The sequence below is a fragment of the Caballeronia sp. A2-2 genome (assembly GCF_057612605.2).
The window spans coordinates 633,206-690,876 of the sequence record NZ_CM173618.1 but is presented as its reverse complement, the minus strand read 5'-3'; the positions used below and the strand labels follow the sequence as shown (position 1 = coordinate 690,876).

Annotated in this window: 53 protein-coding genes (1 of these 53 cut by a window edge); 41 read left to right on the top strand and 12 right to left on the bottom strand. The window is 61.5% G+C overall.

The window, feature by feature from the left end:
* Positions 1-16: 16 nt before the first annotated feature.
* The 5 genes from ACZCWR_RS26685 (at position 17) to rpoD (ending at position 8,089) form a co-directional block, all read left to right on the top strand.
* A complete protein-coding gene (locus ACZCWR_RS26685; RefSeq protein WP_487306022.1) occupies positions 17-1,930 on the top strand; it encodes a site-specific integrase in 1,914 nt (637 codons plus the stop codon).
* 172 nt (positions 1,931-2,102) lie between these two features.
* Positions 2,103-3,281: a ParA family protein gene (locus ACZCWR_RS26680; RefSeq protein ID WP_487306157.1), complete on the top strand. Its 1,179-nt coding sequence runs from the start codon at positions 2,103-2,105 to the stop codon at positions 3,279-3,281.
* Entirely contained in the window at positions 3,282-4,253 is a 972-nt protein-coding gene (locus tag ACZCWR_RS26675) for a ParB/RepB/Spo0J family partition protein (protein WP_487306021.1), read from the top strand.
* 318 nt (positions 4,254-4,571) lie between these two features.
* Positions 4,572-5,870 carry a replication protein O gene (locus ACZCWR_RS26670; RefSeq protein ID WP_487306020.1) on the top strand — a complete coding sequence of 433 codons (1,299 nt, stop codon included), beginning with the start codon at positions 4,572-4,574 and terminating at the stop codon, positions 5,868-5,870.
* Positions 5,871-6,085: 215 nt separating this feature from the next.
* Positions 6,086-8,089 carry an RNA polymerase sigma factor RpoD gene (rpoD, locus tag ACZCWR_RS26665; protein WP_487306019.1) on the top strand — a complete coding sequence of 668 codons (2,004 nt, stop codon included), beginning with the start codon at positions 6,086-6,088 and terminating at the stop codon, positions 8,087-8,089.
* A gap of 76 nt (positions 8,090-8,165) precedes the next feature.
* On the opposite strand, the gene ACZCWR_RS26660 is transcribed toward rpoD, so the two are convergent.
* On the bottom strand, positions 8,166-8,789 hold the full coding sequence (locus ACZCWR_RS26660; protein WP_487306018.1) for an FMN-binding negative transcriptional regulator: 624 nt from the start codon (positions 8,787-8,789) through the stop codon (positions 8,166-8,168).
* An 85-nt stretch (positions 8,790-8,874) separates the two neighbouring features.
* Here ACZCWR_RS26660 and pdxR point away from each other — a divergent pair, with 85 nt between their 5' ends.
* From pdxR to ACZCWR_RS26630, 6 genes are all read left to right on the top strand, one after another.
* Positions 8,875-10,329 (top strand): MocR-like pyridoxine biosynthesis transcription factor PdxR, encoded by a 1,455-nt coding sequence (pdxR, locus tag ACZCWR_RS26655; protein ID WP_487306017.1) that lies wholly within the window; start codon positions 8,875-8,877, stop codon positions 10,327-10,329.
* A 348-nt stretch (positions 10,330-10,677) separates the two neighbouring features.
* A complete protein-coding gene (wecB, locus tag ACZCWR_RS26650) occupies positions 10,678-11,811 on the top strand; it encodes a non-hydrolyzing UDP-N-acetylglucosamine 2-epimerase (protein WP_487306016.1) in 1,134 nt (377 codons plus the stop codon).
* 202 nt (positions 11,812-12,013) lie between these two features.
* Positions 12,014-14,251 (top strand): cellulose biosynthesis cyclic di-GMP-binding regulatory protein BcsB, encoded by a 2,238-nt coding sequence (locus tag ACZCWR_RS26645; RefSeq protein WP_487306015.1) that lies wholly within the window; start codon positions 12,014-12,016, stop codon positions 14,249-14,251.
* The gene (locus ACZCWR_RS26640) at positions 14,248-16,422 is read left to right on the top strand and encodes a glycosyl transferase family protein (RefSeq protein ID WP_487306014.1); all 2,175 of its coding nucleotides are present in this window, start codon (positions 14,248-14,250) and stop codon (positions 16,420-16,422) included. Before ACZCWR_RS26645 ends, ACZCWR_RS26640 begins: the two co-directional genes overlap by 4 nt.
* Positions 16,419-19,103, top strand: a complete 2,685-nt coding sequence (locus ACZCWR_RS26635) for an NfrA family protein (RefSeq protein WP_487306013.1) — start codon at positions 16,419-16,421, stop codon at positions 19,101-19,103. Before ACZCWR_RS26640 ends, ACZCWR_RS26635 begins: the two co-directional genes overlap by 4 nt.
* A 6-nt stretch (positions 19,104-19,109) precedes the next feature.
* A complete protein-coding gene (locus ACZCWR_RS26630; RefSeq protein WP_487306012.1) occupies positions 19,110-19,994 on the top strand; it encodes an alpha-amylase family protein in 885 nt (294 codons plus the stop codon).
* Positions 19,995-20,841: 847 nt separating this feature from the next.
* On the opposite strand, the gene ACZCWR_RS26625 is transcribed toward ACZCWR_RS26630, so the two are convergent.
* A complete protein-coding gene (locus tag ACZCWR_RS26625) occupies positions 20,842-22,233 on the bottom strand; it encodes an aminotransferase-like domain-containing protein (protein WP_487306011.1) in 1,392 nt (463 codons plus the stop codon).
* A 44-nt stretch (positions 22,234-22,277) separates the two neighbouring features.
* Positions 22,278-22,406 (bottom strand): hypothetical protein, encoded by a 129-nt coding sequence (locus tag ACZCWR_RS26620; RefSeq protein WP_487306010.1) that lies wholly within the window; start codon positions 22,404-22,406, stop codon positions 22,278-22,280.
* A gap of 195 nt (positions 22,407-22,601) precedes the next feature.
* On the opposite strand from ACZCWR_RS26620, the gene ACZCWR_RS26615 reads away from it, so the two are divergent.
* The 10 genes from ACZCWR_RS26615 to ACZCWR_RS26570 all read left to right on the top strand — a co-directional run bounded on the left by ACZCWR_RS26615 (position 22,602) and on the right by ACZCWR_RS26570 (position 30,838).
* Positions 22,602-23,084: an MSMEG_0572/Sll0783 family nitrogen starvation response protein gene (locus ACZCWR_RS26615; protein ID WP_487306009.1), complete on the top strand. Its 483-nt coding sequence runs from the start codon at positions 22,602-22,604 to the stop codon at positions 23,082-23,084.
* A 5-nt stretch (positions 23,085-23,089) separates the two neighbouring features.
* Positions 23,090-24,094, top strand: a complete 1,005-nt coding sequence (locus ACZCWR_RS26610; RefSeq protein WP_487306008.1) for a Nit6803 family nitrilase — start codon at positions 23,090-23,092, stop codon at positions 24,092-24,094.
* Entirely contained in the window at positions 24,087-25,157 is a 1,071-nt protein-coding gene (locus tag ACZCWR_RS26605; protein ID WP_487306156.1) for an MSMEG_0568 family radical SAM protein, read from the top strand. The genes ACZCWR_RS26610 and ACZCWR_RS26605 overlap by 8 nt, the downstream gene beginning before the upstream one ends.
* Before the next feature lie 2 nt (positions 25,158-25,159).
* Positions 25,160-25,720, top strand: a complete 561-nt coding sequence (locus ACZCWR_RS26600) for an MSMEG_0567/Sll0786 family nitrogen starvation N-acetyltransferase (protein WP_487306155.1) — start codon at positions 25,160-25,162, stop codon at positions 25,718-25,720.
* Positions 25,717-26,667: a sll0787 family AIR synthase-like protein gene (locus ACZCWR_RS26595; RefSeq protein WP_487306007.1), complete on the top strand. Its 951-nt coding sequence runs from the start codon at positions 25,717-25,719 to the stop codon at positions 26,665-26,667. The genes ACZCWR_RS26600 and ACZCWR_RS26595 overlap by 4 nt, the downstream gene beginning before the upstream one ends.
* Positions 26,655-27,836, top strand: a complete 1,182-nt coding sequence (locus tag ACZCWR_RS26590; protein ID WP_487306006.1) for an MSMEG_0565 family glycosyltransferase — start codon at positions 26,655-26,657, stop codon at positions 27,834-27,836. Before ACZCWR_RS26595 ends, ACZCWR_RS26590 begins: the two co-directional genes overlap by 13 nt.
* Positions 27,802-28,086: an MSMEG_0570 family nitrogen starvation response protein gene (locus ACZCWR_RS26585; RefSeq protein WP_487306005.1), complete on the top strand. Its 285-nt coding sequence runs from the start codon at positions 27,802-27,804 to the stop codon at positions 28,084-28,086. Before ACZCWR_RS26590 ends, ACZCWR_RS26585 begins: the two co-directional genes overlap by 35 nt.
* A 43-nt stretch (positions 28,087-28,129) precedes the next feature.
* A complete protein-coding gene (locus ACZCWR_RS26580) occupies positions 28,130-29,422 on the top strand; it encodes an MSMEG_0569 family flavin-dependent oxidoreductase (protein WP_487306004.1) in 1,293 nt (430 codons plus the stop codon).
* A 161-nt stretch (positions 29,423-29,583) separates the two neighbouring features.
* Positions 29,584-30,408, top strand: coding sequence for a hypothetical protein (locus ACZCWR_RS26575; protein ID WP_487306003.1), 825 nt, complete (start codon positions 29,584-29,586; stop codon positions 30,406-30,408).
* A 10-nt stretch (positions 30,409-30,418) separates the two neighbouring features.
* The gene (locus tag ACZCWR_RS26570) at positions 30,419-30,838 is read left to right on the top strand and encodes a DUF4279 domain-containing protein (protein WP_487306002.1); all 420 of its coding nucleotides are present in this window, start codon (positions 30,419-30,421) and stop codon (positions 30,836-30,838) included.
* Positions 30,839-30,934: 96 nt separating this feature from the next.
* Here ACZCWR_RS26570 and ACZCWR_RS26565 read toward each other — a convergent pair whose 3' ends face one another.
* On the bottom strand, positions 30,935-31,360 hold the full coding sequence (locus ACZCWR_RS26565) for a hypothetical protein (RefSeq protein ID WP_487306001.1): 426 nt from the start codon (positions 31,358-31,360) through the stop codon (positions 30,935-30,937).
* A 1-nt stretch (position 31,361) separates the two neighbouring features.
* Between ACZCWR_RS26565 and ACZCWR_RS26560 the strand changes: the two genes are divergently transcribed.
* Positions 31,362-32,000 (top strand): TetR/AcrR family transcriptional regulator, encoded by a 639-nt coding sequence (locus ACZCWR_RS26560; RefSeq protein WP_487306000.1) that lies wholly within the window; start codon positions 31,362-31,364, stop codon positions 31,998-32,000.
* Positions 31,997-32,830 carry a helix-turn-helix transcriptional regulator gene (locus ACZCWR_RS26555; protein ID WP_487305999.1) on the top strand — a complete coding sequence of 278 codons (834 nt, stop codon included), beginning with the start codon at positions 31,997-31,999 and terminating at the stop codon, positions 32,828-32,830. The genes ACZCWR_RS26560 and ACZCWR_RS26555 overlap by 4 nt, the downstream gene beginning before the upstream one ends.
* On the opposite strand, the gene ACZCWR_RS26550 is transcribed toward ACZCWR_RS26555, so the two are convergent.
* Positions 32,823-33,257, bottom strand: a complete 435-nt coding sequence (locus ACZCWR_RS26550; protein ID WP_487305998.1) for a DUF2000 domain-containing protein — start codon at positions 33,255-33,257, stop codon at positions 32,823-32,825. The genes ACZCWR_RS26555 and ACZCWR_RS26550 overlap by 8 nt on opposite strands.
* A gap of 248 nt (positions 33,258-33,505) precedes the next feature.
* On the opposite strand from ACZCWR_RS26550, the gene ACZCWR_RS26545 reads away from it, so the two are divergent.
* The 6 genes from ACZCWR_RS26545 to ACZCWR_RS26520 all read left to right on the top strand — a co-directional run bounded on the left by ACZCWR_RS26545 (position 33,506) and on the right by ACZCWR_RS26520 (position 39,518).
* Entirely contained in the window at positions 33,506-34,852 is a 1,347-nt protein-coding gene (locus ACZCWR_RS26545) for a hypothetical protein (protein ID WP_487305997.1), read from the top strand.
* Positions 34,853-35,039: 187 nt separating this feature from the next.
* Positions 35,040-35,822 carry a flagellar brake protein gene (locus ACZCWR_RS26540; RefSeq protein ID WP_487305996.1) on the top strand — a complete coding sequence of 261 codons (783 nt, stop codon included), beginning with the start codon at positions 35,040-35,042 and terminating at the stop codon, positions 35,820-35,822.
* 82 nt (positions 35,823-35,904) lie between these two features.
* Positions 35,905-36,246, top strand: a complete 342-nt coding sequence (locus ACZCWR_RS26535; RefSeq protein ID WP_487305995.1) for a hypothetical protein — start codon at positions 35,905-35,907, stop codon at positions 36,244-36,246.
* Positions 36,247-36,279: 33 nt separating this feature from the next.
* On the top strand, positions 36,280-36,942 hold the full coding sequence (locus ACZCWR_RS26530; protein ID WP_487305994.1) for a MarC family protein: 663 nt from the start codon (positions 36,280-36,282) through the stop codon (positions 36,940-36,942).
* A gap of 101 nt (positions 36,943-37,043) precedes the next feature.
* Positions 37,044-38,792: an L-arabinonate dehydratase gene (gene araD, locus ACZCWR_RS26525; protein ID WP_487305993.1), complete on the top strand. Its 1,749-nt coding sequence runs from the start codon at positions 37,044-37,046 to the stop codon at positions 38,790-38,792.
* A 3-nt stretch (positions 38,793-38,795) separates the two neighbouring features.
* Complete coding sequence (locus ACZCWR_RS26520) at positions 38,796-39,518, top strand: ribonuclease activity regulator RraA (RefSeq protein WP_487305992.1); 723 nt, start codon at positions 38,796-38,798, stop codon at positions 39,516-39,518.
* A 5-nt stretch (positions 39,519-39,523) separates the two neighbouring features.
* Here ACZCWR_RS26520 and nudC read toward each other — a convergent pair whose 3' ends face one another.
* The 4 genes from nudC to ACZCWR_RS26500 all read right to left on the bottom strand — a co-directional run bounded on the left by nudC (position 39,524) and on the right by ACZCWR_RS26500 (position 43,263).
* Positions 39,524-40,432, bottom strand: coding sequence for an NAD(+) diphosphatase (nudC, locus tag ACZCWR_RS26515; RefSeq protein ID WP_487305991.1), 909 nt, complete (start codon positions 40,430-40,432; stop codon positions 39,524-39,526).
* Positions 40,433-41,362: 930 nt separating this feature from the next.
* On the bottom strand, positions 41,363-42,070 hold the full coding sequence (locus ACZCWR_RS26510) for an MgtC/SapB family protein (protein WP_487305990.1): 708 nt from the start codon (positions 42,068-42,070) through the stop codon (positions 41,363-41,365).
* 103 nt (positions 42,071-42,173) lie between these two features.
* Positions 42,174-42,320: a hypothetical protein gene (locus tag ACZCWR_RS26505; protein WP_487305989.1), complete on the bottom strand. Its 147-nt coding sequence runs from the start codon at positions 42,318-42,320 to the stop codon at positions 42,174-42,176.
* Between the two features lie 433 nt (positions 42,321-42,753).
* Positions 42,754-43,263, bottom strand: coding sequence for a response regulator (locus tag ACZCWR_RS26500; protein WP_487305988.1), 510 nt, complete (start codon positions 43,261-43,263; stop codon positions 42,754-42,756).
* Positions 43,264-43,539: 276 nt separating this feature from the next.
* Between ACZCWR_RS26500 and ACZCWR_RS26495 the strand changes: the two genes are divergently transcribed.
* The 3 genes from ACZCWR_RS26495 (at position 43,540) to ACZCWR_RS26485 (ending at position 46,637) form a co-directional block, all read left to right on the top strand.
* Positions 43,540-44,196 (top strand): glutathione S-transferase family protein, encoded by a 657-nt coding sequence (locus ACZCWR_RS26495; protein WP_487305987.1) that lies wholly within the window; start codon positions 43,540-43,542, stop codon positions 44,194-44,196.
* Positions 44,197-44,237: 41 nt separating this feature from the next.
* A complete protein-coding gene (locus ACZCWR_RS26490) occupies positions 44,238-44,954 on the top strand; it encodes a DUF899 family protein (protein ID WP_487305986.1) in 717 nt (238 codons plus the stop codon).
* A gap of 786 nt (positions 44,955-45,740) precedes the next feature.
* Positions 45,741-46,637, top strand: coding sequence for a transposase (locus tag ACZCWR_RS26485; RefSeq protein WP_487305985.1), 897 nt, complete (start codon positions 45,741-45,743; stop codon positions 46,635-46,637).
* Positions 46,638-46,685: 48 nt separating this feature from the next.
* Here the strand turns inward: ACZCWR_RS26485 and ACZCWR_RS26480 are convergent, their stop codons facing one another.
* Positions 46,686-48,194: a mannose-1-phosphate guanylyltransferase/mannose-6-phosphate isomerase gene (locus ACZCWR_RS26480; RefSeq protein ID WP_487305984.1), complete on the bottom strand. Its 1,509-nt coding sequence runs from the start codon at positions 48,192-48,194 to the stop codon at positions 46,686-46,688.
* A 379-nt stretch (positions 48,195-48,573) separates the two neighbouring features.
* Here ACZCWR_RS26480 and ACZCWR_RS26475 point away from each other — a divergent pair, with 379 nt between their 5' ends.
* Genes ACZCWR_RS26475 through ACZCWR_RS26450 form a run of 6 tightly spaced genes read left to right on the top strand, consistent with a single transcriptional unit; the run spans position 48,574 to position 53,448 of the window.
* On the top strand, positions 48,574-49,962 hold the full coding sequence (locus ACZCWR_RS26475; RefSeq protein WP_487305983.1) for an undecaprenyl-phosphate glucose phosphotransferase: 1,389 nt from the start codon (positions 48,574-48,576) through the stop codon (positions 49,960-49,962).
* A gap of 54 nt (positions 49,963-50,016) precedes the next feature.
* On the top strand, positions 50,017-51,411 hold the full coding sequence (locus ACZCWR_RS26470) for a UDP-glucose dehydrogenase family protein (RefSeq protein ID WP_487305982.1): 1,395 nt from the start codon (positions 50,017-50,019) through the stop codon (positions 51,409-51,411).
* 45 nt (positions 51,412-51,456) lie between these two features.
* Positions 51,457-51,609, top strand: coding sequence for a hypothetical protein (locus ACZCWR_RS26465; protein WP_487305981.1), 153 nt, complete (start codon positions 51,457-51,459; stop codon positions 51,607-51,609).
* Between the two features lie 40 nt (positions 51,610-51,649).
* Entirely contained in the window at positions 51,650-52,024 is a 375-nt protein-coding gene (locus ACZCWR_RS26460) for a hypothetical protein (protein ID WP_487306198.1), read from the top strand.
* Entirely contained in the window at positions 51,916-52,329 is a 414-nt protein-coding gene (locus tag ACZCWR_RS26455) for a septal ring lytic transglycosylase RlpA family protein (protein ID WP_487305980.1), read from the top strand. The genes ACZCWR_RS26460 and ACZCWR_RS26455 overlap by 109 nt, the downstream gene beginning before the upstream one ends.
* A gap of 57 nt (positions 52,330-52,386) precedes the next feature.
* Positions 52,387-53,448 carry a phytoene/squalene synthase family protein gene (locus tag ACZCWR_RS26450; RefSeq protein WP_487305979.1) on the top strand — a complete coding sequence of 354 codons (1,062 nt, stop codon included), beginning with the start codon at positions 52,387-52,389 and terminating at the stop codon, positions 53,446-53,448.
* Here ACZCWR_RS26450 and ACZCWR_RS26445 read toward each other — a convergent pair.
* Positions 53,426-54,277, bottom strand: coding sequence for a LysR substrate-binding domain-containing protein (locus ACZCWR_RS26445; protein WP_487305978.1), 852 nt, complete (start codon positions 54,275-54,277; stop codon positions 53,426-53,428). The two genes, ACZCWR_RS26450 and ACZCWR_RS26445, sit on opposite strands and share 23 nt — an antisense overlap.
* 110 nt (positions 54,278-54,387) lie before the next feature.
* Between ACZCWR_RS26445 and ACZCWR_RS26440 the strand changes: the two genes are divergently transcribed.
* The 3 genes from ACZCWR_RS26440 to ACZCWR_RS26430 all read left to right on the top strand — a co-directional run bounded on the left by ACZCWR_RS26440 (position 54,388) and on the right by ACZCWR_RS26430 (position 56,896).
* On the top strand, positions 54,388-55,257 hold the full coding sequence (locus ACZCWR_RS26440) for an alpha/beta fold hydrolase (RefSeq protein ID WP_487305977.1): 870 nt from the start codon (positions 54,388-54,390) through the stop codon (positions 55,255-55,257).
* Between the two features lie 176 nt (positions 55,258-55,433).
* Positions 55,434-55,838: a hypothetical protein gene (locus ACZCWR_RS26435; RefSeq protein WP_487305976.1), complete on the top strand. Its 405-nt coding sequence runs from the start codon at positions 55,434-55,436 to the stop codon at positions 55,836-55,838.
* Between the two features lie 161 nt (positions 55,839-55,999).
* Positions 56,000-56,896: a fructose bisphosphate aldolase gene (locus tag ACZCWR_RS26430; protein ID WP_487305975.1), complete on the top strand. Its 897-nt coding sequence runs from the start codon at positions 56,000-56,002 to the stop codon at positions 56,894-56,896.
* Between the two features lie 3 nt (positions 56,897-56,899).
* Here the strand turns inward: ACZCWR_RS26430 and ACZCWR_RS26425 are convergent, their stop codons facing one another.
* Positions 56,900-57,671 carry the 3' portion of an NAD(P)/FAD-dependent oxidoreductase gene (locus tag ACZCWR_RS26425; RefSeq protein WP_487305974.1) on the bottom strand. Its footprint extends 473 nt past the window's final position, so the window shows 772 of its 1,245 coding nt (coding positions 474-1,245); its start codon lies off the right edge, out of view; it ends in the stop codon at positions 56,900-56,902.

The following is a 57,671-nucleotide window of genomic DNA, read 5'->3' as shown; positions in this document are numbered from 1 at the left end:
TGAATCCAAAGTATAAATGAAACGCCTGGAACTACAGTCTGCGGATAATACACGGCTCACGCGGCAGCATTTCGCACTGTATCGCGGCTATCTGGACGGAGTTTCGGAAGCGCAATTGCATGCATCGTACGGCGACACCGGCGCGGATGTACGAAGCACCCGCCGGTTGATCGCGGTATTGCGCGACACGCTCTCCGTGCTGGCGCGCCGCGCTCACGACACCGAAGCTGCCTATCTGCTGCGGCTTCGTCCCGGAAGCATTCCGCCGCCCGGCGCGGCGGTATCGGAGCGCGCGCCATCGCTCGATGAGTTTCGGGAGCGCGTGGACCCTGACAACGTTTATGGCGAAGCCGAGCTGCTGGCGTTGTATCAAGAGACTTTTCCGCCGGGCGCCTCGCCCGCGCTCGATCGGCGTGCAGCGCGCAATACGCGTTTGCGTCGACGGCAGGCAGAGGCGCTTGCCCGGATGGAAGCGAATCTCGCGCAAGATCCCAAGCCGGAGCATCCGGTCGAGGGCTGGCTCGAACCCGCCCTCGCCCGCCGGCTTACGGAGGCGGGACTTGTCACCATCGGGGATGTCATTGCATCGGTCGAAGCCCGGCGGCATCGTTGGTACACGGGGGTTCCGCGTCTTGGTCCCAAAGGCGCGCAACGTGTGGTGGATTGGCTGGGACTGCATGCTCAGGCGCTTCGACACGCGCTTTCGGATCGGGCGCTGGTGCCGCGCCGGCAATGGACCGGCGCGATTTCGCACCGTTCAACGGCAGATGCGGACGCACTTTGCGTGGCGCCGCTTGAGGCGCTGCGCGTCCCGGTCGCGCTGGATGGCTCCAAGGGGTCGAATCGCGGTCGAATCTCGACGAGCGCTTATTCCACCGATATTCGCGCGATCACGGCCTGGCTCGACGCGCGTGCGGGAAATGAACATACGCGACGGGCGTACCGACGCGAAGCCGAGCGGCTCGTGCTTTGGGCGCTGATCGAAAAGAAGAAGGCGTTTTCATCGCTCGATAGCGCGGATTGCGCGGAATATATCGGCACTTTTTTGGCTGACCCGCAGCCTGCGGCGCGTTGGGTCCGGCGCGGACGCGTCGAGCGTTGTCTGGCGGCGTGGCGCCCGTTCGCCGGCCCGCTTTCCGATCGAAGTCGCGAAAGCGCGCGCGCGATACTCACGGCGCTGTGCGCATGGCTAATCGAAGTGAATTTTTTGGCGAACAACCCGTTTGCAGGCATCGGACGCGCGAGTGAGCCTCCCGTTTTCCAGTCTGTTGGACGCACGCTCGACGTCGAGCAGTGGAAGATCGTGCTCGAATCGACCGTACGGGAGAATTATTCGTTTGTCGAGCATCGTGACCGGCTGACCCTTCTTCTGGCTTATGCAACCGGACTTCGCCGCGCCGAATTGGCCGCAGCGACGGCCGACGGGCTTTCGGTCGGACGAGTACGCGGCGTCGCAGGCCCGGTTTGGCGGCTTGACGTGGCAAGCGAATCAGGAAAAACCCGGACGGTGCTGCTGCCGCCCGCCGTCATTCAGGCCATGCAAGAAAACTTTGCGATGCGTGGAATGCCCGACCCGCTCGCCTGCCCCGAGAACACGCCGATTCTGGCTCAGGCGCGAACTGGCCGGGCGATCTCGCCGGACGGCATCGGTAGGATTATCAAGCAGATTTTCGCCGCGGCGACGACTGACTGCGCGACGCGTGGCATGCAGGATCTCATGCGAGCCAGTACACACTGGCTCCGTCACACACATTCGGTCCACGCCTTGAGTCATGGCGCGGAGCTTGGCGAACTCAGCGCGGCGCTTGGCCACGCATCGCTTGCAACGACATCGCTCTACGCTTCGAGAGACGAAGCTAGCCGGTTTTTGGGCGTTGAAGCACTTATTCGCGCCACTTCAGGCGCAAGAAAAGTTTACGCGAAGGGTTGAGCGGTAAACTTCACCGTCTCGAGTGTTGTAAAAACACCCGATCCCGAGGGTCGGCGACTTCAGAGTTTACTTGAGGTTTACCGGTTGGGCGTTTATTCTTCGGTTTGCAGTGTGTTTCTCACAAACCGAAGAATTTTTTGCTTACCCAGGCCCGCCAGTGACCGCGAACTCAATGCTAAGCGCTCGGCTTCCCGAAGTCGATCAATCCGTTTCGATCGAAACGCTTTTGGGAGTGGCCGCCCAAGCCACCGATATCCTCAATCAAATCCGCGATGCGATGCTCGAACCGTATCCGCGGAAGAATGCTCCTACCTTCACGAGTGCTCAGGTCGCATCGCTGTGCGGCGTTGATAAGCAACGGTTTCAATATCTGACGACCAAAGGCGACCTTCCTGCCGGCACATCCAAGGGAGCGGGCCGGAGCAAGGAGTTCACGCTCGCGGAAGCATTGACGTGGATTAGGGCGACAAAGGAACGCACGCGGCGGCCCGAGGGTAAACGCGGACGCATCGTCACGGTGGCGAACTTCAAGGGCGGCGTTGCGAAGACCACCACGGCAGTCTCGGCGGCGCAGGCTTTGACGCTGCTCGGTCGCCGTGTGCTAGTGATCGACTGCGATCCGCAGGGCACCACGACTCAACTTTGTGGCTGGGCGCCGGATGCCGAGATCACGGATGACCAGACGTTGCTTCCCCTGATCTACGGCGATCAGTCGACCTTGCACTACGCCGTGCAAGAGACGTATTGGCACAACCTCGATTTGATTCCAGCATCGTCATCGTTGTTCGACGCCGAGTTCGAGATCCCGGCCAAGGTATTGAACGACAGCACGTTCGAGTTCTGGGAGATCCTGCGTACCGGGCTGATGCCGCTTGCGCAGGAATACGACGCCATCGTCATCGATACCCCGCCGGCGCTGAGCTATTTGACCATCAATGCGCTGCTGGCGTCCGACGCCATTCTCCTGCCCTGCCCGCCCGAAGCGCTCGACTTTGCGAGCTCCACACAGTTCTGGCACTTGTTCGCGGATATCGCGAAAAAGCTGCCGGGGGTGTTGGAGCAAAAGCGCTTCGACTTCGTGAACGTGATCATGACCAAGGCAAAGTCTGACGACGTTTCGCGCGTGGTTCGCGGTTGGTTACAAAAAGCTTATGGCGATCGCGTTCTGCCGTTCGAGATTCCGGAGTCAACTGTGCCCAAGGGCGCTTCGGCGCAGCTATCCACGGTTTATGACTTGTCCAAGCCGGACGGCAGCACGGCGGCATACAACCGGTTCAAGGAGCCGTTGGACCGGCTGGCCGAACATCTCGACGCGCAGTTTGTTCGCGCGTGGAACCAGAAGGAGGATTAAATGGGCATCGGGGACAGACTACTCGCCAAGACTGCGAACGTCGGAAGCAAGCCGGCCGAGCCGGGTTCGGCGCGCCCGGCGAACAGCGAGGCGCGCACATCGCCAGGCCGTCTGATGGATGCACAGCACCGCATCAATACAGCGCAGGCGCGGATCAAGGAACTCGAAGTTCAGTTGGAGGAGCGGGCGGCACTTGAGGTGCCGCTCGATGCGTTGACCGAAGTCGGTGGCCGTCGGCGGAAGCTGACTAGCGAGCAGTTTCAGGAGCTAAAAAACAATCTGGCTCAACACGCGCTCGCCACACCCATTCTCGTGCGTGCGTTGCCGAATGATCGTTTCGAAATCGTCGCAGGCCATAACCGGGTGGCGGCTTATCGCGAGCTTGGCCGCACTAGCATTAGGGCAAATGTTGCATCGATCGAGGAAGGCGAAGTTGAATTCGCTGCGTTCTTTTCGAACTTGCTTTCGCCGTCACTTACCGACTTCGAGAAGTACTGGAACTTCAAACGGCTTCAGGAATTGAGTGGCCTTTCACGCACTGAAATTTCGGAAAGCGCAGGTCTTAGCAAGAGCCACGTAACCCGGATCTTTTCGTTCGATGCGCTCCCCGACGCGGCGAAGGCTGCACTCGCTGAAAAGCCCGAACGTCTCGGAAGTAACGCTGCGCAAAAACTGGCGGCGCTCGCCGAAACAGGAAAGGCCGACAAAGTTATCGAGGCCGTGCGCCGACTTGTGGACGACGAGAGTTTCACGCAGGACAAAGCTGTCGCCCTTGCAACTCAGAAACCTAAGACGCAGGCTCCGACCACCACGGTGGTGCGCGCTGGTAGAAGGAAGATATGTGAAGTATCGACTCGCAACGGTGTGGTTGGCGTTCGATTCTTTGAAAACGAAGCGGTCGACGCTGAGCAGTGGGGACAGCGGATTGTCGATTTCATCAACAAGACGCTGAGCGAATCAGAGCAGGGATAGGCCCTACTAGGTTTTCCTTACGAAACAAGGGGTTAGCATCGAAGCGCTTTACACGATGCGATGGACCTAGTAGAAACTCCTTATAAAACAACGACCTAGTCGCTACCGACTCAAAGGCCTCTATGTAATCACCAGATTCCAGAAAGACAAAAGCCTTCGGCGCCAACCGAAGGCTTTTGAATATCGGGCTTACTGCTGCTCGCCCGGTTCGCTTCCCGACGCCAATCGGGTCACGAGTCCACACAACTCGGAGTTTAGCGGATCACGATCGGCAGTCAAGCGTTTGTCCTCCATTTTCCAAAAATGGACGAGCTAGACATGCTTATCGCGCAATTTTCCGTTGCTGGCGAGGAACACACTCGCCCTGAAACTCCCTCAACCTGTATCGCAGGGGAAGATCAACAGGCTCTCGAAGAGTTTGCTTGCGATCGATCCAATCTCCCTTGGGTCATCTTTCGCGCGGCCCATCGCGCAAATCACGTCATTGCACTCCCTCCTCGCGCGCGTTCATTGCTGGCCGCACTTGCGCGTACTGTCGACGCCGCGCGCCCGTTCGCAGCCATTTTTGCTCGGCGCGAACTGCTCACTGGACGCGCTATGCAATCCATGCGCACGTTCTATCGGAGTCTCGAGGACCTCGAACGCACAGGGATGATTACCCGGCCGCCGCAAACACGCTATGGCGCCGCAGGCCTCTTCGGCCGTGCCTACCTCTATCTGACACCGAAGGCCGCAACCTTGCTTGGACTCGCTCAAGACGACGAACAAGCCGCAGCGCAGAGCGAGAACCGCCGAGAATCTGACGCGCTCGCTGAAACCCCGATTCTTTTTGTCGAACCGTCTGTCACGGTGGCAGACCGCGCTATATATAAGGATCTAAACCCTATAACTCAAAAGAGACAACCGGAGACGCTCCCTCGTGACCTCCAACGCCTGCGGATTTTGGGATTTCGAGATTTCCTGATCTTCAAACTGATGGGAGAAGCTCGCAGAAACATGAAGCGGCTATCGGACGTCGTTGAGGCAACGTGGGAACACCTTCAACGAGCGAAGCAACCCATCTCCTACCTCCGCGCGCTTCTGCGCTCGCCGGTTGATTTCGCGTACCGGGTTCGCTCAGCGCATCAGGAAGAGGTTGTCGCGCATGCGGAAAAGGTTCAACGCGCCGAGGCCGACTCGTTCGCACAAGATCTCGCTGGCCGAGAGTTCCGGAGCCTTGACGGCTCGAAGAGCTTTTACGTCGCTGATGATGCGTCCTCTGTCGTCGTTCGCGACCGAGACAACGGTGTCACGCGTGTCCGTACCGGCCGATGGATCCACGATTTCCAGACGGCGCTCAACCGTGGCGCAATCACGGCCTCGACGCCCGCAGGATCGATCGTGCGGTCCGTCGAATTGGAACAGAGCCGCCGAACGGTGTCAGCAGACCGCTTGGCCGAACTGAAAGCGTTTTTGAAGCGGCAGCGAGCAGTTGGTTTGTTGCCTCGATCTACTTCGAGCAGCATCAGTTCGGCTTCAGTCACACCGCCGGAGCGCATCTCTACGAATGAACTGACAAATGAATATTCCGACCACCGAGCGACTGTCTTACGCCTCCTTCTCTCACATCGTGAATAAAAGCCGTCACAACGCCTCAACGCTGCTATACTCTAAGGTTTCGCCGAAACGGCGATTGAAAAACACGATCCGCGCCCCATCTGCGGATTGTGTTTGTTTTGCTCGAAGCGATTCTCAGCAGCCGTCCAAGGTCGAACTTAGCGTCGATATCATGCGGGCCTTACGCCCGCTCCCGGGAACCTGTCATCGCCGAGCAAACCTGTCGAGGAGAATGTATGGCAAGTTTTGATCGGGAAGATTCGGATCTGGATATCGTCGTGCCGGCACGCCGGACCGCTGGCAGGCGCGCAGGAAAGGGGAAGGGCCAGGCCGGCGTTTTACCCCCCGATGCAACGATGACCGCCGAGCAGAACGAAGAGCGTCAGCGCCAGATGCGCGCGCTCATTCAGTTGGGCAAGGACCGCGGCTATCTCACACACGCCGAGATCAACGACCACCTGCCTGATAATTTCGCGGAAACGGCGGCGATGGAAACCATCGTCAGCACGTTCAACGACATGGGCGTCGCGGTTTATGAACAGGCGCCCGATGCGGAAACGCTGCTCTTAAGCGAAAACGCGCCGACCGTCGTCAGCGACGAACAGTCGGACGAGGAAGCCGAAAACGCGCTGTCCACCGTCGATTCCGAATTCGGTCGCACGACCGATCCGGTTCGCATGTACATGCGCGAAATGGGCGCGACCGAGCTGCTCACGCGCGCGGGCGAAATCGCCATCGCGAAGCGCATCGAGGACGGTCTGCATGAAATGATTCAGGCCATCGCCGCGTGCCCGTCGACCGTCGCTTCCATTCTCGCGGATGCAGCGCAAGTCGAAGCGGGCGAAGTGAAGATCGATGAACTCGTGGACGGCCTGAAAGAAGAAGACTCGGTCGATGACGATCTCTCGGCGTCCGAAACAACGGATTCGTCCGAGATCGATACGGACACCGAAGAATCGGATGGCGATGAGGACGACGACAGCGATATCGACGGCGCGGATTCCGGCGCATCGAACGAAGCGCGTCTGAAGCAGCTCACGGCCGATTGCCTCGAAATCTTCGCACGCGTGCGCGCGCTCGCCGAACAGGCGAGTCATGCAAAGGGTTCGGGCGCGGCAGCGGCCAAGGCCGTCGAAAAGGCACGTGCCGAAATTCAGCGTGAACTCGGCTCGATTCGCTTCACGGCGAAGACCATCGATCGCCTCTGCGTTGACGTGCAGCAGCAAGTCGCGAAGGTGCGCGACATCGAGCGTCGCGTGTTGCAGATCGCGGTGGATCGTTGCGGCATGCCGCGTGAAAAGTTCGTGGAATCGTTCGTGGGTCATGAAACCGACCTCGAATGGACCGCGCGCGTGGCGGCGACCTCGAAGCACTACGGCGCATCGCTGGAACGCAGTCTGCCGGCGATTCAAGCCGAGCAACAAAAGCTCATCGACATGGAAGCCGCTGTCGCCATGCCGCTCAAGCAACTCAAGCAAATCAACCGTCAGATGACGGCTGCCGAGTTGAAGATGCGTCAGGCGAAGCGCGAAATGATCGAAGCGAACCTGCGTCTGGTTATTTCGATCGCGAAGAAGTACGTCAATCGCGGCATGCAGTTCCTCGACTTGATTCAGGAAGGCAACATCGGCCTGATGAAAGCGGTGGACAAGTTCGAATATCGCCGTGGCTGGAAGTTCTCGACGTACGCGACGTGGTGGGTTCGTCAGGCCGTGACGCGTTCGCTGGCCGATCAGGCTCGCACGATCCGCGTGCCGGTTCACATGATCGAAACGATCAACAAGCTGAACCGTATCTCGCGCGAGATTTTGCAGCAGACCGGGCAGGAAGCGCATCCGTCGGTGCTGGCTGAGCGCATGGACATGCCGGAAGAAAAGATCCGCGGCATTCTCAAGATCGCGAAGCAGCCGGTGTCTTTGGAAACGCCAGTCGGTGAAGATGCCGATGCCACGCTCGGCGACATGATCGAAGACCAGGGCGCGACGTCGCCGGCGGAAGCAGCCGTTCACGCGAACATGCGTGCCGCCATCGACGATGCGCTCAACGCTTTGTCGCCGCGTGAAGCGAAGGTGTTGCGCATGCGCTTCGGCATCGATACGGCGTCGGACTATACGCTCGAAGAACTGGGCAAGCAGTTCGATGTGACGCGCGAGCGTATTCGCCAGATCGAAAGCAAGGCGATGCGCAAGCTCATGCATCCGAGCCGCGCCGACAAGCTGCGTCCGTTTTTGGATCGTTGATCGGTCGGGTAGTTAAGTAGTGGAAAAAGCGTGCTGTCCCGAAAGGGCAGCACGCTTTTTTAATGTGTCATCGAAATTAGCCGGCGCTACGCATTGATTCGGCTAACTTACTATTTCCATTCGCCGCGAGCATATCGGCGGCATTTTCGCGATCCCGCGCTTCCTTGTTCTGGCTCAACTTCGCTTTGCCAACAAGCGAAGTTACTTCAATTTCGATGCCGACAATGTTCTTCAACAAGCTATCGATAAACTCTGGCTCCGAATCGCCCATTTTCCACGGACGCGGCTCGTTGGCCTCATGCCGACGCGTAAGCCGCGCAACCATGCCGCGCACAAACGCTTCGTCATCCCGAATGATGAGCGTGCCGTGCGCGTGCACCACTTCGTAATTCCACGTCGGCACTTGCCGATGCGCTTCGTGCTTGCTCGGATACCAGTTTGGCGAGATATAACCTTCAGCACCGCGAAAGATCACCATCACGGGCGTGCCGGTCGGACATCGTTGCCAGACATAGTTAGCGCGCGCCACATGCGCCGTCAAAAGGCCATGCGTGCCATGCGCCGGATCGAACTCGAACGGAATGTGGTTCGCATCGAGACCATCATCGCCGTGCGTGACGAGGATGCCCAACGGATGCGCGCGCATCATCCGATGCAGTTCTTCAGGGCGCGTGACGGCGAAATGCGGCGGAATGTACATCGTGAGATCTCTTGGATATGACGGACGTTCCATTACTTTGGCCCAAAACCGGCACAATGAGAAGATCCAGTTTCGGGTGATTTCGATGGACCAGTTCCGCGCACCGCCGCCGACCACAGGAAGACGAATTTACGATCTTCTGCGCACGCAAATCGCGGATGGCACGCTCGAAGCGGGCGCGCCCGTTCCATCGACGCGGGCGCTGGCGGCGGATCTCGGCGTATCGCGCACGACGGTGACGGCGGTGTACGAGCAGCTTGCGGCTGAAGGATTTCTCGTCACCTCGGCGGGCCGCGCCGCGCGCGTCGCGATTCCGGCGAAGCGCTTGCCGGTAACGAACCCTAAACGCAGCACGCATACTGCCCCCGCGCTTTCGCAATACGGCAATCGCGTGGCCGAAATCCCCATGCCGCAGCGTCCACCAGCATCAGAAGCATGCATCGATTTTTTATACGGCGCAGTGGCCGCGCGCGATTTCCCGGCACTTGCGTGGAAGCGCGCGTACCACGCCGAACTATCGAATCAGCAGGACACCCTCTATTACGTAGCGCCCGAAGGCGACCTGTCTTTGCGACGCGCGCTTCAGGCGTATCTGGCTCGCGCGCGCGGGCTCGGCTGCGACGTCGAGCAGATTGTGATCGTGAACGGCACGCAGCAAGCCATCGATCTGTGCGCGCGGCTTTTGCTCGATCCCGGCGATACATTCATCTGCGAGGACCCCGGCTATCTGATCGCGCGACAGTGCTTCGAAGCAGCAGGCGCAAAGCCAATTCCGGTCGCGGTCGATGAACACGGTCTGGCCACGCATGCCTTACCGGAAAATGCACGCGCACGCTTGGCCTACGTCACGCCATCGCATCAATTTCCATTGGGCGGCGTGTTGCCAATCGGGCGACGGCTTGAGTTGCTCGAATGGGCGCAGCGCAATAACGCGTGGATCATCGAAGACGATTACGACGGCGAGTTCCGCTACGGTCAGCGTCCCATCGACGCGCTGCAATCGATCGATACGAACGGCCGTGTCATCTACATCGGCACGTTTTCGAAAGCGTTGTCGCCGCATCTTCGGCTCGGTTATCTCGTGCTGCCGCATTCGCTGGTGTCCGTTTTCCGTCAGGCCAAGCGCCTGAGCGATCGCCACGCGCCCGTGCTCGATCAGCGCGTGCTCGCGACTTTGATCGAATCCGGCGCATACGAGCGTCACGTCCGGCGCGTGCGGCGCGAATACGAACGCCGTCGCGCTGCGTTGCTCGATGCCATCGCCCACGCCTTGCCAGTCGGCACGCAGGTGACCGGCACGGCGGCGGGTTTGCACATCGTCGTGTGGCTGCCGTTGAGCGCTGCAAAGGAAGCCGAATTAGTCGAGGCGGCGAGGGCAGCGAAGGTGGGCGTTTATCCGGTGTCGCCGCTATACGCGGCGTCGGACGAGAAAGAAACGGCGCGAAACGCGGGCCTGATTCTGGGCTATGCGAGTGTCAGCGTCGAACAAATTCATGAAGGAATGAACCGGCTTAGCGAAGTAACCGAAAACTTCGAATAAAACCATAACCTTCATTTAGATAACATCCGACTTGCGCTTCTTTAAGAAAAAATAATTAGGAAACCAGATTTTAAAATCAAATTCTTATTGTTATTAGAACGGCCGTTTACTCATACCATTAATGCTAAAGAGCACTAATGAGGTAAGAATAACTGTCTGAAGATGGACAAAGTCTAGCCATAGCAGACGATTAGCCACTCGTCAGACTTTTTTACAATTTAGTATGAGAAGCTTCCTAAACGTCTGAATACAATCGAATTGTCAAAAGATTGTGCAGTCGTCGGGACAATGACAACAAATTCTAAAACGATACTCTCTGTGTTTGGGACGCGGCCGGAAGCCATCAAGATGGCGCCGCTCGTGAAGGCATTGGAAGCCGAACCGGGCGTGCGTTCCGTCGTGTGTGTGACGGGCCAACATCGTTCGATGCTTCAGCAGGCGCTGGATCTGTTCGACATCACGCCGCAGCACGATCTCAAAGTGATGTCGGAGAATCAGAGTCTCAATAGCCTCGCCTCGAAACTCATCGCCGCTCTGGACGATGTGATTCAGCACGAACAACCCAGCCGCATTCTCGTTCACGGCGATACGACCACGGCCACGGCGGGCGCGCTCGCCGGGTTTCATCGGCGCGTTCCGGTGGCGCACGTCGAAGCGGGTTTGCGCACCGGCAATATGAAAAGCCCGTGGCCGGAAGAGATGAACCGCCGCGTGGTGGATGTCGTCAGCGATTTGATGTTCGTGCCCACGCGCCGCTCCGAACTCAACATCATGCGCGAGACGCTGGCGGGCCGCTCGATCGTCACCGGCAACACGGTGATCGATGCGCTGCTGTCGGTGGTGAAGCGCATTGATTCGGATGCAGCCTTGCGCGCGCGGCTGGACGCACGCTTTCCCTTTCTCGACGATTCGAAGCAACTCGTGCTCGTCACGGGCCATCGGCGCGAGAGCTTCGGGCAAGGTCTGCGCGACATCTGCGCGGCGCTGGCGCAACTCGCGCGCCGGCGCGATGTACAGATCGTCTATCCCGTGCATCTGAATCCCAACGTGCATGCGACCGTGACGAGCGCACTCGGCAATTTGTCGAACGTGTTTCTGATTCAGCCGCAGAACTACATGGGTTTCGTGCGGCTCTTGCAGCGCGCGTCGATCGTGCTGACAGATTCGGGCGGCGTGCAGGAAGAAGCGCCTGCGCTCGGCAAGCCCGTGCTTGTCATGCGCGAGGTGACGGAGCGTCCCGAGGCATTGCAGGCAGGCACCGCGCGGCTGGTCGGCACGGATACGCATGCCATCGTGTGCGCGGTCTCGCTGTTGCTGGACGACGAACGCGCGCGCGCAGCCTTCTCGCGCAACGGAAATCCCTACGGCGATGGAAAGGCATCGGCACGTATCGTCGATGCATTGATGGGACGCCCGTTCGAAGAATTCAATCCCGATCCGTTGTTCGATCTTCGCGGTCTCGAACGAGTCGCGGTTGCCTGACGCTTGAACCGAACACGAATACCGGAAACGCGCGAGGCAAGATTCGTCGCACTCCGGATGAAGTATCCAACATCAAGATCCACGCACTCCGAGGCGCGCGCGCCACATCCTGCGTTCGATCGGCGGCAAGGCAGGCTTGCGCCCCGGCGAACGGCAGCGCGCGTTTTACGCGTCTCGTTGCGCCACTTTTGAGTCCTTTGCCTTGACTGACACATTGTTGAATCGGCGCCGCCTGCGCGCCGCGCTGGTTCTTGTCGCTACGACCGCGGCATTTTTCACCGGTACGGCCCATGCCGCACCGTCGGCTCCCGCTGCAGGAAACGCGACCGCCGATTTCTCGCGCCTCGGTCTCGATGAAAAGCAAACGCGCACGGTCACGCTGAGGCAACTCGGGTTACTGCGCGACGTCACGCTGACCGCGCCCGAAACGCGTCAGGAGTTCTATTTGCCGGTGCCCGCCGGCATCCCTATTTCCGATGCCGCGCTTCAGTTCGACGGCGGCTACATGCGCGGCGACGGCGGCCGCGTGACCATGCTGATTTCGCTCGATGGCTCGCCGGTCCTGTCGCGCGCGTTCACGCAGGATCAGGGCGGCGTCGCGGTGAATCTGGGCGTGGACGGTGCGCCGCGCGATGCCGGTTTCGTGCGGCTCGGGCTGGGCTTCGCGTCGGTCATCAATCAGAACGTGTGTACGGATCAGACCGCGATCGGCAACGTGCTGCGCGTCTCGCCCGACACCAAGCTGACCTACCATTTCGATGCCGCCGACATCCGCGATCTGCGCGCGGCATGGAGCGCGTTGCCGTTCGATCCGGTGCTCGCCGTCACCGAAAACAAGCTCGGCGCGGATGCCTACGACACCGCCTGGCGCACCGATGCGCTGCTCCAGCGCGACGGCCGCCGCCCGGTCATGCAGCCGTTGCCCGCAGTAGGCCAGACCGCAGATTTAAGCGGCATCGATGTGCCGTCAGGTCTGCGCAGCATTCCGGCGTTCGCGGCTATCGCAACAGGCGACAAACATCTCGTGCGCGATGACGCGGAACTCGGCGCAGTCCTCGCGCTCGGCAATCGTGCGTCGTTCGGCCCCGACGTCATCGTCGTCGATGACGCAATGCGCACGCGCGTGAACGCCGCGCTCGATGCCTTGCGCGCCCAAGTCGCGAATTCCGCCGCCGATGCGCTGCCCGCATTCGACGCATGGCGTCATCGCTCGATCAATCAGTTGACTGCGCCGTTTTTGCCGGGCGAAGTGCGCATCGCGCATCTCGGCGGGCGCGCGACGATTGCCGTCGCGGACAACAAAGGTTTGGGCGCGCTGGCGCAGAACTGGCGGCCCATCGATGTATCGAACCGGCTCGTCGTGCATCAGATCGACGCGGCCGAACGCGCGCGCGGCGACATGATCGCGTTGTCGGACTTAGGCGGCGATCCGCGCAGCATCGATGTGCAGACCACGGCATCGTGGAGCGCGCGCTTCGATCTCGCGGCGGCTTCGGGCAACGGACGCTTGCCGGAAAGCGTCGTGCTCGATCTCGCGGCATCGCCCACGCTGTCCAACGGCGCGGCCACCGCCACGATCTACTCCAACGACGTGATGATCGGCGCCAAGCTCCTGAACGTCGATGGCGTGCGTCAGCGAATCACGGTGCCGATTCCGCGTTATGCCCTCGCGCGCACCAACGAACTGCGCGTGACCTTCCGCCGTCAGCCGGACGCGGGTTGTCAGGCGCGCCAGAACTATCCGGTCGCGGTGCTGCCGACGAGCCATATCCGGCTCGGACAGGCATCGCCTTCGAATACTTTTGTCGGCATGGCGGCGCGTTTCGCATCGTCGGCCACGGTGTACGTGCCACACGCCTATCTCGACGATTCCCTCACGACCGTGCCGCGTCTTGCCTATCTGACGGGTGCAGCGGGCGTCGCGCCGATGCAGGCGAAATTCGTCGTCGCCAACGATGCCGCCACGGCCACGCAACCCGACGGGGCGTTCCTCGCGGCAGACGTGAAGCTCGCGGACGAAAAAAACCCGGCGCTCTATTCGGCGGACCGGCTCACGCTGTCGTCGTCGAACGGAGACAAGCTGCTCGATATGTCGGGGCTTTCGCGTGCGGCGGTCGTGAGCGTGGCGACGTCCGGCTCGCAGAACGGCGTGGTGTATCGCTCGACGGGCGCGGCGCCCGTGCTCAACGACAAGCTGGCGCTTTCGCGCGGCGATATCGCCGTGGTGGACGAAACCGGCGTGCTCAAGGAGTTCGATACCGTGAACCCCGACGAACTCGTCGATGAACCCACGTCGAGCACGGATTGGGTCACGCGGCACTGGGCGCGCTGGGGCATTCCGGCCGTGCTGCTGATTCTGCTGCTGCTGCTGATCGCGCTCGCGGGCAATGCACGCCGCAAGCATCGTCTCGAACAGCAAAGCAGGAAGGACGGCGCGTGACTCTGGAACTGCTCAGATGGTACGGCCGGCTCGCGCTGGCCCAGTACTATCAGGGACTCGAATACGTCGCCGCGACGGTGGCCGCCATCATCCTGTTGTCGAGCCTCGACGATCTGTTCATCGACATCTGGTTCTGGACGCGCAAGTTCTGGCGCAAGGTGACGGTCGAGCGCCGCTATTCGCCGCTCACGATCGAACAGCTCTATGCGCGCGATGAACAGCCCATCGCGATCATGGTGCCGGCGTGGCAGGAGCATGACGTGATCGCCGCGATGATCGAGGACATGGTGCGCGTGCTCGATTACCGCAGCTATACGATCTTCGTCGGCACTTATCAGAACGATGCCGCGACCATTCGCGAAGTGGAGCGCATGCGGCATCGCTATAAGCATTTGCATCGCGTGGAAGTGCCGCACGATGGGCCGACTTGCAAGGCCGATTGTCTGAACTGGCTCGTGCAGGCCATTTTGCATTACGAGTACGAAGCGGGCGTGGAGTTCGCGGGCGTCGTGATGCATGACAGCGAGGACGTGCTGCATCCCATCGAACTGAAGTTCTTCAACTATCTTTTGCCGCGCAAGGACATGATTCAGTTGCCGGTGGCATCGCTCGAACGCAACTGGTTCGAACTGGTCGCGGGCACGTATATGGATGAGTTCGCGGAGTGGCACGCGAAGGATCTGGTGGTGCGCGAAAGTCTGGCGGGTGCGGTGCCTTCGGCGGGCGTGGGCACGTGCTTTTCGCGCCGCGCCATGCTTGCGCTCGTCGAGCAGACCGAAAGCCAGCCGTTCAATACCGAAAGCCTGACCGAAGACTACGACATCGGCGCGCGCATTCTGAAGATGGGCATGTCGTCGATTTTCCCGCTGTTTCCGGTGCAATTCACGTCGCGCCGCAAGGTGTGGTTCGGCCTCGGCCCCGTACGCGAGATTCGCACGACGATGCCGTTATGCGTGCGCGAGTTCTTTCCCGATACGTTTCGGACAGCGTATCGTCAGCGCGCGCGCTGGACGCTCGGCATCGGTTTGCAAGGCTGGGCGCTGACGGGATGGAGCGGTTCGTTCGCCAATCGCTATCTGCTGCTGCGTGATCGCAAGGGCGTGGTGACGGCGTTCGTCGGCATGCTTGCGTATTTGCTTGCGGTGCAGTTCGTGTTGTTCGCGGCGGCATCTTACTTTGGATGGACGGCGGATTTCTTCCCGTCGCCGTTCATCGATTCGGGTTGGCTGAATGCGCTGCTGGCGGCGAACTTCGTCGCGCTGTGCGTGCGCGTGGTGCAACGGATCATCTTCACGACGCGGCTTTACGGCTGGGAGCATGGCGTGCTGGCGGTGCCGCGCATGGTGATCGGCAACGTGGTGAACTTCATGGCCGTGGCGCGTGCTTGGCGGTTGTTCATCGTGCATGTGGTGACGGGGCGTCGCCTTGCATGGGACAAGACGATGCACGATTTCCCGAGCGCCGATGCCTTGCGCGACACGCGTCAGGATCTCGGCGATCTGCTCGTCTCGTGGCAGGCGATCGACCCCGAACGTCTCGAAGAAGCGATGCAGACCGAACACGCACGCGAAGCGCCGATTGGCCGCGTGCTCGTCACGCGCGGCTGGCTCGACGAAGAAACGCTCGCGGAAGCCATCGCGTTTCAGGCAGATTTACCGCGCGCGCGTTTCGATGCCGCCCGCATGCAGGAAGAACCCGGCGTCGCGGTGAAGCCAGAAACGCTCGTGCGTTTGCGCGCCATGCCGCAAGGTCAGGACGCAAGCGGATTTGCGGTGTTCGTCACCGCGAGTCTTCTGGACGATGCCGCGCTCACCGAATTACGCAACGAGGTTGGCGGCCCGGTGTCGATCCATGTCGTGCGCGAAAGCGAAATCGCGGCGGGCCTTCGCCTTCTGCGCGGCTTCGACACGACCACGTTGACGGATGAAGGCGCACACGCCGACGATCACGAAGAAGCCATGCGCGGCGTGCCTTTGCTCGGCGACATCATGATCGAGATGGGGCTGGTCACGCGCAAAACGTTCGAGAACGCGCTGCGTGAATATCGGCCGGAGCGGCATGGGCGTATCGGTGATTATTTGGTGGCGCATGGCGTCATCACGGCGGAGGCGCTGAGTCTCGCGGTGCGCGAACAGAAGCGGCGATATGCGCGGCGGGCGGCTCCGCGATGAAACACACGTTGATGCGCGCAGCCGTGTGCACGGCCATCGCGCTTATGGTTTCGTCGGCGGCTCGCGCGGATGTGGATTTGCCGTTGCCGTTGAGCGGCGCGCCGTATCGTATTGCACGGGAAGCGTATGAGGCGTATGACCAGCATCGTTATGTCGATGCTGCTGCCAGTGCACGCGAAGCGATTCGTCAGCGGCCCGATGTCGCGGATTTACGCGTGTTGCTTGCCAATTCGCTGGCGGCGCGTGGACATCTTCAAGACGCGAGTCATACGTTATCCGAAGCAATTTCGGAGCTCGGTCCGTTGCCTGCGCTCGTGACGCGTCGGCATCAGATCGATACGTTGATCGCGGGAGGCGGCGAGGGCGGCGGTGGCGGTGTCGGCGATCTTCAAGGTGCGGCGCTGAAGGCTGCGCGTGCTGCGTATAGCGATTACGCGCGCAAGGATTACACGGCAGCGGTAAGCGAAAGCCGCGAAGCCGTGCGGCTCGCGCCTAAGGTCGAACGTCTGCGTTATCTGCTGGTGGATTCGCTCGCTGCATCAGGCGATGACCGCAGCGCGTATGACGAAGCTCAAACCGCCGCGCGTTTGTTCGGCGATAGCGAAGGTCTGCGCACGCGGCGTCGCTATATCGGCGATCGGCTTGCGCCGCCGCAGTCGTTGGCGGCTTACGATGCGCGTCAGCGCGGCGATCTCGCCCAAGCCGAGAAACTCGCGCGCAACGCGGTGGCTTATGCGCCGGACCGCACCGATTTCCGCTTGCAGCTTATTGAAATCCTGTTCGCGCGTGACGATCTTAAGGGCGTGGAAGCCATCGCGCCCGACCGCCACGATCCGCTTGCATTGACGATGCGCGGTTATGCACGCGCCGCGCTCGGCTCACGCGCGGGTGCCGATGCGGACTTCGCGCAGGCGCTTGCGGTCGCGCCGGCATCGCTCCCTCAGGCAGGCGACACGCGCGCAAACGATGAGCCGCAACCGGACGCGCCTGCATCGCCCGTGAATGCAGACACGCAAAATATCGATGCCGATATCGAAGCGCACGAAGCCATGCTTGCGCATGACGAGGCGGTTCGTCGCTGGGGCGCGGCGCATCCGAACGCGATGAGCGTGGAGGAAGAGCGTTCGACGGTGTTGCAGCCCAATCTCAACCGGAACCCTAGCCCGAGCGTCACGCATGCGCCGGACGATGCTCAACGCCATTACCGCGATGCCCGCGTGGCGCGCACGATCATTGCCGATGTGCGGTTCGCGCAAGGCAATCCGCAAGCCGCGCTCGATGTCCTCGCGCCGGTTGCATCGAACAAGCAGAACTCCGCGCCCGACGATGCCGATGCCGCCATCGCGCTGCGTCGCCTTCGTGCACAGGCCATGCTTAAAGAAGCACCGACGCCCATATCGGTCGATCCGCGCGCGCGCCCGACGTTCGATTGCCGCGAGGACCGGTTCGGCGCATCGTGCGATGTCTACGCGCACGACCCCGCTTTCAACTCCACACGCGAAGCACGGCTTGCGCAACAACGCGGCGACCGCGCCGAAGCCATCGCCCGCTGGCGCGATGCCGTGAGCGCCGTTCCCGACGATCCGCAACCGCGCATCGCGCTGATCGATGCGCTCGCCGCCGATGGACAGACGCGCGCGGCATCGCAGGAAGCACGCGCGGTCATCGATACGCATTTGCTCGATTCGATGAGCGAGTTGCAGGCCGCTTCCATCGCGCAGCGCGCGGGTGACCGGCAACTCGCGCTCGATCACTTCGCGCGCGCGGAACAGCAAGGCCGTTTGACCGCCACCGCCGAAGCCGATGCCGGTTATTCCGCGCTCGCGCTGCATCGACCGAAAGAGGGCGCGACCTATATCGAGCACGCAATCGATAAAAGCGCGACCGGGCCATCCGATGAAGCGCTGTCACCGCTTTCGCTCTACGATGCCCGCTCGGCGCACGCGGAAGCCACGCGCAACTGGGGTTTCAGCGTGAGCGTGAACTATCGCGGCAACGGCGGCCAGCCGGGTTTCGCGACGAACCCGACGCCAGGTCTTTCGGACAACTGGCAAACCGGCGCGGAAGTGTACTGGCGTCCGTTCGGCAGCCTCGGCGACCGCATGTTCGAACTGTACGCGCGCGGTTACGAGAACTTCGGCGTGAAGGGCGGCGGGCCATCGGGCCTCTCGACTTTGCAAGCGGCGCTCGGCGCGCGTGCGAAGCCGTTCGCGCCCGTCAACGCCATCTTTGCCATTGAAAAGATCCTGCCGATAGGCTCCGATGTGCGTTCCGACTGGCTCGCGCGCGCCGCGTATTCGACCGGTTTCGGCGATGCGCGCAGGCTCGACGTGCCAAGCTGGTGGACCGGCACATTCTATGGCGAAGTGGGGCATTACCTCGTGCATCCATCGACGTATGGAACGGCGAGCGCGCGGCTCGGGCGCACGTATCGCGTCGATTCGGTGAGCCCGCGTCTGACGGTGTTTCCGCATGCGGTGATCGGCGCGGACTACGATTCCGCCATCGATCACAGCGTGCCGGTGGGCATCGGCGCGGGTGTCTCGGTACGATACTGGTTTCGCGGCGACAATTACGATGCGCCGCGTTCGTTCGTCGACATGACCGTGCAGTATCGTTTCCGCCTCGCGGGCGACGACCGGGCCAAGGGCGTGTTCTTCAGCGCGGTGCTTTCATATTGACGATCGATGAAGCCATTCGCCACTGCCAACGTTTCGCTGCGTCGCACGCTCGCGGCGGCCTCGCTGTGCGCGCTTGCGCTGGGGTGCGCGGCGAGCACGGCGCATCCGCAGCAGACGCCGCATATCGTGGATGGCATCGTCTGGCAGCCGGATAACGCGCACGCCGATCCACACGGCGACTGGGACCGGCTGGGCGCGCGTGAATTGCTCGTGCAATGGACTGCGGTGGATGGTTTGTCGTTCGTGCCGGGTGCGGGTTTGCGGACCGCGCCGAGCATGCCGGATTGGGCGCGTATTGGCCACGAGCCGTGGGCGCGCGATGTGATCGTGGGTCTGGCTGGCAACTTCAACGAAGCGGTGGCGCGCGCGAGCGTCATGCAGCTTTTTATCGAATCGATGCGGCTTGCGGATGTGCGTCCGCCTGTGAACGTGACGGGCTATTACTTTCCCGTTGAGATCGATCCGACATGGCAGGACGCCAGCACGTTGCGAAATTTGCTCGATGCGTTGCCGCGTCCGTTATGGATCAGCGTGTATGACCGCGCGAATGTGGGCGGCGTGGCGATTGCGGATTGGCTCGATCAATGGCTGCCGGGTGATGTCGGGGTGCTGTTTCAGGATGGGTGCGGCGTGTACGCGCGCGAGCCGGGGGTGGCGCGGGAGTATGCGGATCAGTTGGCCGCGAAGCTCGGGGCGGGGCGGGTGAGGATCATTGCCGAGGCGTTCAGGCCGCAAGTGGGGGGTGGGTTTCGCTCGGCGACGGCGGAGGAACTGAAGCCGCAGATCGATGCTTATCGAGGGTATCGGACTTATCTTTTCGATGGGCCGCATTATGTGACGGCGGGGGTGGTGCAGGGGTTGGTTGATCTTTATTCCAACGCTCGGCGGTGAGGGGGCTTCTCTTGGTTGTGTGTTTATTGCAGTAGCCGCCTCCCCGGCGGGGGGGTAACTTTCTTTGCTGCTGCAAAGAAAGTCACCAAAGAAAGCAGCTTTTTACACCATGCACGATGGCTGGAGAGGGTTGGTCTGGATTAATCGATACAGTGGCCGCAATAGGACGTCGCACGTTTAGTTAAGCGTGTGGGCAACCTAGCGATTACGCGCTCGAATCCTTGAGCCTTAGTGGACCGCATTCATTCATTCGGCCATGCGCTGCGCGCGCCGAGAACTTAAGAACGGAATCCCGCGGCGTATGAGCGCCCAGCGACCTCACACCTCACCGTTATGTCGTCATTCGGCCCTACCTTGGCAAGCGCTTCTGGGCAAAGCGCACATACCAACGCGAGTCACCTTTTAGTCGGAGCACTAACCAAGGTTGGGCCGAATAGCAATCTTGCGGGGAAGTGTGATTTGGCTGGGCGCTCATAGGCTGCGGGATTCCGTTCTTAAGTTCTCGGCGCGCGCAGCGCATGGCCGATTGAATGAATGCGGTCCACTGAGTGTTGATTCTTCGAGCGCGCAATCGCGAGGTTGCCTAAGCGGCTCGTTACGCGTGGCACGTACTATTGCGGCCACTGTGACGTTAATCCAGACCAACCCTTTCCAGCCATCGTGCATGGGGTAAAAAGCTGCTTTCTTTGGTGACTTTCTTTGCAGCAGCAAAGAAAGTTACCCCCCCGCCGGGGAGGCGGCTACTGCAATAAAGACACTGCCAAGAGAGGCCCCTTGCAACACAGCACAACAAAACCAAATACAACCACAGCAAAAGCAAAAACCGTCTGCTAGGGCGAGCGAACGCTCACAACATCGGCATATGCAAATGATGCGGGTCCGCCAACATATCCGCCACCCGCGTCAGCGCCTCACGACAATCCTCCCGATCCTGCGGCCCACCCAGACATAACCGCAACGCATTCGGCGGATTGCCATCAGTCGAAAACGCCGCACCCGCCACCGCGCCGATCCCCTGATTACGCAACCGCAACGCAAGCTCCGATGCGCTCCAATCGCAAATAGAAGGCACCGGCAGCCAAAGATGAAACCCATGCGGATGCGCATCGAACGGCAAGCCGTCGAGCACTTGCGCCGCGATGGCTTGCCGCGCGATACCTTCATCGCGGATCGCATCGAGCACATCGAACGCGGTGCCATCGTTGACCCATTGCGTCGCGAGCAGCACGGTGAACGGACTCGGCATAACAGTGGTCGCGCGCAACGCACCCGCGATGCGCTGCGCCTGCCGCGCAGTCGGCGCTTTCAAATAGGCCACACGCAACCCCGCACCCACCGTCTTAGATAAACCCGTGACGTGATACGTCAACTCGGGCGCAAGCGCGGCAAGCGGCATCGGGCCATCGGTAGGCAACATCACATACGGCTCGTCTTCGATGATCGGCACGTTGTAGCGCAACGCGACATCGGCCAATGCTTCACGACGCAACTGGGGAATCGTCAGCGTGCTCGGATTCTGCAAAGTAGGATTGCAATAGAAACCGCCGGGCTTTTCCGACTTGCACAACGCTTCGAACGCATGCGGCAGCGGTCCTTCTTCATCACGCGCGATGGTTTGCAGCTTCACGCCAAGCTGCGATGCAATCGCCTTGATGCCGGGATACGCGAGCGAATCGAGGCAGATGGTCTCACCCGGCCGCGCAAGCTGCGACACGAGCGCCACCAGCGCGCTATGAATGCCCGGACACACCAGCACGGTGTCATCGTCACAACGCGGCACGCGCGCTTCGATCCATCGACGGCCCGCCGCGCGATCCGCTGCCGTACCGCCGAAATCCTGATAGCGCAGAAGCTGAAACGGATCGGCATCGCGCATGAGCTGCGCCGCGGATTCGCGCAGACGCGCCGCGAGCGCGGGCGGCTCGGGCGGCATGTTCATCGACATCTCGACGCTGCTGCCACCCGCGAGCGGCAAGGTCTGCGTTCTGCCACGCACGAAGGTGCCGCTGCCCGCGCGCGCATCGAGCAGGCCGCGTCTGCGTGCTTCCGCATAAGCGCGCGCGACGGTCGTGTAGTTGAGCTTGAGTGCATCCGCGAGATCGCGCAGTCCGGGCAAACGATCACGCGGACGCAAACGCCCGCTCGCCAGGTCTTCTTCGATGAGATCAGGAATCGTCAGATAAGCCGGCTTGCGGCTCTCTTCGAGTTTGCGAATCCAGTGATGCGCGTTCGATGTCATGACGGCGAGGTCCTTTTTCAAGCGCTATTTCGCGCGTTCACAACTTAAACCGATCGCATGCGCGCATGCAACTTGATCGCATTGATCGCACCGATGCACGGATTCGGTTCGCCGCGCACCACGTCCACGCGCGCCTGCGCAGAAAGCGTGCGTGCGATCAACGCTGATCCCATGCGTCAAATGCCGGACAAGGCCGTGGCGCATGACGCCATTAAAATTTTTTCGAGTCCCGCAAGCACGTTCGTTTTCATTGATTGCAAAGTGATTGCATTTCGCGGGCCAATCATTGGCATATCCGTTGCGTTTAAAGGCTCGCCGTCGCGATCAAAGCCGACGCACCACGCACAGACACCATCGGAGAATGCACCATGCCCGCAGTCACTCAACCGCTCCACAAAAACGGCGATTATCTGGTCGATTACGAAGAGAAGGTTTTCGAGGACGTGAAGGCGGAACCGGGCGAAAAAGCGCTCGTGACGTTCCACACGGTCGCGTTCGAAGGCTCGATTGGCTTCGTCAATCTCTTGCAAGCGACGCGTCTTCAACGCAAGGGTTTCGATACATCGGTGCTGCTGTACGGCCCCGGCGTCACGCTCGGTCTGCAGCGCGGCTTTCCCACGCTCGGCGACGAAGCGTTCCCCGGCCATCTCAACTTCAACAAGCAGCTTCAGAAGTTCATGGCCGAAGGCGGCAAGGTTTATGCATGCCGCTTCGCATTGCAGGCGCTTTACGGTCACGGCGAGGCATCGCTTATCGAAGGCATCAAGCCGATCAGCCCGCTCGATGTGCTCGATATCCAGTTGCTTCATCGCAAGGACAACGCGCTCATCATCCACACCTGGACGGTTTGACGATCATGGCATCGTCCGTGGACAAGCGTATCGTGCGCGCGGCCGCCGTGCAGATCACGCCGGACTTCGAGCGTCCCGAAGGCACGCTCGACCGCGTGTGCACGGCCATCGACGAAGCCGCCGCGAAGGGCGTGAAGCTCATTGTGTTTCCCGAAACGTTCGTGCCGTACTACCCGTATTTTTCGTTCGTGCGCGCGCCGGTTGCAGCGGGCGCGGATCACATGCGGCTTTACGAACGCGCGGTGGTCGTGCCGGGTCCGGTCACGCAGGCAGTCTCGGAACGTGCGCAGCTCGCGAAGATGGTCGTCGTGCTCGGCGTGAACGAGCGCGATCACGGCAGCCTCTACAACACGCAACTCATCTTCGATACGGACGGCAAGCTGCTGCTCAAGCGCCGCAAGCTCACGCCGACTTATCACGAACGCATGATCTGGGGACAAGGCGATGCAGCGGGCCTCAAGGTCGTCGATACGGAAATAGGCCGCGTGGGCGCGCTCGCGTGTTGGGAGCATTACAACCCGCTCGCGCGTTATGCGTTGATGACGCAGCACGAAGAGATTCATTGTGCGCAGTTTCCCGGCTCACTCGTCGGGCCTATTTTTGCTGAGCAGATCGAAGTAACGATTCGCCATCATGCGCTGGAGGCGGGTTGCTTCGTCGTCAATGCAACGGGCTGGCTTACCGATGCGCAGATCGAAGCCATCACGCCCGATCCCAATCTGCAACGCGCGTTGAGAGGCGGCTGCAACACCGCGATCATCTCGCCCGAAGGGCAGCATCTCGCGGAGCCGTTGCGCGAGGGCGAAGGCATGGTGATCGCGGACCTGGACATGTCGCTCATCACCAAGCGCAAACGCATGATGGATTCGGTCGGACATTACGCGCGGCCCGAGTTGCTGAGTCTCGCGATCAACGATCGACCTGCATCGCCCGTCACTTCCTTCAAGGACACACAAGACGATGAGCGCCTTCGAGAATCTGCCGGCATCGAGCCGGCAATTGATGACTGAGCTGCAATCGACGGGACTGAGACTCGTCGATCCGCGCGCGGGCGTGGCGAGCCGTCGTGGCGGCGCGGGTCCATCGGATCACAAGGCCGTCACGGTCGATGGCGTGACGATCATGGTCCCCGTGCATACGAGCACCGCGTGGGATTCGCCCTTCGTCGCAGGTCAGCCAGATGCGCACGGCAACAGCGCGCTCATGCGCAACGCCATTCCGATTGCCAGCATCAGCTTCCCGAAGGCCCCGCGCTTCTACGCGATGCAAACACTCGATGGCGTGCCGTACTCGCATATCGCCACGCTGCACAGCAAGGACGTGCTCGCGACGACCGTGCTGCAAACGTGCATCCGCTATGAAAGCCGCCGCAAGTCGTGCAAGTTCTGCGCGATCGGGCAATCGCTGGCGGCGGGGCGCACCATCGCGCGCAAGACGCCGGAGCAGTTGGCCGAAGTGGCGCGCGCAGCCGTGTTGCTCGATGGCGTGAAGCACATGGTGCTGACCACCGGCACGCCAGCGACATCCGACCGTGGCGCGCACGTGCTGTGCGAAAGCGCGTTCGCCATCAAGGCCGCCGTCGATCTGCCGATTCAGGCACAGTGCGAGCCACCCGACGACGACCGCTGGTTCGAGCGCATGAAAGCGAGCGGCATCGATACGTTGGGCATGCATCTCGAAGCGGTCACGCCGGAAGTGCGCGAACGCATCATGCCGGGCAAGGCGACGGTGCCGGTTTCGCGCTACATGGAAGCGTTTGAAGCGGCCGTGAAGGTGTTCGGACGTGGACAGGTGAGCACATACATTCTCGCCGGTCTCGGCGACGGCGCGACGGCCATCGTGCAGACGGCGCGCGAGTTGATCGCCATTGGCGTATACCCGTTCGTGGTGCCGTTCGTGCCGATCAGCGGCACGCCGCTCGAAGACCATCCCGCGCCTGCGCCGGAATTCATGCGCTCGGTGCTTGCGCCCATCGGCATGATGCTTTCGGATGCGAACATGCGTTCCACCGACATCAAAGCAGGTTGCGGCAAGTGCGGCGCGTGTTCGTCGCTTTCGTCCTACGAGGTGTGATGATGTTCGTCGAGGCCACTGCGGAAGATGTAATCGATCTGCCTTACGCGCCTGTCGAGTTTCGCGTGAAATGGGCGACGCTGCCTTGGGAAGCTCAGGAAGCCTACACATTGCGGCGTGCGGTTTTTTGCATCGAACAGGGCATTTTCGTGGGCGATGATCGCGACGAGATCGACACACACGCGAAGCTGCTCGTCGCGGTGAGTTGCGTCGCGGGCATGCCGGAACAAGTGGTTGGTACGGTGCGCATTCACGAAGATGCACCGGGCGTCTGGTACGGCTCGCGGCTCGCGGTGCATGCGGCGTTTCGCGCGCATGCGAAGATCGGCGCGACGCTGATTCGGCTCGCGGTATCGAGCGCGCATGCGCAGGGATGCGAAACATTTCTCGCGCATGTTCAGGCGCAGAATGTGCCGTTGTTTCAGCGCCTGAGTTGGACATCGCTGAAAGAGGAAAGCATCTTCGGGCGCGCGCATCATTTGATGCAGGCTGGTTTGCATGCGTATCCGCCGTGCGCGACGCCCAACAGCGGCTTCGTCGCACTGGCGCGGAGAGCGGCGTGAGCGCGCTGGCATCGCTCGTGACAAGGCTGCGGGATAGTCGCGGCTTTGCTCATAAGAGCGATATTTCCGGCGTGCTTTCGCGCTTGCCGCAGGATGCGCAGGCCGTGGCCATTGGCGACGATTGCGCGGCCATTCCCGATGGCGATGGCTTTCTGCTGTTCGCCATCGAAGGCATGGTGAGCGATTTCGTGCGTGCGATGCCGTGGTTCGCCGGTTACAGCGGCGTGATGGTCAACGTAAGCGATATCTACGCGATGGGCGGACGCCCCATCGCCGTCGTCGATGCGCTGTGGAGCGGCAGCGCGTTCGAAGCGGGCGATGTGCTCGCGGGCATGGCGGCGGCATCGAAAGTGTATGGCGTGCCGATTGTCGGCGGGCATAGCAATGTGCGCAGCGATGGCGCGCAACTCGCGGTATCGATCATCGGACGCGCGCGCAAGCTGCTGACCAGTTTCGATGCAAAGCCCGGCGATGCGCTCGTCATGGCCGTTGATTTGCGCGGCAAGTATGAAGAGCCGTATCCGTTCTGGAACGCGTCGGTGGGTTCGCCCGAAGGCCGCGCGCGCGCTGATTTCGAAGTGCTGCCATTGCTGGCCGAAGATGGTCTTTGCGATGCCGCGAAAGACATCAGCATGGCTGGCGTGCTTGGCACAGCGCTCATGTTGCTCGAATGCTCGAAGGCCGGTGCGTGTATCGATCTCGATGCCTTGCCGCGTCCCGACGATGAAGATTTCGAACGCTGGCTGAACGCGTTTCCGAGCTTCGGCTTTGTGCTTTCAGTGCGCCCACATCATGTCGATACCGTGCTTGCGCGATTCAAGGCGCGTTCGCTGGCTTGCGCGGTGATTGGCGAAGTGGATGCATCGCGCGAAGTCGTGCTCACGCGTGGCGGCGAACGTGCGTTGCTGTGGAATCTGAGCGAGGAGCCGTTCATATGCGCGCCGTGAACGCCTTGCGAATCGGCTTGCTCACGCATTCGGTGAATCCGCGTGGCGGTGTGGTGCATACGCTCGAACTTGCACGCGCGTTACATGAGCGCGGGCATGAGGTGACGGTGTTTGCGCCTGCGCGTCATGGTGAAGCGATGTTCCGCGCATCGCCATGTCGTGTGGTGCTGGCGCGTGTTGAGGGTTCATCGGCAGGTCTCGTTGCAATGGTCGATGAACGCATCCGCGCCTTGAAAAAGGCATTGATCGATGCGGGTCTGCATCACTTCGATGTATTGCACGCGCAGGACAGCATCGGCGGAAACGCTTTGGCGGAACTTAAGGAAGCGGGCGGGATTCGCGGTTTTATGCGCACGGTGCATCATCTCGATCATTTCGACGATGCGCGTCTCGCGCATTGGCAACGTCGCGCGTGGCAGGACGCGGACGAAGTGCTCTGCGTGAGCGATACGTGGACCACCTCCATGCGCGATACATACGGCGTGCAGGCGCGCACGGTGACGAACGGTATCGATGCGAGCCGATATGGCGCATGCTCGGATGAAGGCATCGCTCATTTGCGCGAGCGTTTCGGATTAAACGATGGGCCGATCGTGCTTGCGGTTGGCGGCATCGAGGAACGCAAGAACGCGCTCATGTTGCTCGAAGCGTTCGCGTTGTTGCGTGCGGATCGTCCTTCGGCGCAACTGGTGCTTGCAGGCGGCGCAAGCCTGCTCGATCACGATGCTTACGCGCGGCTTTTCTTCGCGCGTGCCGCTGAACTTGGCCTGCAAGCAGGTGCGAAAGGCACGCCTATCGTCATCACAGGTCCGCTCGATGACGAAGACATGCCCGCGCTTTTCCGCGTCGCCGATGTCGTATCGATGATCTCGCTACGCGAAGGCTTCGGCCTCGTCGTGCTGGAAGCGTTGGCGAGCGAGCGTCCGGTGGTGGTGTCGCGCATCGCACCGTTCACGGAATATCTCGACGAAGACGCGTGCTTCTTTAGCGATCCGAACAATGCCGAGGAAGTTACTCACGCGCTCGCAAAAGCACTCGACAGCCCGCGCAAAGCGGCCCCCGCGCTGCTGCAACGCTTCACATGGCGAGCCAGTGCCGCTCGTCATCTCGACATTTATCAGGAGTGGTTCGATCATGCCCGTCATGCATTTCCGGATTCGTTGGCCTGATGGTGTCGAGGCCAACTGCTACTCGCCATCGACCGTGGTCGGTGAATTTTTCAAGGCGGGCGAGCACTATCCCGTCGCCGATTTCGTGGCGCGCTCGCGCGAGGCGCTGACGATCGGTTCCGAGCGTGTGCGCGAGAAATACGGCTTCGCGTGCTCCGCTGCGCTCGATCAACTCGCGCGAATCGAAGAGGACGCCAGCCGCTTCGGGCATGAAGGCGATGCGCGCGTCACCGTGCTCGGGCTGGAATAGCGCCCGACTCACTTAACGACTCACGTAGGAAGAGGAACCGGAAATGCCGAACATCGACATGAAGGACGTGGCCGCGCATTACAGCGTGATTGTCATCGGCGGCGGGCAGGCGGGTTTGTCGGTCAGCCATTTCTTGCAGCAGGCGAATATCGATCATCTGGTGCTGGAAAAGCACACGCTGACGCATACGTGGCGCACGCAGCGTTGGGATACGTTCTGTCTCGTGACGCCGAACTGGCAGTGCGCGTTGCCGGGGCATCCCTATACCGGCGACGATCCGCATGGCTTCATGAAGAAGGACGAGATCATCGCGTATCTGGATGGGTTCATCGCGAAGGTGAATGCGCCGGTGCTCGAAGATGCGGCGGTCACGCGCGTGACGCGTGGCGCGGATGGGCGCTATAGCGTGCATAGCACGCGCGGTGCGTTCACGGCAGATCAGGTGGTGGTGGCGTCGGGCGGCTATCACACGCCGATCGTGCCGCGCATGGCCGAGCGTTTGCCTGCGCATATCGTGCAGGTGCAGTCATCGGACTATCGCAATGCGGATGCGTTGCCGCCGGGTGCGGTGCTGGTCGTGGGCTCGGGGCAATCGGGCGCGCAGATCGCGGAAGATCTGCATTTATCGGGGCGCAAGGTGCATCTCGCGGTTGGCGAAGCGCCGCGTTGTGCGCGCTTTTATCGTGGGCGCGATGTGGTCGATTGGCTCGCGGACATGCGCTATTACGACATGCCGGTGACCGATCATCCGTTGCGTGAAGGTGTGCGCGACAACACGAATCATTATGTGACGGGTCGCGATGGTGGACGCGATATCGATTTGCGTCGCTTCGCGCTCGAAGGGATGGAATTGTTCGGACGACTGGAGGATTTGCGCGAAGGCAAACTGTGTTTCGCGCCGAATCTGCGGTATGTGCTCGACGATGCGGATAAAACGTATAACGGTATTAATACGAGCATCGATAACTTCATTGCGAAGCATGGAATCGATGCACCGGCGGCCACGTGTTACGAGCCGCTTTGGGAGCCGCAGGAGGAGCGCGCGGAACTGGATCTGGAAGCGAGTGGGATCAGCGCGATTGTGTGGTGTATCGGATTTCGGCCTGATTTCAATTGGTTGGATGCCGCGGTGTTCAATGGGCGTGGGCATCCGTCGCATATGCGTGGGGTGACTTCGGTGCCGGGGGTTTATTTCGTTGGGCTGCCTTGGTTGCATACGTGGGGATCGGGGCGCTTTTCGGGCGTGGCGCGCGATGCGCAGTTCGTGGTGGATGCGATTTGCGCGATGCGGGGGAATGCGGTGGGGCAGGAGGTGGGGGTGGTGGATTGTGTTTGAGGGTGGCCGTCATGCGTCTCGTGCCTGTTCTTGCCGTGCTGCATGAGTTAACGCTGACACTTCCGCCCTTCGCTTTTCGGAATTTCTCACTTGTTTAGCTGCGTTCTGTTGAAGTAGTTTCGTTCCGCTTCTAACGACAATGAAGAGGAGGAGCGCGGCACATGTTTTATCTTGGTCCGTTTTTTGGTAGCCGAAGCGAACATCGCCAGTACGCGCAGCTATTTTGGAAATGCATCAACTATCCGATCTATCTGAGCGTGGTGGAACCAGGCATGTTTTACCCGGACGTCCACTATTGTTTTGGAACCGAGCGGCACTCGAGCGAAGTCACACGCGACGAGCTGGCGGACATTACCTTAGCCATGCACTCTGCCCGAGAGGCATTTATTCAATGCTTTGACATCATCCGGATGTCGTGCTCGGATGCAGACTTGCGCTCCGTGCTTGCCCGCTCACCCGAGTTTTTCCCGGAATGGGTATGGCGGAACCAAGGGGAGATGGCCGAAAGCGTGTGCAAGGAGGTAGAAAGGGGCAATCTGATCTTCGTGCCAAGGCACGAAGCGCTGCGCGCCTGTGTCAAGGCCATTCAGGAGGCACGGCAGGAGCGAGCGGGGCCCGGTGCGCCGTCTGAGCGGTTCGATCCGTATTCAGCCGCGAAGTTAATGATGGGCAAGCCGCCGCGTATGCCACGGAATATCGAGATGCTGTCTCGGCCCGTAGCGGCTACATCCTTTGACGATGCGCAACTATTCGAATACGTGCCCGATGAATTGCAAGGCGAAGCCGTGGATGTCGCGGCTAGCACGAACAACCCGGGCTACGCCGCGCAGATGCTCGGGTATGACCGAAAGACATTTAGGAAAATGGTTCACACCATGAAGGATGCGAATGACCTTGGTGGCGCAGACAACGTAATCTGGCACGACGATGGAAGCGTGTATTTCCGGGACATCTGGATCGACAACATGTACAACTACGCACCCTGAGACAACCCACATGACAATCGATCCATCACTCGCTTATGCGTCGTTCACGATCTATCAAGATGTCGAGCGGCCCGAATTCTGGACAACTTATTTCGGCGTGACACCCAATCGCGCCGGGGTGAAAGGAGAAACCAGAACGATGCCCTCGGGCCGAATCGCCGCGACGCCCTGGCGCCTCGGACAGTGGAGCGTAAGCAGCGAATCGAAAATCCAAAGCGATCTACTCGAACCGCATTTGCGCTATCTGGCTGGCCTTTTGTGCTTGCCACGTTCCGACCTTCCTGCCATCGCCAAGCGAACCGGCGCAAAGATGCGATTTTTCTGCTATTGGGCAAACGACGACAGGACCCGCGTGCCCGATATACCGGAAGACATCCGACAGATGGCTAATGCAATGAGCATCGACATTGAGATTGATGAATATCGTTAGTCGAATCGCTCAGTTCGCTTAAGGAACGACGCAGCGGCGGCAAACCCAGGATCACGAAGCCTCGTCAGTTACGCAACCTACGAGGCGTCGACTCTCTCATTTCGCCGAAGCAGTATTCAAAGCCCGCCCCGACTCCTCCGGCATGACCGACGTCAACACCGTCGACGGCACATGCCGCGCCTCCTCCTGCGACACCGCCCCCACAAACTTCCACCCCGCCGGCATCTTCACAAACGTATAACCCGTCGGCTGATCCACAAACACGGAATACGGCGCCGGGCCATTTTGCGTGGCTACATCCTGCGCAAACGAAACAAGCGGCACAGCCAACAACAACGCAGCGCCCAACGCGGACAATGACTTTTTCATGATGACACTCCTGAATGCAGTTATTTTGTAACGATCAACACACATATTGAAGCACCGCTTCGCGCACACGTCCAGAATTTTTGTTACGATCGACACATAATTCTGAATTGCGGCAAGTGCATCAATGCGCAAACGCTGCAGGAAGAGAGACATCATGCCCGCCAACGACCCGAAAACCGAACCCCAAAGGCCACGCGGCCGGCCACGCGCATTCGACCGCGATGCCGCCCTCAGAAGCGCGATGGACGTGTTCTGGCTCAAAGGCTTCGACACCTGTTCCATGTCCGATCTCGTCGATGCGATGAACATCAACTCGCCGAGTCTTTACGCGGCATTCGGCAGCAAGGAAGACCTCTACCGCGAAGCGCTTGACCTCTACACGGGCGCCGAAGGCGGCGAAGCGCTCAGACAATTGCAATCGCACGAATCCCTGCGCGACGGCCTGCGTGCGATGTACCGCGCGAGCATCGAGTTGTTTTCGAGCTTCGACAAACCGCGCGGCTGCATGATCTTTCTCGGCGCGATGTCCATCGGCCCCGAACACGAAGCACTGCGCGAAGACTTGCGTCAACGCAGGCGTCGGGCCGCCACGGCCGTCGCCGCATGTCTCGCGAAAGCGGTGAATCGTGGCGAACTGGCGGCGGACACGAACACGCTGGCGCTCGCCGCGCTGTGCGTCACCGTGTTCGCGGGCCTGTCCATTCAGGCGCAGGACGGCGTGCGCAAATCGGCGCTGTACGCGGCGGTCGATCAATTCATCGCGACGCTGCCGTTCGCCGCCGTGCGCGCATGAAGTCATCGCCGAAAGCATCGCCGAAAGCCGACACGCAAATCTGGCGCGCGCCGGAACTTGGCGCGGAGCTGCTGCGCGGGCGTTTCGAAGGCTTTTCCTACGATGTCCACGCCCACGACACCGCCTGCTTCGCGCTACTCACGAGCGGCGCGATCCGCATCCGCATGCGCGGCACGGAGTTCGTCGCGCGCGCGGGCGATCTCTACGCCATCGACGCCGACGAACCGCACGCGGGCTGGCCTGTCGACGAACAAGGCTGGACGCAGCGCACGGTGTATGTGGATGTGGCGCATCTTCGCGCGCTCACCGGCGATGAAACCGGGCGCAGCGGCCTGCGCGGTCCCATCATCCGCGATCAGGCGTTGAGCGCGGCGCTGCACGATGCGCATCTCGCATCCGAACTGAACGGTCCGCCGCTGTATCGCGATGAACGTTATTTGTGGTTTGCCGCGCGTCTCGTCTCACGGCATACGCAGGAACACGCGCATTTCGCGCCGCCGGGACGCGAGCCGCGTGCGGTGGAAGCGGCGCGGCGGTTCATCGACGATCGGCTGGGCGATCAGGTTCATCTCGACGATATCGCGGCGGCGGCGGGCTTGCCGCCGTTTCGCCTGTTTCGCGCCTTCAGCCGCGCGATGGGCATGACGCCGCACGAATATCAACGTCAGGCGCGCGTGCGGCACGCCATGGCGTTGATCCGGCGCGGCGGCGCGTTGAGCGACATCGCGGCATCGGCGGGCTTCGCGGATCAGGCGCATCTCACGCGGATGTTTCGCCGCATGCTCGGCGTGACGCCGGGCGCGTACAAGACTGCCACGCGCGCTACTTGAGCAAGCCGAGATTCGCTACCGCGCGGCTCACCGGCTTGCGCTCGCCGACCAGCGCGAGTCCGAGATATTCCAGATCGCCGGTGGCGACGGTCGCGACCGCATCGCGGAAAGCGGCGTAGTCGGTGGTTTGCTGCCCTTGCACGGGGAAGGTCACGACATCGCAAGCGGCCTCGACGGCCTTGGCGCGGATCGCGGCAAGCTGCGCCCGGTTCGCCGCCAGCACCGCGATGCCGACCGGAATCAGCCCCGGATGCGCGCAGCCCGATGCATCGACGAGCGGCGCACCGACCAGCGCCGGATGCCGCTGGCCCACGGTCAGCGCAAGGACCGCCGCCGCGTTGGCCGCTTTTCCCGCAGGCAATTCGATATCGACCACGATGACGCAGCGCTCGGGCCGCGCGGTGGTTTCGGAAGACGTGCCGCTCATCAAGACGCTCCTTTTATGTGGACGTTGACGATTGTCCGCAACCCACAGCGAGCCGTCTTGAATCCTGTTGCACGCCTGCTTTTTTGAACCGCGCAACCAACCATCGGCGCGCGCATCGCGATGAAACAAACTGTCGGCGCGCTTGCCGTCGGCGCAAACCGCGATGCAGAATTTCCCCGAACGCGCTCGCGAACATCGCCGGCACAAGGCCGAGTCCTCGTGCGAGCGCGTCTGCCCGGAGCATCATCATGACGACGACAGTAATCAGTTTCTTCGCGGACAATCAGGCCCGCGCGTCCTTCGACAATCACAGCCGCTACTGCGCGATCCGTGGCTACCGGCACATCTATTTCGATGCCAGCGCGAGCGGCTGGGGTCAACTGCGCATGCTCCAGAAATACCAGTTGCTGCTGCGCACGCTGCGCGAATGCGCCGAGGGCGAGCTGGTTCTGCTGCTCACGCAGGATTGCCTGATCCTGCGCGACATACCCTGCGAAACGTTGATGCGCGACCCGTCCCGCAACTGGATTCTCAGTACGACGGGCGATCAGGAACACGACTTCGTGCTCGCGAGTTTCCAGCTCTGGCGCAATTCCGCGCATGTCCGCGACGACGTGGGCCGCCTGTGCGACGCCACGAAGTTCGGTGGTTCGCTTCACAGCGAATCGACGATGCTTCGCGCGTTCCAGCCGCCGCATTTCCTGACGCAGATCGACGGCTATTGCGCGGTTGCGCATGCCGGGCTGCATGTGGACCCGAAGTGGAGCGAATGGCCGGTGTTCGCCATCGCGCTCGGCGATATCCCGGATGCGCCACCGAACCTGCCGGTGTTCGCCGGTCTTCGCGATCTGCTGGCGCGGCACATCAACGCGTGTCAGGCCAGCGGAAGGCCGTACCTCGACATCCCCTCGCCGGGTTTGCCCGAAGGCTCGGATGCGCCGTTCGAATCGTGGCGCGCCGATGCGCCCATCGCGCTTGTCATGCATTACACGCCCAATATCCGCTGCTTCGGAGCCATCGCTGAGCGCAACCTTCGGCGTTATTGCGCGCGGCATGGCTACGCGCTGCACCTTTATCGCGAGGTGCCGGCGGAAGCGGGCCACGGCGTAAGCGGGACGTGGCTCAAGCCGTATGTGCTGCTGCGCCATCTGCCGCATCACGAGTGGGTGTTCTGGGTCGATGCCGATGTGCTCGTGACCGGCCAGCATATCCCGCTCGAATCGCTCATCGAGGGCCGCGATCGCGTCCTTGCGGTGGACATGAGCTGGCGCTTCAACGCCGGCATCATGGGCTATCGCAATACGCCGGAAAATATCGCGGTGCTGCGCGAAGTGGAGCAGCGCATCCTCAACGTCGAGGACAAGTCGAGCACCTACGCGAGCGGCGGCGATCAGTCCGTTTTCGTCGATGTGCTCGGCCGCCACGGCATGACCGACAACGCGCAGATTTTCGACTGCCTCACGCTCAACACGCCTTACCAGTTGCAGAGCGCTTCTAGCTTCATGGTGCATTACATGCACTGCTGGGCGTCGCTGCGCGCGCTCATCATGGACGACGCCGACCGCGCCAGCCAGATGCGCGACACACGCCAATAACGGAAGCAAACCGAAAGGAACCGCAAATTTTCCCGGCGGTTGTCGTTAAAACGTTAAACCTCGGGAAAACCTGGCCGTTATCAGCGTGATAGACCCAGTTGTTTAATGCACACTCAAGTTTGTTAAGAAGATTCGGCACGCGGCCCGCTTGCGTTTCCTTTGAACAGATCGAACCGATTAAACCGTCATGCTCGCTGATACGTTATCGCCTTCTGCCGTTTCCTCCGTCTCGCCCGTCTCGGACATCGAGCGCCGCGCGGAAGAACAGGCGCGCTTCGCCCGCCTCACGCCCTCCGAGATTTCCATCGTTCTGCGCATGATGGTGCAGCGCGGCGACATGCTCACGGTCGCGGGCGCGAAAGGGCAGATCGTCACGCAATTGCTCGAAGTCGATATGCGCGAGGCGCGTATCGTGTTCGATTGGGGTGGCGTCGAAGAAGCGAACCGCATGCTGCTGCTCGAAAAGCAGTTGCAGTTCAAGGGCGCGCCCGAAGGCGTGCGCGTGGAGTTCGTCACGGACGCCGCGCAGGCCACCGAGTTCGAAGGCCGCGCCGCGTTTCAGGTGCCGTTCCCGGACAAGCTCTACTACTTCCAGCGCCGCGAGTATTTCCGCGTGCCCACGCCGATGCTCGATCCGTACACGGCCAAAGGCACCTTCGATGACGGCGCGGTGTTCCACTGCGAGTTGCAGGACGTGTCGCTCGGCGGCATCGCATTGCGCACGGATTCGACGCGCCTCGCCGAAAGCGAGAAAGGCACCGTGTTCCACGGCGTCGCGCTGAATCTCGGCCCGTTCGGCACGCTCGCACTCGATCTCGAACTCGTGTCGCCGCGCAGCTTCACCACGCCGCACGGCACCGTGCGCCATGTGATCGGCTTTCGCTTCCTCGAATTGTCGAGCGCGGCGGAAGGCACGCTGCAACGGCTCATCACCAAGATCGAGGCCAAGCGCCGCAGCCTGTCGTCGTAAAAAGGCCGTCATAAGGGCGCGCGCAACGCACTGCGCGCGTCGTGCAGTAAAATGCGGCCTCCCTTTCTCGGCATGGCGGTGCATGTTGCTCAAGGCCTGGCGCGGCGAAGAACGCTTCTGGAAAGTCTGGTGGTTTCTCGGCGTGCCGCTTCAGGTGGCATGGTGGACGCTTTACTTCTATTTCTGGTCGGGCTCACTCGCGCCTGAAACCCTCTTTCTCGTTACCGTCTGGTTCTGGCCGGGCGCGCTATACGTGCCGGGTATCTTCGCTGTCCTCTTTCTTCTGTGGTCCGTATTGGCGTGGCGCTGCGCGGGCAATGTGACCAACATCGTCTGGGCGCATGTGGCGCGCGTGTTGATCGGCGTCACGTTCGGCTCGTTCTTCATGGAATGCGTGCTGATTTTCACGACGCCGTTGAACTAGCGTAAATTCGTGCAGCATACGGAGACGCCGCGCATGCTCAACGAATTCGCCAAGACCGTGCTCGTGATCGTCGCGGGGCTGCTGCCGATCATCAATCCACCGGCGACCGCGCTTGTCGTGCTGAGCATGCTCCCGCATATCAGCGATGACGACCGCGCCGAACTCGCACGCCGCATCGCCATCAACAGCTTTGTGATTCTGCTGGCGTCGCTGTCAGTGGGCGCGTATGTGCTGAGCTTCTTCGGCATTTCCATTCCGGTGTTGCGCGTGGCGGGCGGTCTGGTCGTCGCGCTCGCGGGATGGAACCTCCTTCAAACGCCCGATGACGACGGCAGCGAGCCGACGCCCACGCCCAAACGCGGCGCATCGCTGCGCGCGAAGGCGTTTTATCCGCTGACGCTGCCAATCACCGTCGGTCCGGGCGCGATTGCGGTGGCCATCGCGCTGGGCACCGGCTCGCCGCGACAAGGCTTGCAGCCGGTGCATCTCGTGGGCGTCGGCGTGGCGCTGGTGCTGCTGTGCGTGAGCATCTATGTGTGCGTGCGCTTCGCCGGGCATCTCGAACGGCTGCTCGGCACCGCGGGCACGCAAGTCGCCATGCGGCTGTTCGCCTTCGTGATCTTCTGCATCGGCGTGCAGATTTTGTGGCTCGGGCTGGCGGAACTTATCGGGTCGGTGCATCTGAACGTCAAATGAGCGTGCGTGCGGCTCGCGGAAAACCCTGAGCGACGTCATGCCGTCCCGGCGTTTAGCATGATGCGGGCTGAAATGGTAACGCTATCATCGAGGAGACGGGGTTGGGTTCCGATCAAACGAAAACACGCAAGAAGCCCGAAGAATTGCGCAGTCATCGCTGGTATGGCGTCAACGATCTGCGCTCGTTCGGGCATCGTTCGCGCACGGCGCAGATGGGCTATCACCCGTCGGATTATCGCGGCAAGCCGGTCATCGCCGTGGTCAATACGTGGAGCGAGATCAACTCGTGCCATACGCATTTCAAGCAGCGCGTGGAGGAAGTGAAGCGCGGCGTCTGGCAGGCGGGCGGCTTTCCCGTCGAAATGCCGGTGATGACGCTCGCCGAGCCGTTCCAGAAACCGACCACCATGCTGTACCGCAATTTCCTCGCGATGGAAGTCGAGGAATTACTGCGCTCGTACCCGTTCGATGGCTGCGTGCTGATGGGCGGCTGCGACAAGACCACGCCCGGTCTTTTGATGGGCGCGATCAGCATGGACGTGCCCGCGATCTATCTTCCCGCCGGACCCATGCTGCGCGGCAACTGGAACGGCCGCACGCTCGGCAGCGGCTCCGACACATGGAAATACTGGGCGGAACTGCGCGCCGGAAAAATCACCGAGGACGAATGGAAGGGCGTGGAGAGCGGCATCGCGCGATCGCCGGGCCATTGCATGACGATGGGCACCGCCTCCACCATGACGAGCGCCGCCGAAGCGGTCGGCCTCACCTTGCCCGGTTTCGCATCGATTCCCGCGGTGGATTCGCGCCATGCGCAGTTCGCGTCGCTCACGGGGCAGCGCATCGTCGAGATGGTGTGGACGGACCTGAAGCCCTCCGACATCCTCACGCCGAAGTCCTTCGACAACGCCGTGACCACCGTGCTGGCGCTGTCGGGATCGACGAACGCCATCGTGCATCTGGTGGCGGTCGCGCGGCGCGCGGGCGTGCCGCTCACCACGGCGCGTTTCGACGAACTCGCGCGCAAGACGCCGGTGATCGGCAACATCCGTCCGGCGGGCAAGTATCTGATGGAAGACTTCTTTTACGCAGGCGGGCTGCGCGCGCTGCTCGCGGAACTGGGCGAACTCATCGATGGCACGCAACGCACGGTGAACGGCCAAACGCTCGGCGAGAACATCGAAGGCGCGGAGATTTTTGATGACGACGTGATCCGCCGTCGCGAGAATCCGCTCGTGCCGAACGATGGCCTCGCCGTGCTCACCGGCAATCTCGCGCCGGATGGCGCGGTCATCAAACCAGCGGCGATGGAAACGCACTTGCTCAAACATCGCGGGCCGGCGGTCGTGTTCCGCGACTACGCCGACATGGCCGCGCGCATCGACGACGAAGCGCTCGACATCACCGCCGATTCGGTGATCGTGCTCAAGCACGCCGGGCCGGTCGGCGCGCCCGGCATGCCCGAGTGGGGCCAGTTGCCGATTCCACAGAAGCTATTGAAGCAGGGCGTGCGCGACATGGTCCGCATCTCGGATGCGCGCATGAGCGGCACGAGTTACGGCGCGTGCGTGCTGCATGTCGCGCCGGAGTCGTTCGTGGGCGGGCCGCTTGCGCTGGTCGAGGATGGCGACATCATCGAACTGGATGTGCATGCGCGGCGTCTGCATCTCGATGTGAGCGACGAAGCACTCGCCGCACGCCGCGCCGCCTGGACGCCGCCGAAACGTCACTTCGAACGCGGCTTCGGCGTGATGCATCAACTGCACGTGACGCAGGCCGACAAAGGTTGCGACTTCGACTTCCTCGAAGAACAGACGCTTCCCGACAGCGACGAACCCGAGATCCACTGAACCATGACACCCATTTCCGACGAAACCATCGCGCTGTTGCGCCACGTCAGCACCGCGACGCTCACCACGCAACTGTTCAAGCGCGGACTGCGCAACGTGTTTCTGCAAGGCGTCGCGCCGCTCGTGAAGCCCGCGAAGGGCGCGCCGAACATGGTCGGGCCTGCGTTCACGTTGCGCAGCATTCCGGCGCGCGAGGATATCGATCATCTCGGCGTGTTCCAGAACCCGGAGCATCCGCAGCGCAAGGCCGTGGAAGTCGCGCCGCCGGGAAGCGTGCTCGTGCAGGATTGCCGGGGCGAACGCGCGGTGGCATCGACGGGATCGATTCTGGTGACGCGGCTCAAGATGCGCGGCGTCGAAGGCATGGTTTCGGACGGCTGCGTGCGCGATTCGGGGAGCATCGGCGAGATCGGGTTGCCGCTGTTTTGCGCGGGTGCGGCCGCGCCGCTCAATCTTGCGAAGCATCACGCGGTCGATATGGATGTGCCGATTGCATGCGGCGGCGTGGCGGTGTATCCGGGCGATATCGTCGTCGGGGATATCGACGGCGTGGTGATCGTGCCGCGCGAGATGGCGGAGCAAGTCGCGAAAGATGCCGCCGAGCAGGAGATCATGGAGGCGTTTCTCGCCGCGCGCGTGGCGGGCGGCGCGATGCTGCGCGGCACGTATCCGCCGAACGAGGAAACGCTCGCGGCCTACGCCGAATGGCGCAAGCAGCGCGGCTGATTCGCTTACTTCTCGTCGACGAACGCCTTCAGCAAATGATGCGCGATGGCGAACGGCTGCGGCGCGGACAGCCCTTGCTCGTGCGTGCCATCGAGTAACTGCGCCACTTCCGCGCGCGAGAACCAGCGCGCGTGTTCCAGCTCGTTCAGATCGACGGTGAGTTCCGTTTCCGTGGCGCGCGCGAAGCAGCCGATCATCAGCGACGATGGAAACGGCCACGGTTGCGAGGCGAAGTAACGCACCTCCGTGCAACGAATGCCCGCTTCCTCCAGCACTTCGCGAAAGACCGCGTGCTCGAACGTTTCACCCGGTTCGACGAAACCCGCGAGCGCCGAGTACATGCCCGGCACGAACTGCTTCTGACGGCCGAGCAGACAACGATCGCCATCCGTCACGACCATGATGACCACCGGGTCCACGCGCGGGAAATGCTGCGCGTGGCAATTGCCGCAGACACGCCGCCAGCCTGCGCCGGCATCGTCGGTGGACGTGCCGCAATTCGCGCAGAAGCGGTGACGCTTGTGCCAGTCGAGCATGGAACGCGCTTCGCCGAGCGCGCTGATGAGCGGCGGCGCGACGAGCCCTTGCATCGCCACTGGACGAAGCTCGATGGCTTCGACTTGTTCGAGCGCGGGCACGTTGTCGAACGACAGCGCGAACAAGGCGTGCTGCTGCGCGTTCAGCCCGAGCAACACGGTTTGCTGCGGCGTGCCGAAGCCTGCGGACTCGGCGGCATCGAACAGTGGATCGTGACCGGCGGCGCGCTTGAACAGCGGCACGTTGTTCACGAACAGCAGGAAGCGGGTGGAAGCGTCGTTGCGCAGTTGAGCGATGTAGGCGTCATCGTCGCGCTTTTCGGAGACGCGGTCGAGCGGGTCGAGTGTGAATCCGATGGCTTGCGGGGGGATCGGCATGGTGGATGCGACTTTTTGGATATGAGTCAGTGGTGCATCGTAGCGGAGTTGGGGGTTATGTGCTGGTGTACTGTGTGGCTTACAGCCTGAAGGTTTTTGTTTTGTCGTGCAAAGGGTTGCTTCTGTTTGTGCTGCTTTTTCAGTAGCCGCCTCCCCGGCGGGGGGGTAACTTTCTTTGCTGCTGCAAAGAAAGTCACCAAAGAAAGCAGCTTTTACCCCCATGCTCGCTGGCTGGAAAGGGTGGTCTGGTTTAACCATACAGTGGCCGCAATAGGACTTTCCACGCATGACAAACCGCTTAGGCAACCTCGCGATTTCCCGTTCGAAGAATCAACGTTTAGTGGCTCGCGCTCATTCTTTCGGCCATGCGCTGCGCGCGCCGAGACAGTAAGAACGGAATCCCGCAGCGTATCAGCGCCCAGCCACCTCACACTTCCCCGCAAGATTGCTATTCGGCCGTACCTTGGTTAGTGCTCCGACTAAAAGGTGACTTGCGTTGGTGTGTGCGCTTTGCTCAGAAGCGCTTACCAAGGTTGGGCCCAATGGGAGAGGTGCGATGTGGCGTGATGTGGCTGGGCACTCATACGCTGCGGGGTTCCGTTCTAAAGCTCTCGGCGCGCGAAGCGCATGGCCGAAAGTATGAGCGCGATCCACTGAGCGTTGATGATTTGAGCACGTGATCGCTAGGTTGCCTAAGCGACTCGATATGCGTGGCAAGTCCTATTGCGGCCACTGTGTCCGTTAGTCCAGACCAACACTTTCCAGCCAGCGAGCATGGGGTAAAAAGCTGCTTTCTTTGGTGACTTTCTTTGCAGCAGCAAAGAAAGTTACCCCCCCGCCGGGGAGGCGGCTACTGCAATAAAGACACAACCAGAAGCAGCCCTTTGCACGACAAAACAAAAAACAACCCAAGCGCCGCTGTGAAAAATCCTATTCCGGCGCCACCTCCGCCTCCGCCGCAATCCAACTAATACTCGAAACCCCACGCTCCATACTCATGCGGCTCGCCATGCGTTCGAGCTTCGCCTGATCCTTCGGATGCATGCGCACGCTAGCCGTCACCTCGATGCGCGGCGGCTCGCCATCGACATCCACGCTCGTGAGACTTTGGAAGGACAGCGGTTGCGCGTCCATCGCGTTGGAAAGCAGGGTGCGAATGTGGATCTCGTCTTCCTGACGGCCGATCACGGTCAGCCGGTATTCGCGCACGAGATCCGCACTGCCGACCGGCGTCGCGTTGATCGCGCGGCTGACTTCGCGCAGCAGCGTATTCGTGGCAAGCACGACGAGCGTGCCCGCGAACGCCGGACCGTAATGACCCGAGCCGCACAAGACGCCGACCGCCGCCGAGCACCACAGCGTCGCCGCCGTGTTGACGCCCTGAATCGAACCCTTGTCGCGCATGATGACGCCGCCGCCGAGAAAGCCGACGCCGGACACCACATACGCCGCGATCTGCGTGACGCCCGCTTCGCCATTGCCCGTCAACATGCCGAGCGTGACGAACAGGCACGCGCCGCTGGCGACGAGCGTGATGGTGCGCAAGCCCGCCGTGCGCTGGCGAAGCTGTCGCTCAAGACCGATCGCCACGCCACAGGCAAACGCGGCGAGCAAGCGCAGGGCGAAGTCGAGACTCATCGGTGCGGGGCCGGTCCTGTCGAAGAAAACCGGCGACGATGACACACGCATATGTCGCCCGCGTGAAGGTGCGGGCGATGCACGCATCGTATCGATCAGCGGGTCAGTGGAAGATCGCCCCGAAGACCGCGCGCAGACGACGCCAGCACGCAACCGTGCGCGATTCGCGATCGTTCAGGTCGAGCATGTCGTTGTAGTGCGCGCGCGATTCTTCGACGCGCGGCAGTTGCGAGAGCAGAAGGAAGTTCATGAGAGTGCTCCGTGCGCCGATTGGGCGCATTTTGAAAAGCCGCCGCCGCACGGAAGGACGCGTCAGGGTCGCGTCAACACCGTCGGGCAGCGGACTTTTCCGGTTTCGATGGCATCGGAAAAGCAGGCATAAGGTAAAGAACAACTGTCACTGTCAGGCATGACGGCTCCTTTCGGCAAAAGTTGAGGGCAAACGGTTTCGCGCGCGAAAAAGCAGCGCAAAACACGCGGGAAATGAGGTGCACGGAGAAAGTTACTGCGATGCGCACCGTCTGCCTGTCGGCGGACGGCGGCTTGGGATGCTTTGATGCAAAGCGAGCGCGGACGTCCTGCCTTCAGGCAGTCAAACAGTTCGAAGATCGACTACTGGACGGTTCCAAGGAACGGCTCCACGTTTAAAGATGCGCGATTGTAGGCAGTCCGTGCTAATTGCGTCAACCTCCGACTGCGAAAGGCCGTACGCGGACGCGCACGCTGTGATACTCCCGCCCCGTGTGATAGGCACGCGCCGCGTCCCACAGTTCGGCGATGCGCTTCGAAAGCACGCCTGTCGCGCCCGAAATCACACGCGTGCAGACGCGTTCGAGTTCCTGCGCATCGTCCAGCCGTCCGACGATGCCCGCCGCGCCCGCGTCCTGCTGCGCGCGCAGAACGCGCAAGTCCGTGTGCGCCGTGAGCACGACCACCGGCATATCGGGAAAGCGCTGGCGCAGCGTGCGCAGCACCGGAAACTCCGTCATGTGCGGCGAGGTATCGCCGGTGGCGGCAATGGCGCTGCTCACCACGATCAGGTCCGCCGTCTCGCGTTCCAGATTGGCCAGCAGCCGTTCCGCGTTCGTCGCGGTCGCACGGACGTGATATTTCGGGCGTGCATCGAGCCATCTCTGCAAGCCGCTGAGCATGAGCGGGCGGTCTTCCGCGATGACGATTTCTATCTTGTTCATATGCCTCAATCTTCTCAGGGACAAGCCCCGGCAACGCGGCGAAAGCAGGAATCCTTCGCGCGGACCGGCGCGCGCGCACAGTAGCAAAGGACGCGCGCGGCGGCAATCGCGCGCTTTGGCGGCATCGCGCGCTGTCAGCCTTGTCCCGTCTCGGTTTGCGGCGGGTTGGCCGTGCCGGATTCACTACAATTTTTACGAATCGTGTCGATTCGCGGCCAGGCGGTTCGTCGTTCTCATGCAAGGCCGACATCGTTCCGATCAAAGGGAGACCGCCCGATGAGTTTGATTTTGTACGCCCATCCGTTTTCTTCGTACTGCCAGAAAGTGCTGATCGCGCTGTACGAGAACGCCACGCCGTTCGAGTACCGCGCGCTTTCGCCCGGCGGCGACGCCGTGCGCGAACTCACCGAACTCTGGCCGATGAAGCGTTTCCCCGTGCTCGTCGATGACGGACGACCGGTGATCGAGGCGAGCGTGATCGTCGAATATCTGGGACTTTTGCATCCCGGCCCGGTGCGGCTGATTCCCGACGATCCGCGCGACGCGCTGGAAGTGCGCTGGATGGACCGCTTCTTCGACAACTACGTGTCCACGCCGCAGCAGAAGATCGTGTTCGATGCCATGCGTCGCGACAACGAGCACGACCCCGCCGGCGTCGCCGATGCCCGCGCGATGCTCGATACCGCGTACGCGTGGCTCGACCGCACGATGGCGGCGCGTGAATGGGCGGCGGGCGAGCGCTTCAGCCTCGCGGATTGCGGCGCCGCGCCGTTTCTGTTCTATGCCGACTGGACGCATCGGATCGGCGAGGCGTATCCGAATGTCATTGCGTATCGAAAGCGGCTGCTGGCGCGTCCTTCGTTCGCGCGTGCGGTGGAGGAAGCGCGGCCTTATCGCGCGTACTTTCCGCTCGGTGCGCCGGATCGGGACTGAGCTTTGTCGCTCGTTATCTTCATTAAAGGAGACACAGGACCATGAATTCACCAAGCAATCTCGTTCCGGCCGCCGAACTTGCGCGCCGCGCCACCATGACGTTTCCCAACGAAAGCGCCGCTTACCGGCAGGCGCGCATCGACTTGCTCGCCGAGGAGATCGAATTGCGACGGCATATCGAGCGCGTTGCCGAGTTGCGCCGTGCCTTGCCGCCGGGCGGTGAAGTCGTTGGCGATTACCATTTCGAAGGCGAGCGCGGCCAAGCGGATTTCGCCGCGCTGTTCGGCGACAAGGACACGCTCGTCACGTACAGCTACATGTTCGGACCGCAGCGCGAACGGCCTTGTCCGATGTGCACATCGCTTTTATCCGCGTGGGAAGGTGAGGCGCGTGACATCGGGCAGCGCGTGTCGCTGGCGGTCATCGCGCGTTCGCCGCTTGCGCGGCTCGTCGCGTTCAAGCAGGAGCGCGGCTGGCGCGACCTTCGCCTATACAGCGATATCAACGGCAACTTCAGCCGCGACTATCACGCGATCTCCGCCGAAGGCGGCGACGAACCCGCACTGAACGTCTTCACGCGCCGCGATGGCGTCATCCGCCATTTCTGGGCCGGCGAGATGGATTTCGCAACCGCCGATCCCGGCGAAGACCCGCGCGGCGCACCTGATCCAATGCCGATATGGACCATTCTGGACATGACGCCGGACGGGCGCGGAACCGATTGGTATCCGAAGCTGGATTATGGTCCGCGTGAATAAAAGCGCGTCCGCCCGTATTTTTTTGCCTTTATGACGCTGGAATGACAAATAGCGTACCCTTTAATTTGTAACGCTTTGAAACCGGGATTGGCGAATACGGGCGGCAATGCAGATTACGGAATCGACAGGACTAATGGCCTATTAACAAGGCATTCCTTCGTTGATATGGCCATTGCCGTGCGTGAATAGTCGCGATTTTACCGGACCGGAAGAAACAAAAATTTACAATGTAAATTTTGCAGAAAAGTATAACGAATCGTTTCTGACCGATTTGAAGCCGGGGCATTTACTCGGAATTCGTCCGATTTAAAGCACGCTCGTAAGCCTGCGGAAAACCCCTAGATGAATCATAGGCTTGCGTGCACCAAAAAAGATCCGGACGGCGAATTTTTCCTTCAAGCATCAATTCTTTTGAGCTAGGCAAATCCCTGATTCATCAGATGTAAAAAGGTGCATTTGCTTAGCAAGATAACCACTTAGTGTCGCTCTAAACGTTGGGTTCTGTCACATCCGTATAAACCAGAGCAATGGTATGCTTTGTGCACCATATCTCCACACACAAGCGAGATCACGCATCTTGCGTGTTTATGGTTCAAGCCCTGCACCATAAAGCAACCCCGGGTGACTTTCATGCACCAGGTTGTCCATAGTTTGGGCAAACGTTTGCGAGTACCTCAGGTCTCTCGATATCGCGCTTAAGCCGTATATGCGACTTTCCCGTCGGCATTTCGTTCCGGCGAGCCCGTCGATTTATCCGCAGCGACGTTGACTGCATGGAGCAAAGCAATGTTTTTTAGCGAACTCAGTAATGAAGAGTGGAGCTTGGTCTCCGAGTTGATCGGCGAAGACGAAGTGCGCGAGCATCGTCGGGGAAGACCCAAGTCGCCGCCGCGCACGGTGGTCAACGCCGTGCTCTGGATTTTGACGACCGGCGAAGCGTGGTCGCGGTTGCCGCGTCATTTTCCGACCGTGCCTACTTGCCGCCGGCGCTTCGTCGAATGGCAGGCGAACGGCACGCTGATCGAAATCGTCAAGGTGCTGTCGCAGGCGGGGCGCTCGTTTGCCTACGTGCCGCGTCAGCGTGTGCACGAAGCGCCGCCGCGCCGCGAGCCTGCGGCGTTCGAATGCGACCGTCTGCGTGGCGTGTTCTGGCAGAACCCGGAATCGTGGCGCACGCCCGATTCGCTGCCGTTCAATCGTGCGCCGCAAGTTCAGCAAGTTCAGCAGGTCCAGCAAGAGTCGATCGAAACGCCGCAACAAGCCCCGCAACGTCTGCCCGATGCACGCGATGTCGCGCAATCCCACCGCATCTCGCCGGAACAGGGCGTGGCGCGCGGCCTTCGTCCCGTGCAGTCGCTCGATGCCGGTACTCCGGCCGAAGCCGCGACTGCTTCCGTTGGCGATGCGCGTGGTTACAGCGTCTACCCGATCGCCCGTTCGGTGTCCGGCGGCATGTATCGCGGCTGGGCGGAAGTGGTGAAGGACGGTCAGCGCGTGGAACGCTCGGGCCTGATCGGTCCGCGTTTCGTTTCAGCGGACGAGGCTCAGGCCTACGCGCTGGAATGGGCGAAGCGCTGGATCACTTCGCGCGAGGCACGTGCCGAGGCGCAGCGCATGTCACGCAGCATCGCGCGGGCGGAAGTCGCCGCAACGGCGCGGGCCGTCGCGGACATTCACGACTGAGATTGAAACGCTCGAGGTGTCATCGCAGTGATGACACCCCGAACGCCCTTACTTGCGGCCGTACTTGTCGTCGAAGCGGACGATGTCGTCCTCCTCCAGATACGTGCCCGACTGCACCTCGATGATCTCGAGCGGCATCTTGCCCGGATTCTCCAGGCGATGCTGCACTCCGATCGGAATGAAGGTCGATTCGTTCTCCGCGAGGATGAACGTCTCCGTTCCGCGCGTGACCAGCGCCGTGCCGCGCACGACGACCCAATGTTCCGCCCGATGGTGATGCATCTGCAACGAAAGCCGCGCACCCGGCTTCACGACGATGCGCTTCACCTGAAAGCGGTCGCCATGATCCACCGAATCGTAAAAGCCCCAGGGACGATGCACCTTGCGATGATCCGCCGCCTCCGTGCCTTGCTCCGACTTGATGCGCCCGACGATGGCCTTCACGTCCTGCGCGTGCGACTTGTCGGCGACGAGGATCGCGTCGGCGGTTTCGACCACGACGAGATTCTGCGTGCCCACGCAGGCGATCAGGCGTCCTTCGGAATGCGCATAAGTCGAGGTCGCACCCTGGAACATGACGCGGCCGCGCGCCACGTTCGACGAATCGTCCTTGGGAAGAATATTCCAGATGGCGTCCCACGAACCGACATCGGACCAGCCTGCGTCGAGCGGCACCACCGCGCCGTTGAACAGCACGTTCTCGCGGTCGGTGGCGAGCTGCTCCATCACCGCGTAGTCGATCGAATCCGAAGGCGAGGCGGCGAAGGCATCGCGGTCGAGGCGGAAGAACTCGCCATCGTCCACGCCCTTGTCGCACGCTTCGATACACGCCGCATGCATGGCCGGATGGAAGTGCTCGATGGCCGCCAGCCAGATCGACGCACGCACGATGAAGATGCCCGCATTCCAGCCGTATTCGCCCGATTCCATGTACTTCCGGGCCAGCTCGAAATGCGGCTTCTCGACAAACCGATCGATGCGCCACGCGCCGCCTTCGGGCAACGCCGCGCCGATCTTGATGTAGCCGTAGCCGGTCTCGGCGTGCGAGGGCACCACGCTCAGCGTGACGATATTCCCCGCTTCCGCGCACTGTGCGCCGGTCGCGATGGCGCGATGAAACGCTTCGGCGTCCGTCACGACGTGATCGGCGGGCATGACCACGAGCACGGGGTCGTCGCCGTTGCTCATGGCGCGATAAGCGGCCACGGTCAGCGCGGGCGCGGTGTTGCGCGGCACCGGTTCGAGGACCATCTGCGCGCTGCGTCCGCGCAATTGCTCGGCCGTGGTGAAGCGATGTTCTTCGTTGCACACGACGATGGCTTCGCCGATACGCGCGGCATCGGCGTTGGAACCATAGCCGTCGAGGCGGTGCGCCGTCGCCTGCAGCAGCGACTGATCGCCGATCAGCCCGATGAGCTGCTTGGGGAAGTGCTCGCGCGACATCGGCCACAGACGCGTGCCCGATCCTCCCGCAAGGATGACGGGTTGAATGGCGAGCCGTGTGCCGGTTTGTCCAGCGCGCGTCGTTGAGGACAGCGAGAGATCTGATGCGGGCATGAAGGAACTCCTGTTGCGGGATCGATCATGCGATTTTTAACATGGAGAAAATGCATTGTTAAAGCTAAAAAACCCAAAAAATGCCTTGGCGACAGCGTGCTTTTTTTCTTTGGGCCTGGCGGATGCGGACGGATGCGAAGGTCTCCCGAATTATTTCTTCCGCAATGCGCCATCTCGCAAACGCCCGCCAGGCAAGGCTTGATCAGGAAAAATATTCGAAAAATATCCGCGTAGACGCTCAGACATAATTTCGCGGTTGCAGCGTCATATTAATTCCAGTTTTATAGACGAAACAGTGACAAGCAAGGTGCATGAAATATTGCGCGGCCTTCTTCTGTCGCTCCCTGAAACGTGCGGTTCCCTATAAGAGTTGCTTGCGATGCTAAGCGTGATTTGCAGAGTCATCGACATTGCCATGGCGGCACTGGGCGCTTCGCTCGGTGCATCGATCTATAAAGGCGGGTTCGTCTGGCTCGACGATATTCAAAGCACCATGCTGGCGTTTTCGTGTCTGCTGACGATCACGACCTTTCCGGCGCTGGGCATTTATCAATCGTGGCGTGGCAAGCCCTTGCACGAACTCATGCTGCGCGTGAGCGCTGCGTGGATTCTCGTGGAAAGTGCGGGCGTGTTGCTTACGTTCAGCATCCATCGGTCGGAGTCGTTGTCGCGGCTTTGGCTCGGTTACTGGGCCTTGTGCACGATCGTGTTGCTCGTCGTGAGCAAGATGGCGATTTATTCGGCGCTCAAATTCATTCGGCGCGAAGGCTTCAATCACAAGACCGTGGCCATTGCCGGTTCCGCGCCGTATGCGCGCTTTTTGATCGAGCAGATGCATGGCCGTCCCGAAGCGGGCTTTCGTCCCGTGCTGGTTTTCGATCTCGCGCTCGACGATGAAGCCGCGCTGCCGCAGGAAGAACTCGCGGGCGTGCGTATCGAACGGGATTACGACGCGCTGGTGAGCGCCGTGCGCAGCCGCGAGATTCGCGAATTGTGGCTCGCCTTGCCGGTTTCGCAGGAACAAACCATTCACCGCTTCGTCAGAGAGTTCAAGGACGACTTCGTGAATGTGCGATTCATTCCCGACGTGCAAAGTCTCTCGTTCTTCGGCAATCCGACGGTGAATCTGCTGGGCGTGCCCGCGATCAATCTCGCGGCGTCACCCATCACGGATGTGAAGGTGCTGCCCAAGCTCGTGTTCGACCGCGTGTTCGCGGCGCTCGCGCTGATGAGCCTCGCGCCCTTGCTCGCGGGCATCGCGCTGGCGGTGAAACTCTCGTCACCGGGGCCGGTCTTCTTCAAGCAGAAGCGCAAGGGCATCGACGGACACGAGTTCGAAATCTTCAAGTTCCGCTCGATGAAAGTGCACGCAGAAGTGGTCGGACAGATCACGCAGGCGCGCAAGGGCGACAAGCGCGTGACCAAGGTCGGCGCGTTCCTGCGCCGCACGAGTCTGGATGAACTGCCGCAGTTCATCAACGTGTTGCGTGGCGAGATGTCGGTGGTGGGTCCGCGCCCGCACGCGCTCGAACACGACAACATCTACAAGGATCTGGTCGCGGGCTACATGCACCGCTATCGGATCAAGCCGGGCATCACCGGTTGGGCGCAGGTGAACGGCTTTCGCGGCGAGACGGACCGCATCGAGAAGATGTCGGGACGCGTGAAGCTCGACCTGTACTACATGCAGCACTGGACCTTCGGCCTCGATATGAAGATCGTCGCGCTGACGCTGTGGAAAGGCTTCGCGGGCGCGAACGCGTATTGAGCACGCAGGACCTTACGAATCAAATGAACAACATGAACTTCTGGAGCGCATGACATGAAACTGACGATCATCGGCAGCGGCTACGTGGGACTCGTGACGGGCGCCTGCCTTGCGGACATCGGCAACGAGGTGGTGTGCCTCGACCTCGATCAGCGCAAGATCGCCATTCTGAACAGCGGCGGCATTCCCATTCATGAGCCGGGGCTCAAAGAGGTGATCGATCGCAATCGCGAAGCGGGACGTCTGTCGTTTACATCGAATACGAAGGAAGCGGTCGAGCATGGCGAGATGCTGTTTATCGCGGTGGGCACGCCTTCGGACGAAGACGGCTCCGCCGATCTCTCCTACGTGCTCGCGGCGGCGAAGGATATCGGCCGCTACATGAACGGCTTCAAGACGATCGTCGATAAATCGACGGTGCCGGTGGGCACGGCGCGGCGCGTGAAGGAAGTGATCGACCGTGAGCTGAATGCGCGCGGCGAGCGTCACATGTTCTCGGTCGTGTCGAACCCCGAGTTCCTCAAGGAAGGCGCGGCGATCGAAGATTTCACGCGACCGGACCGCATTGTGATCGGCTGCGATGACGACGTGCCCGGCGAACGCGCTCGCGAACGCATGAAGCGTCTCTATGCGCCGTTCAACCGCAATCACGAACGCACGCTGTACATGGATGTGCAATCGGCGGAATTCACTAAGTACGCGGCGAATGCCATGCTCGCCACGCGCATCTCGTTCATGAACGAACTGGCGAACTTCGCTGACCGCGTGGGCGCGGATATCGAAGCGGTGCGTCGCGGCATTGGTTCGGACCCGCGCATCGGCTATGACTTTCTTTATGCAGGCTGCGGTTATGGCGGCTCGTGCTTCCCGAAGGACGTGCGCTCGCTCATTCAAACCGCGTCCGGCTTCGGTCATGAGATGAGCATTCTCAAGGCCGTGTCGAACGTCAACGAAGCGCAGAAGGACACGCTCACGCAGAAGATCGTCGCGCGTTTCGGCGAAGACCTCACGGGCAAGACCTTCACGCTGTGGGGCCTCGCATTCAAGCCCAATACCGACGACATGCGCGATGCCCCGAGCCGCGTGCTGGCCGCCGCATTGCTCGCGCGTGGCGCGAAGATCGTCGCGTACGATCCGGTTGCCGTCGATGAAGCGCGCCGCGTGTTCGCGCTCGATCTGCACGACGATCCGCAGGCGCGTTCGCGCCTCACGTATGCGTCGCATCACAAGGATGCGTTGGATGGCGCGGATGCGCTGATCATCGTGACGGAGTGGAAGGTGTTCAAGAGCCCGGACTTCGACTCCATCAAGCGCCGCCTGAAAAACCCGGTTATTTTCGATGGCCGCAATCTCTACGAGCCGGAAACCATGAGCGAACTGGGCATCGAATATCACGCGATCGGACGCGGCGTGCAGCACGCCGCGAAGGCAACGACGCCCGTTGCGTGACGCCCGGTCCTTTAAACTTTTCGTCAGGACGATTGAATATCGATCATGGATACACATGTCTTTGCTGGCGTCGCAGTGCTGCTGATTCTGGTCGCCGTGTCCGCTTATCGGGACGCACTGCGTAACGATCCGTTGAACCCGCTTCGCAAGCGCGGCTCGGGCGGTTTGCCCACGTCGAAAATGGAGGAAGCGGAGTAATTCGGCGTGACAGCAGGCAACACGATGTAACGATGTAAAAGTGAGTCATATCTACGCGCGCCGGGTCAACGGCGCGGCGTGGCGGCCGTTAGGAGCGAGCCGGTTTCATGGATCGGCAATTCATGAAACTCATGGAGAAGTTCGCTCATGCAGGCCTATGGTTCATTTGGGCGCCGAGCCGCTGTCGCGGTCATCGGCGCTTGTTTATTTTTGGGCGGATGCGTTGCGCATCGTCAACTTGACGCGTCTGATGCGCCTGTCGATGTACCTGCTGCTGTTGCTGCTGTCGTCGAAGCGCCGCAGGAAGTGGCTGCACCACGCATCGTTCCCGTTGTCTTTCAAACCGGCACGGCTTCGTATTACGCAAGGCGTTTCGATGGACGTCGCACGGCCAGCGGCGAGCGCTACGACATGAACGCGTTTTCGGCGGCGCATCGCACGTTGCCGCTCGGAAGTTATGTGCGCGTAACGGACTTGCGCAACAAGCGCTCGGTCGTCGTGCGAATCAATGATCGCGGGCCGTTCGTGAAGGACCGCGTGATCGATCTGTCATTCGCGGCGGCGACGCTCATCGGACTTCGGCAAGCGGGGCATGCGCCGGTGTCGCTCGAACGTGTGTCCGCTAAAGATGCGCAGACGCCGCCCGTGCAGAAGGTCCACGCACCGGTCCATAAGACCAAGGTCAAGCGACATGGCGCCAGAAAGAAACACCACACCTGAAGCGATTCCGCGCAGACGGATACAATGCGGCGGCGCGTTGCTCATCCGATCCGACACATGAACTCATCTTCCCGGGACTTTCTGCTCGGACCGCTTTTGAAGAGCGTTTCGCGCTCTTTCTATCTCACGCTGCGCATCTTGCCGGGATCGATGCGCGATCCCATTGGGCTTGCGTATTTGCTCGCGCGCGCGGCGGATACCATCGCGGATACTTCGCTGGTGTCACCGCAGCGCCGGCTCGAACTGCTGTTGTCGCTGCGCGCGCAAGTCAACGGCGCCCGCGATGACGAAGCACTGAAGCGCATGGCAGGCGAAGTCGCCGGACAACAAGCGCAGCCCGACGAACGCGCGCTGCTCGAATCGCTCGGCGATGCACTCGCCATCCTGCCGCGCCTGAGCACCAGCGATGCAGCAGCCGTGCGCGAAATCGTCACCACGCTCACCACCGGCATGGAGTTCGATCTGCGCACGTTTCCCGATGAAACCTCGGGCCGCATCGGCGCATTGAACGAGCCGGAAGAACTCGAACGTTATACGTATCTCGTGGCGGGTTGCGTCGGCGAGTTCTGGACGAAGATGATTTACGCGCACATGCCGGGCGTGCTCAAGGCCGCGCCGGATTTCATGCTCACGCGCGGCGTGCGCTTCGGGCAAGCGCTTCAGATGACCAACGTCCTGCGCGATTGCGCGCGCGATCTGCGTATCGGCCGGTGCTATCTGCCGGTGTCGATCCTCACGCGTCACGGTCTCGCGCCGCAGGATTTGCTCGACCCGAACACGTCGATGCGCGCGCGTCCCGTGCTCGACGATCTGCTGCGCAAGACGCTTGCGCTGTATCGCGATGCCATCGACTACACGCTCGCCATTCCCGCAAGCGCGGTGCGTTTGCGGCTGGCGTGTCTGTGGCCGATCATGATCGGACTCGATACGCTCGTGCTGCTCGCCAACAACGCGGCATGGCTCGATCCCGCGCAAGTCTCGAAGATTCGCCGCAACGATGTCTATCGCATCATGGCGGTGTCCTTGCCGCTGGCGGCATCGAACGCAATGGTGCGGGCGTGGGCGGCGCGGCGCATCCGCCAGATCGAAGCCTCGCTCAACGCCGCAATTCCGCGATGATCCGTTCCGCCAGAAAGTCGCACGGCGGCCGTTTCGACGCCGCACTGCGCGCGAGCACCACTTCCAGCGTGCCGATTTCCGGCAAGCCCTGCGCCTGACCGAGCAGCGTGAAATGCGCGGGCACGGCGCACCTGGCGAGCGGCGTGACGGCGAGACCCGCTTCGGCCATCGTCAAAAGTCCGAGCAGACTCGGGCTCTCATACGACGTGCGATAGCCGATGCGCGCCCGCTCCAGACTGCGAATGGCGTTCTCGCGCGCGACGCTGCCCGGCAGGAACACGGCAATCGGCAGAGGCCGTTCCTTCCAGATATCGGTGGCACCGGGCGCGGCGGCCCAGACCATCGGCTCGTGCCGCAGGAATTCGCCGCTCAAACCCTTGATGCGCGTCGCGCAGACGAGATCGACCGTGCCGTCCTTCACCATCGGCGCGAGCGCGACGCTCGGCAGGCCGACCACCTGAATCTCCACCTTCGGGTACGTCGCCGAAAATTTCTTGAGGATGGGCGGAAATAGCGACGACGCGTAATCGTCCGGCACGCCGATCACCACGCGTCCGGTCACGTCGGGCCGCACCACCGCCGCCCACGCTTCATCGCGCAGCGCGAGCATGCGGCGCGCGTAGGTCAGCAGCACTTCGCCGTCCTGCGTCGGCACCACGCTGCGCGGCTTGCGTACGAACAGCGGACGGCCGATGGCGGTTTCCAGCGTCTTGATCTGCATGCTCACCGCCGATTGCGAGCGATGCACCAACTCTGCCGCGCGGCTGATGTTGCCCGTGTCGGCGACGGCGACGATCATCGAGAGGACGTCGAGGTCGAGTGCTTTCATGTTTCAACGTCTATGAATTGCTATCAGAAAACCTGAATGAATCCATCAATATTATGCGTTTTTCTTTTAGCTCACAGGCGGGCATAGTGACGCAAAGGAGCTTTTCGACGATGAACGCCCGCACCGATCCCGCCATACTGAGCGCACTCAACGCCTTGCCCGAGCCGTCCTTCGCGACCATCGCATCGGGCATTTCCGTGCCTTATGTGGAGTGTGGCGAAGGCGAACCGCTGGTCTTCGTGCATGGTTCGTTGTGCGATTACCGCTACTGGAACCCGCAACTCGCGCCGCTGGCGAAGCAATTTCGTTGCATCGCGCCGAGCCTGTCGCATTACTGGCCCGCGGTCGATGCCTTCGTGCAGGGCGAATTCGGCGTGGAAGCGCACGTCGCCGAGATGGCCGGTTTCATCGAGGCGATGGACCTCGCGCCGGTGCATCTGGTCGGGCATTCGCGCGGCGGGTGTATCGCGTTTCATCTGGCGCGCGAGTATCCGCGCCTCGTGAAGACGCTCACGCTCGCGGACCCGGGCGGCCCGCTGCAACTCACGCCGCAGACTTCGCCCGCCACGCTGCCGCCCGCGACCAACGCGCTGCGCACGCGCGTGGCGGAATTGATCGAGCAGGGCGAACTGGATCGCGGTCTGGAAATGTTCGTGGATTCGGTGAGCATGCAGGGCTTCTGGCAAAAGAGCACCGCGAGTTTTCGGCAGATGGCGCTCGACAACGCGCTGACGCTGCCCAAGCAATTCCGCGATCCGTTGCCCGCCTACACGCGCGAGGCGGCGCGCGACATCAAGTGCCGGACGCTGCTCATCGACGGGCAGAAAAGCCCGCGCATGTTCCGCAACAACGTGGACAAGCTCGTGGAGTGGATCGAGTTCGCGGAGCGCGTGACGATCAACGGCGCGTCGCACGGCATGAATGCGGCGAATCCCGCTGCGTTCAATCGCGCGGTGCAGGCGTTCGCGGGCGCGTGGTGAAATCGCACGATCGTTCGGCCATCTGACTATTCGTCTACGTAATTCGCCTTGCAATGGCAAGCGCTTTCGTTGCTTTTCTCGTCCGACTTTTTGTCACCATGTTGTGACAGGACAACGTCGGAACCCGGTGGCTCAAGCTAACATCGTCGAACCTCATCGCCAAGAAGAGGGCACCTGTGAGCACGGGCAACGACGATCTCGAAACATGGAAACGCCAGCGCACCGCCGCGCTGGCCGGTGAGTTGGCCGATAGCGGACGCTTCGACGACTTCACCGATATCGCTTACGCGCTGCAATTCGAGCACGGGCTAACGAACGTTCAGACTTTGATCGGCGATGCCGACATGCGCCGCGCGCTGAACCAGCGATGCGCCGCCGCGCGTGAAGCGCTCGCGCCGGTCGTCATCGAACCGGAACCGGCCGCGCCCGAAACGGCGCCGGTTGCAGAACCCGCGCTTCCGACTTTCGAATCCGCGCCTTCCATGCTGCGACGTGCCGCGACCTTGTTCAGGCGCTCAGGCATGAAGCCTGCCCTCAAGTCCGCAAACGCGGCAGATCTGAACTCCGCTGCGCCTTCCTGAAGGCGCGCACACGTGCACCGCCGTGCGCTGAAGCCGTAGAAATGGCGGATTTGCACGAGAAAGCCGCACGTCAAAACCAGTACACTTGGAAAAGGTGGAACCAGCAGCCCGGCTCGCGTTCGCGCGCGTTCCGGCGTTTGAACTTTGAGGAGGTGATGTTCGTGGCTAAGGAAAAGATGCTCGCGCAAATGGCCGAGAAACAAGGTTTCATTGCTGCTCTGGATCAGAGCGGCGGGTCCACGCCCGGCGCATTGCGGCAATACGGAATTCCCGAGGACGCCTATGACGGCGACGCCGAGATGTTCAAGCTCATGCACGAAATGCGCGTTCGGATCATGACCGCGCCGTCGTTCTCGGGCGAGAAGGTCATCGGCGCGATTCTGTTCGAGCGCACCATGGACGGCGAGGCGGAAGGCAAGCCCGTGCCGACGTTCCTGTGGGAAGACCGCGGCGTGGTGCCGTTCCTGAAGGTGGACAAGGGTCTGGAAGAACAGAAGGACGGCGTGCAGGTGATGAAGCCGATTCCCGGCCTCGACGCGCTGCTCGAACGCGCGGTGAAGCTCGGCGTGTTCGGCACCAAGATGCGCTCGGTCATTCACGATGCGTCGGAAACTGGAATCGCGGCGATTGCGGCGCAGCAGTTCGAAGTGGGCAAGCAGATCATCGGTCACGGTCTGGTGCCGATTCTCGAACCGGAAGTCTCGATCAAGAGCACGACCAAGAAGGCCGCCGAGAAGATCCTGCGCGACGAACTGCTCAAGGGTCTGGACGCGCTGCCGGAATCGAGCAAGGTCATGATCAAGCTGACCATTCCCGATGAAGCGGATTTCTATCGTCCGTTGATCGAGCATCCGCGTGTGGTGCGCGTGGTGGCGCTGTCGGGCGGCTATACGCGCAGCGATGCGTGCAAGAAGCTCGCGGAAAACCACGGCATGATCGCGAGCTTCTCGCGCGCGCTCATCAACGAGCTGAAGAAGTCGATGAGCGAAGAAGAGTTCGACAAGACGCTGCAGGCGTCCATCGACGAGATTTATAACGCGTCGGTCGAGAAGGTCTAAGGTCTAACTCGGGCTGTCGTTTCGCGCGGTGGGCGGCGGCGCTTGCACAACGGGCGCCGCCGCCCTGAACAAGGCCTCGCGCGTGCCGTTCTTCGGCGGATAAATGCGCTCGCCATTGATGGTGCGTTTGGTCGCCTTGGCTTCGTCGCCCTCCGAGACGAGATGCCTGTCCCATCCTTCCGTATAGACCGCGCCCCACGGGCCGAGATCGCAAATGGTCGTGTACCAGTCGATTTCGAGCGGCAACATCTCCAGATCAAACATATCGCACACCGCGTTGTTGCCGGCGTAGCGTCCCATCGGGCGGCCGTGCTGACATGACATGACCGATGGCCGCACGCCATCGATCAGAATGCGCGCGCAATCGCCCGCCGCGAACACGCCCGGCAGCCCTTCCACGCGCAGGAAGGAATCGACCGGCACGCGGCCCATCGGGTCGAGCGGCACGGGAAGCTGCGCGGCGAGCGTGTTGGCGCGCAATCCGCCGCACCAGATGACCGTGCAGGCGTCGATGCGTTCTTCGTGCGCGCCGTCCGTGATCGTCACGCCCTGTCCATCGAGCGACACCAGCGACGTGCCCGCGCGCATCTCCACGCTGAGCGTGTTCATCGCTTCTTCGATGACGGGTTGCGCACCGCCCATGGCCTGCGCGATCCGCGTCGCGCGATCGACCAGCACCACGCGCACCTTGTCGCGATCGGCATCACCCACGATATCGCGCATGCGCGAGGGCAACTCCGCCGCCAGTTCGATGCCCGTCAGCCCCGCGCCGATC

Coding starts and splice junctions, on each gene's coding strand:
- ACZCWR_RS26680 (WP_487306157.1), top strand. CDS start 2,103: ATGCTAAGCGCTCGGCTTCCCGAAGTCGATCAATCCGTTTCGATCGAA.
- ACZCWR_RS26685 (WP_487306022.1), top strand. CDS start 17: ATGAAACGCCTGGAACTACAGTCTGCGGATAATACACGGCTCACGCGG.
- ACZCWR_RS26615 (WP_487306009.1), top strand. CDS start 22,602: ATGCCCGCAGTCACTCAACCGCTCCACAAAAACGGCGATTATCTGGTC.
- ACZCWR_RS26575 (WP_487306003.1), top strand. CDS start 29,584: ATGTTTTATCTTGGTCCGTTTTTTGGTAGCCGAAGCGAACATCGCCAG.
- ACZCWR_RS26465 (WP_487305981.1), top strand. CDS start 51,457: ATGGATACACATGTCTTTGCTGGCGTCGCAGTGCTGCTGATTCTGGTC.
- ACZCWR_RS26565 (WP_487306001.1), bottom strand. CDS start 31,360: ATGTCTCTCTTCCTGCAGCGTTTGCGCATTGATGCACTTGCCGCAATT.
- ACZCWR_RS26605 (WP_487306156.1), top strand. CDS start 24,087: ATGACTGAGCTGCAATCGACGGGACTGAGACTCGTCGATCCGCGCGCG.
- ACZCWR_RS26490 (WP_487305986.1), top strand. CDS start 44,238: ATGAATTCACCAAGCAATCTCGTTCCGGCCGCCGAACTTGCGCGCCGC.
- ACZCWR_RS26570 (WP_487306002.1), top strand. CDS start 30,419: ATGACAATCGATCCATCACTCGCTTATGCGTCGTTCACGATCTATCAA.
- ACZCWR_RS26475 (WP_487305983.1), top strand. CDS start 48,574: ATGCTAAGCGTGATTTGCAGAGTCATCGACATTGCCATGGCGGCACTG.
- ACZCWR_RS26510 (WP_487305990.1), bottom strand. CDS start 42,070: ATGAGTCTCGACTTCGCCCTGCGCTTGCTCGCCGCGTTTGCCTGTGGC.
- ACZCWR_RS26440 (WP_487305977.1), top strand. CDS start 54,388: ATGAACGCCCGCACCGATCCCGCCATACTGAGCGCACTCAACGCCTTG.
- ACZCWR_RS26635 (WP_487306013.1), top strand. CDS start 16,419: ATGAAACACACGTTGATGCGCGCAGCCGTGTGCACGGCCATCGCGCTT.
- ACZCWR_RS26560 (WP_487306000.1), top strand. CDS start 31,362: ATGCCCGCCAACGACCCGAAAACCGAACCCCAAAGGCCACGCGGCCGG.
- ACZCWR_RS26535 (WP_487305995.1), top strand. CDS start 35,905: ATGTTGCTCAAGGCCTGGCGCGGCGAAGAACGCTTCTGGAAAGTCTGG.
- ACZCWR_RS26500 (WP_487305988.1), bottom strand. CDS start 43,263: ATGAACAAGATAGAAATCGTCATCGCGGAAGACCGCCCGCTCATGCTC.
- ACZCWR_RS26480 (WP_487305984.1), bottom strand. CDS start 48,194: ATGCCCGCATCAGATCTCTCGCTGTCCTCAACGACGCGCGCTGGACAA.
- ACZCWR_RS26540 (WP_487305996.1), top strand. CDS start 35,040: ATGCTCGCTGATACGTTATCGCCTTCTGCCGTTTCCTCCGTCTCGCCC.
- ACZCWR_RS26620 (WP_487306010.1), bottom strand. CDS start 22,406: ATGGGATCAGCGTTGATCGCACGCACGCTTTCTGCGCAGGCGCGCGTG.
- ACZCWR_RS26670 (WP_487306020.1), top strand. CDS start 4,572: ATGCTTATCGCGCAATTTTCCGTTGCTGGCGAGGAACACACTCGCCCT.
- ACZCWR_RS26550 (WP_487305998.1), bottom strand. CDS start 33,257: ATGAGCGGCACGTCTTCCGAAACCACCGCGCGGCCCGAGCGCTGCGTC.
- ACZCWR_RS26585 (WP_487306005.1), top strand. CDS start 27,802: ATGCCCGTCATGCATTTCCGGATTCGTTGGCCTGATGGTGTCGAGGCC.
- ACZCWR_RS26445 (WP_487305978.1), bottom strand. CDS start 54,277: ATGAAAGCACTCGACCTCGACGTCCTCTCGATGATCGTCGCCGTCGCC.
- rpoD (WP_487306019.1), top strand. CDS start 6,086: ATGGCAAGTTTTGATCGGGAAGATTCGGATCTGGATATCGTCGTGCCG.
- ACZCWR_RS26630 (WP_487306012.1), top strand. CDS start 19,110: ATGAAGCCATTCGCCACTGCCAACGTTTCGCTGCGTCGCACGCTCGCG.
- ACZCWR_RS26485 (WP_487305985.1), top strand. CDS start 45,741: ATGTTTTTTAGCGAACTCAGTAATGAAGAGTGGAGCTTGGTCTCCGAG.
- ACZCWR_RS26495 (WP_487305987.1), top strand. CDS start 43,540: ATGAGTTTGATTTTGTACGCCCATCCGTTTTCTTCGTACTGCCAGAAA.
- ACZCWR_RS26610 (WP_487306008.1), top strand. CDS start 23,090: ATGGCATCGTCCGTGGACAAGCGTATCGTGCGCGCGGCCGCCGTGCAG.
- ACZCWR_RS26545 (WP_487305997.1), top strand. CDS start 33,506: ATGACGACGACAGTAATCAGTTTCTTCGCGGACAATCAGGCCCGCGCG.
- wecB (WP_487306016.1), top strand. CDS start 10,678: ATGGCGCCGCTCGTGAAGGCATTGGAAGCCGAACCGGGCGTGCGTTCC.
- ACZCWR_RS26530 (WP_487305994.1), top strand. CDS start 36,280: ATGCTCAACGAATTCGCCAAGACCGTGCTCGTGATCGTCGCGGGGCTG.
- ACZCWR_RS26675 (WP_487306021.1), top strand. CDS start 3,282: ATGGGCATCGGGGACAGACTACTCGCCAAGACTGCGAACGTCGGAAGC.
- ACZCWR_RS26470 (WP_487305982.1), top strand. CDS start 50,017: ATGAAACTGACGATCATCGGCAGCGGCTACGTGGGACTCGTGACGGGC.
- pdxR (WP_487306017.1), top strand. CDS start 8,875: ATGGACCAGTTCCGCGCACCGCCGCCGACCACAGGAAGACGAATTTAC.
- ACZCWR_RS26590 (WP_487306006.1), top strand. CDS start 26,655: ATGCGCGCCGTGAACGCCTTGCGAATCGGCTTGCTCACGCATTCGGTG.
- ACZCWR_RS26600 (WP_487306155.1), top strand. CDS start 25,160: ATGTTCGTCGAGGCCACTGCGGAAGATGTAATCGATCTGCCTTACGCG.
- ACZCWR_RS26580 (WP_487306004.1), top strand. CDS start 28,130: ATGCCGAACATCGACATGAAGGACGTGGCCGCGCATTACAGCGTGATT.
- ACZCWR_RS26660 (WP_487306018.1), bottom strand. CDS start 8,789: ATGTACATTCCGCCGCATTTCGCCGTCACGCGCCCTGAAGAACTGCAT.
- ACZCWR_RS26505 (WP_487305989.1), bottom strand. CDS start 42,320: ATGAACTTCCTTCTGCTCTCGCAACTGCCGCGCGTCGAAGAATCGCGC.
- ACZCWR_RS26450 (WP_487305979.1), top strand. CDS start 52,387: ATGAACTCATCTTCCCGGGACTTTCTGCTCGGACCGCTTTTGAAGAGC.
- nudC (WP_487305991.1), bottom strand. CDS start 40,432: ATGCCGATCCCCCCGCAAGCCATCGGATTCACACTCGACCCGCTCGAC.
- ACZCWR_RS26520 (WP_487305992.1), top strand. CDS start 38,796: ATGACACCCATTTCCGACGAAACCATCGCGCTGTTGCGCCACGTCAGC.
- ACZCWR_RS26625 (WP_487306011.1), bottom strand. CDS start 22,233: ATGACATCGAACGCGCATCACTGGATTCGCAAACTCGAAGAGAGCCGC.
- ACZCWR_RS26555 (WP_487305999.1), top strand. CDS start 31,997: ATGAAGTCATCGCCGAAAGCATCGCCGAAAGCCGACACGCAAATCTGG.